Here is a 40834-nt window from a genome sequence, read left to right on the forward strand (position 1 = left end):
TTGCCCTTTGATGCAGGGCGGCGTTGCTCGTCGCTCGTGTACATTTCAGTACACCACGCTCCTCGCGCCTTGCCCTGCATCAAAGGGCAAACCGCGGCAGGGCTTGGGATTCATCAGAGGCTCCCTAGCGCGCCTGTGGTTCCTTGGCCCGGGTTTGCTCGTCCAGCTTGCGCACGAAATACTCCATGATGCGCCGGTAGATCTGGTCCTTCAGCACCAGGTCTTCGACACCGTAGTCTATGTTCGGGTTGTCGTTGACCTCGATCACCTTGACCACGCTGCCGAACTGCTTCAGGTCCACCCCGTAAAGGCCGCTGCCGATGGCCCGCGCCGCCTGCAGGGCCACGCTCAGCACCTGCCTGGGCACGTCCTTCACGTCCAGCGTCTCGTGGTTGCCCTCGCGCTTGGCGCCGTTCTTGTCGCGCTTGACCACCTGCCAGTGCGCCGGCGCCATGAAGTAGCGGCAGGCGTACAACGGCTGGCCGTCGAGCACGCCGATGCGCCAGTCGTACTCGGTGGGTTCGAAGCGCTGCGCCACGATCAGGTCGGAGCGTTCCAGGAACTCGCGCGTCTCGCGCTTGAGGTCGGCTTCGGACTCGACCTTGATCACGCCCTTGGAGAACTGCGAGTCGGGCTGCTTCAGCACCAGCGGGAAACCCATCTCGCGGCCGACGTCGGCGACGTTGGCGCGGTGCACCAGCATGGTCTTGGGCTGGGGGATGCGGTGGCGGTCCATCAGCTGCGCCAGGTAGACCTTGTTGGCACAGCGCAGGATCGACTCGGGATCGTCCACCACCACTAGGCCCTCGCGCGCGCCGCGGCGTGAGAAGCGGTAGGTGTGGTGATTGACCGCGGTGGTCTCGCGGATGAACAGGGCATCGTATTCGGCGACGTGGCCGTAGTCGGACTTGTCGAGGAAGTCCACCGAGAAGCCGAGGTCTTCCGCCGCCTTCTCGAACAGCTTGAGGGCGCGGGCGTTGGAGGGCGCTTCCTTCTCGTCCTCGTTGACCAGGATGGCCAGGTCGTAGCGGGTGGAGTCGCGCTTGCGGCGCGGCCCGCGGCGGCGGGTGAAGTACTCGCGCGCGGTCTGGTAGAGGAATTCGTGGTGCGCCGCCGGCACCTCGCCCATGGCCACGGCGTTGAGCGTGTCGACGCGCCACTGGTTGCCGCGCCAGACGAACTTGGCCTGCAGCAGCGGCGCCGGGAACAGGTTGAACAGCGCCCGCGCCAGCCGCTCGTGGCGGATGTAGGGGCTGTCGCCGAAGTAGACGTTGAGGATGTACTCGCTGGAACCGAGCCGGGCCAGGCTCTGCTGGATCAGCTCCTCGATTTCATCGTTCAGCACCGAGGGGCTTTCCGCCAGCTTCAGGTCCTGCACGGTGGTGATGTCCGGCAGGATCTTGTGGCCGCGCGCGCCGGCCAGCAGCGAGACGTAGTAACCGGTGGTCTGGTAGCTGAAGGTACGGCACAGGTTGTAGACACGCACGCCGCGCAGGCGGGTGAAGGAGTCCTGCGTCAGGTAATCCCAGGCGGTGACAACGTCGACCCCGGGGATATCCACCGGCCAGTCGCCCTGCTGATCGACAACCACAATACCGCTCACGCGGCCTCCTGCTGGGGGTCACGCGTTTGCGGCTGGTCTTGCAAGGGGTCTTCTTTTTCCGGGTCGTCCGTCATTGAATGTGGCGGCCTGGATTCGTGATCGCCGCGCCGGCAAATGCTAACACGCCGCAGCGCGCGCAATGCGGCGCACTTCACGCTTTGACGGACGCATTACCGGCACTCCGAAAAAGTGCCGCCGCGCCTCCTGACAGAATGGTGTCAGCAGCACCCGCGCACCATGGCTCCCGTGCACTTCGCACGCTTACCTGCGAGCCTCCAATGAGCCGTGAACAGCAGCGCCGTAATCTTCCCGTATGGTTCGAGATTCCCGTCAGCGACATGCCGCGGGCGATCCGCTTCTACGAAATCCTGTTCCAGTCTTCCCTGATCCGCCAGAACGCCGGGCCGATGGATCTGGCGGTATTCCCGCGCCGCGACGAGGGCGGCACCACCGGCTGCCTGGCGCGAGGCGAGATGCTCAAACCCGGCAGCGACGGCACCGTGGTCTACCTCAACGCCGACCCCTTGCTCGACCAGGCCCTGGAGCGGGTCAGGGCCGCCGGCGGCGAAGTGCTGGTACCGCGCACCGAGCTGCCCGACGACATCGGCTGCTTCGCCCTGTTCCGCGATTGCGAAGGCAACCGCATCGGCCTGCACGCACTGGCCTGATCCGCACCCGCCCCAGGAGAAAGCCATGATTCTCGGATTGCGCAGCGCCATCTATCCCGTGCCGGAGCTGGCCGAGGGGCGCGAGTGGTACAGCGAGGTGCTCGGCGTGCCACCCCACTTCGATCAGCCTTTCTATGTCGGCTTCGGCGTCGGCGGCTTCGAGCTGGGCCTGATTCCCGACGGCCGGCCCGGCTCGCTCGGTGTGCAGGCCTATTGGGGTGTGCCCGACATCGAGACCGAGCTGGCCCGCCTGCTGCGGCTCGGCGCCAAGCCCAACGAACCGGTCAAGGAGGTCGGCGGCGGCATCAAGGTCGGCTCGGTGCTGGATCCGTTCGGCAACGTCTTCTCGCTGATCGAGAACCCGCAGTTCGACCCCAGGGCGGTGAATTAACACAGTTGGTGTCGATCTGACGGCTCCTCGTTCGACTTGCTGATAGAGCCCGGAATGGAAACCCGGGCTCTATCTGGCCAACGAGGAAACGACATGACCATTCAAGGAGTGCATATGAACCCCAGCCTGTTGTTGCACCCGGCCCTGGCGCCGGCGTTGATGGCCGAAGGCAGCACGCGGCCGTTCATCCTGTCGTTCTGCGCCCGGCTGGCCTATGCGGCACTGGCGCTGCTGCAACCGGACTTCGTCATTGCCGTGGCCCTGGCGCTGGCGGCCCTGCGCAAGTGGCCGCCACTGGCCGGCGCGGCCGGGACGATGCCGCGACGCCTGGCCGTGTATCGCCACCTGTATGCTTGAGTTATGAGACGTGCCGACCGGCTGTTCCAGATCGTGCAGTACCTCCGCGGGCGGCGGCTCACCACCGCGGCCCAGCTGGCGGACTGGCTGGAGGTGTCGCAGCGGACGGTGTACCGCGACATCCAGGACCTGGAACGCACGGGGGTGCCGATCGAGGGCGAGGCCGGGGTGGGTTACCGGTTGCGTCCCGAATTCGACATGCCGCCGCTGATGTTCACCTACGAGGAGGTGGAAGCGCTGGTGGCGGGCGCGCGCATGATCGGCAGCTGGGGCAGCCCGCAGCTGCGGCAGGCGTCCGAACTGGCCCTGGCCAAGATCGCCGCGGCGCTGCCGGAAGCGCGCCGCATCGAGCTGGAGCGCACCCGGCTCTACGCCATGAGCTACGCCGACCCGGCTGTCGGCGACGTGCTCGACACCCTGCGCCACGTCATCGCCGGCCGCGTCGTCACCCTGCTCGACTACAAGGACGCGGCCAGCCAGGCCAGCACCCGCCATGTCTGGCCGCTCGGCCTGTATTTCTGGGGCAACGTCTGGTCGCTCGCCGCCTGGTGCGAGCTGCGCCGCGACTTCCGCAACTTCCGCCTCGACCGCATCGGCGGCGCCTTCTCTACCGAGCGCCAGTACCCCGACGAAGCCGGCTTCCGCCTTGAAGACTTCGTCCGCGCCATGCGCTCGAAAAAAGCGGAAAAGTGATTGGCGGGGAACACCGCGGCGATTCTGTCGTCCAACTCCACGGTCACGGAATTTCGATAAGGCCGGGCTGCCCGGGTATGCTCCGCGCAGGAAGCAGGCCTTGCGCATCCGCCTTTTGCCTGCATCACCAGGAGAGCCCGGTTCATGAGCGACATCCTGATTGCGACGCGCGGAGCGGGTTCGGTACTGGTCGAAGCCGGCTACGCCCTGGCCGGTCTGCCGCTGCAGATCGAATACATGGATTACACCGCGCCCGGGCCGGAACTGGCGCGCCTGGTCCGGCTCAATCCGCTGCGCCAGGTGCCGACCCTGCTGCGCGCCGACGGCACGGTGCTGACGGAAAGCGCGGCGATCCTGCTGCATCTGGCCGAGACGCAACCGCAGGCGCGCCTGATGCCGGCGATGGACGACCCGCGGCGGGCGGAGTTCCTGCGCTGGCTGTTCTTCATCAATACGGCGATCTACCCCACCTTCACTTACGGCGACAAGCCACAGCAATGGGTCGAAGGCGAAGCCGCCGGGAAGCAGCTGCGCGCCAGCACCGACCGCCGCCGCGAGGAATGCTGGCTGCAACTGGAAAGCAGCCTGACCCCGGCGCCCTGGATGATGGGGACGGACTTCTCCCTGCTGGACCTCTACGTGGGTGTGATGAGCCACTGGCGCCCGCGCCATATCTGGTTCGGCAACCACTGCCCCAAGCTGCACGCGGTGGCGCTGGAAGTGGACGCCAAGCCGGAACTGGCCGATGTGTGGAAGCGGAATTTCAGGAAAACGGAGATCGCCTGACCGCGGCGTCAGGACAGCCGGGCCGGGACACGCCATTAAAAAACCCCGCAAGGCCTGCGCCGTTGCGGGGTTTTTCGAGCGCAGCGGATCAGTCGGCGCGGTCGGCGCGCTTGCGATCCTGTTCCTTCAGGTGCTTCTTGCGGATGCGGATCGAGGTCGGGGTCAGTTCGACCAGTTCGTCGTCGTTGATGAACTCCAGCGCCTGCTCCAGCGAGAACTTCACCGCCGGCACCAGCAGCACGTTTTCATCCGAACCGGAGGCGCGCATGTTGGTCAGTTTCTTGCCCTTCAACGCGTTGACCACCAGGTCGTTTTCGCGGGCATGGATGCCGACGATCTGGCCTTCATAGATCTCGTCGCCCGGCTCGGAGATCATGCGGCCGCGTTCCTGCAGGTTGAACAGGGCATAGGCCGGGGTCGAGCCCTGGTCGTTGGAGATCATCACGCCGTTGTGGCGCTGGCCGATATCGCTGCTCTCCGCCTTCGGGCCGAAATGGTCGAAGTTGTGGAACAGCAGGCCGGTGCCCTTGGTCATGGACATGAATTCGGTATGGAAGCCGATCAGTCCGCGCGAGGGAATGGTGTATTCCAGGCGCACGCGGCCGCGGCCGTCCGGCACCATGTTCTGCATCTTGCCGCCGCGCTCGGCCAGGCCCTGGATGGCGCCGCCCTGGTCCTTGTCCTCGACGTCGGCGACCAGAGCTTCGTACGGCTCGCAGATCTGGCCGTCGATCTCCTTCAGGATCACCTGCGGACGCGCCACGGCGATTTCGTAGCCTTCGCGGCGCATGTTCTCCAGCAGGATGCCCAGGTGCAGCAGGCCGCGGCCGGAGACGCGGAACTGGTCGGGCGACTCGCCCGGCTCGACGCGCAGCGCGACGTTGGTCTTCAGCTCGCGCTGCAGGCGGTCGCTGATCTGGCGCGAGGTGAGGAACTTGCCTTCCTTGCCGGCGAAGGGCGACTTGTTGACCTCGAAGGTCATGGTCATGGTCGGCTCGTCGACCTGCAGGGTTGCCATCTGCTCAGGGTTCTTGGGGTCGCAGATGGTTTCGGAGATGCCCAGCTCGGCGATGCCGGTGACGGCGATGATGTCGCCCGCCTCGGCTTCCGGCACCTCGACCTTGTCCAGTCCCATGAAGCCCAGCACCTGCAGCACCTTGCCCTGGCGCACCGCGCCATCGCGGCCGACCACCGCCACCGTGGTGTTCGGCTTGATGCGGCCGCGGGTGATGCGGCCGGTGCCGATGACGCCGACGTAGCTGGAATAGGCCAGCGAGGTCACCTGCATCTGGAACGGGCCATCGGCGTTGACCTTCGGCGGCGGCACCTTGTCGACGATGGTCTGGAACAGCGGATCCATGTTGCCTTCGCGCACTTCGGCGTCGGTGCCGGCGTAGCCGTGCAGGGCCGAGGCGTAGACCACCGGGAAATCGAGCTGCGTGTCGGTGCCGCCGAGCTTGTCGAACAGGTCGAACACCTGGTCGATGACCCAGTGCGGGCGCGCGCCCGGACGGTCGACCTTGTTCACCACCACGATCGGGTTGAGGCCCATGTTGAAGGCCTTCTGCGTGACGAAGCGGGTCTGCGGCATGGGACCGTCGGCGGCGTCGACCAGCAGGCAGACGCAGTCGACCATCGACAGCACGCGCTCCACTTCGCCGCCGAAGTCGGCGTGTCCGGGGGTGTCGACGATGTTGATGCGGTACAGGGTATTGGTGCGCTTGTCGGTCCAGCGGATCGCCGTGTTCTTCGACAGGATGGTGATGCCGCGCTCGCGTTCGAGGTCGTTGGAGTCCATCACGCGTTCGCCCAGGTTCTCGCGGACATCGAGCGTGCCGGACTGGCGCAGGAGCTTGTCGACAAGAGTGGTCTTGCCATGGTCGACGTGGGCGATGATGGCGATGTTGCGGAGATTCTCAATCACGGGAGCACCAATACAAGGAATTCAAACAGGGGGTGCGGGGCAATTTGTTGCCGCGCTGGTCCGGGCCAAAGGCGGACCGGAACTCGACAGGATGACACAAACCAAAAAAGATCGCGGATTGTACGCGGCCAAATGTTAAAACGCATCAATTTTCAGGCCATTTCATGTGTTCTTAGTGTGTTTGCACTAGCCTAGGCCTTCCAATTCAGAGGTCAGCCATGGACCGCAAACCCGCCCCTTACGCCCTCGCCGCCGCTTTTTCCCTGAGCCTGTGCGCCGCCGCCATCGCCCGCGCCGACCAGCTTTCCGACTTCGCCAAGAGCATGATGCAGCAGCCGGCCGCCCAAAATGCCTTGTCGGATGCCGACATCGGCGCCGGCCTCAAGGAAGCCCTGGCCAGGGGCACCCGCGACGCCATCAACGAGCTGGGCAGGACCGACGGCTTCTGGAACAACCCGCGCTTCCGCATCCCCCTGCCCGGCCCGGTGCAGAAGCTGGAAGGCATGCTGCAGGGCTCGGGCATGGGTTCGCAGCTGGATGCGCTGCACCTGTCCTTCAACCGCGCCGCCGAACAGGCGGTGCCGGTCGCCGCCGACGTGTTCAGCAAGGCGGTGCAGAAGCTGACCCTGAACGACGTGCGCGGCATCCTCAACGGCCCCGACGACGCGGCCACCCAGTACTTCAAGCGCACCACCAGCGACACCCTGACCGCCCGCTTCAAGCCCATCGTCACCAAGATCACCACGAAAGTCGGCTTGGTGCAGCAGTACAACGGCGTCATCTCCTCGGCCGGGCCGATGGCCTCGATGCTCGGCGACAAGGCCGATCCCAACACCTACGTCACCCAGAAGGCCCTGGACGGCCTGTTCCTGCGCGTCGGCGACGAGGAAAAGGCCATCCGCACCGATCCGGCGGCGCGCAGTTCGGACCTGCTGAAGAAGGTATTCGGCTCGAAGTAGGGAATTGGGGCACGGAAGCGGGCCGGGTTCCAGTTATACTATTTAGGTCTAAATAAAGCTATTTTTATATCTTCCAGTTCTGTCTTCGTCGCCATAATCTTTCATGCATCCGGTGCCGCGGTAGCGCGCACCCCCACAGATGCGAGTCAGGCGATGAGCGTATTCGGCAGCTTCAAACTGGACGGCCTGGAGTGGAACGGCCCGGTCCTGGTGGTCCCCGGCCTGCGCGGCAGCGGCGAACAGCATTGGCAAAGCCTGTGGGAGAGGCGCTTCCCGCAGTTCGTGCGCGTGCGGCAGGACGACTGGAACGCACCGGACCTCGACCGCTGGGCCCGCCGCATCGTCGAAACCGCCCTGGAACTGGACGGGCCGGCCCTGGTGGTGGCGCACAGCTTCGGTTGCCTGGCCGCCGTGCGCGCCGAAACTTTCCAGTCCAACCTGATCGCCGGCGCCCTGCTGGTGGCCCCGGCCAACCCGGACCGCTTCGGCGTGGAGCGGGCGCTGCCGCAGGTGCCGCTGCTCTTCCCCAGCACCGTGGTGGCCAGCAGCAACGACCCCTGGATGCCGCTGGGCCACGCCCGGCAGTGGGCCGCCGACTGGGGCAGCGAGTTCGTCGACCTCGGCGACAAAGGCCACATCAACAGCGAGTCAGGCTTAGGCGAGTGGGCTGAGGGCCAGCGCCTGATGCACCATCTTTGCCGCCGCATGAACCGCCGCCCGCTGTTCACCCAGCCGGCGCCGGGACATTACGCGCCGCTGGGCTTCGCTTTCTGAGCCGGGCTGGCGGGAGGATGCGGTAAAGTCCGGAAACCTCTGGACCGGTGCCTTCCTACCGCATGAATACCCCTCGTTCGCGCCAGCATGGCGGCATGCTCAGCCTGCTGCTGGCGCTGGTGGTCGTCGGACTGCTGGCCTATTTCGCGCTGCGCCCGCACACCGCCCGCCAGGAAGCGACAAGTGCCGGCGGTGAACAGCAACTGGTCAGCTGCACCAAGCTCACCGGCGACCTGATCCAGCGTACCGGCGGCCTCGGCCCGGACTACAAGGCCGGCTACGAGGCCCTGCCGCCGAACTGTCGCGGCCTGCTGCCGCCGCCGACCCCGACTCCCAACGTGCCGGAATAGAGCCGCGGCCCCTACAGGTCCTCGAAACTGCCGCCGCGCCCTTTTCCGGAAGCAAAGCGCGTGGCCCCGCGCAGCGTCTCGCCGCTGGCCAGGGTTTCCAGCCCGCGCCGCGTCTCGTTGCGCAGCGCATCTTCCATCCCCAGGTCGAACTGCTCGTAGGCGCTGAGCCGGTCGTTGCGCATGCACAGCTGCGGGAAGCGCGCCAGTTCCGCCGCCAGCGCTTCCGCCGCGGCGCGGGCATCGCCGTTCGGCACCACGCGGTTGGCCAGCCCCATCTGCTGCGCTTCCATGGCTTGCACCGGCCGGCCGCTCAGGATCAGGTCCATGGCGCGCGACAGGCCGATCAGGCGCGGCAGGCGGATGGTGCCGCCGTCGATCAGCGGTACACCCCAGCGGCGGCAGAAAATACCGAACACCGCGTCGTCTTCCACCACCCGCAGGTCGCACCAGCAGGCCAGCTCGAAACCGCCCGCCACCGCGTAGCCGGACACCGCCGCGATCACCGGCTTGGACAGGCGCAGGCGCGTCGGCCCCAGCGGCCCGTCGCCCTCCTCTTCCACCCGATTCGGCTGCCGCCCTTCCGCCAGCGCCTTGAGATCGGCCCCGGCGCAGAAATGGCCGCCCGCGCCCCACAGCACCGCGACATCCGATTCCCCGTCCGCGTCGAAAGCCAGGAAGGCTTCGGTCAGCGCATCGGCCGTGGCGCGGTCGATGGCATTGCGCACCTCGGGGCGGTCGATGATCACGGTGGTGACACGGCCCTGCTTTTCGATGCTGACGCTCATGGGGTTCTCCGCTGATCCGCGGTAATCGTAAACTAGCCGCTTAGGGAACCGGGAGGCGCGATGATCATCGTCACCAGCGAAAACGTGGCCGGCTACCGGGTCCGCGAAACCAAGGGGCAGGTGTTCGGCGTGGTGGTCCGCAGCCGCGGCATCGGCGGCAACATCATGGCCGGCCTGCGCTCTCTGGGCGGCGGCGAGATTCCCGAGTACACCCAGTTGCTGGAAGAAGCGCGGCGCCACGCCATCGACCGCATGGTGGAGAACGCCACCGCCATGGGCGCCAACGCCATCATCATGATGCGCTTCGACTCGGCCGAGATCGGGCAGACCATGAGCGAGATCGTCGCTTACGGCACCGCCGTGGTGCTGGAATCGGTGATCTGAGCGTGTTACGTCAGGCTTTGCTGATGATCGGACTGTTGCTGCTGGTGGGGGCCGCGGTCTGCGCTGCGGTCGGCTTCTATCCGATCCTGCCGCATCTGCTGGTGCTCGGCCTGATGCTCACGGCCGGGATCATCTGGGAGCGCTGGCAGTACAAGCGCACGCAGACCGGCAAGCCCGATCCGCACTGGACCACCACCGGCGAGCGCTTCGTCGATCCGGGCAGCGGCGCATTGACCGAGGTCTATTACGATCCGCGCAACGGCGAGCGCCACTACGTGCAGGTGCGGCGTCCTTGATCGGGCGCTGGTCTGCCGAACCTGAGGAGAGCTGCCTTGGTCACTTGCTATCTGCGCTATGTGCTGGACCCATTCAAGCTCAAGGAATTCGAGACTTACGGCAGGATGTGGATTCCGCTGGTGGAGAAGTTCGGCGGCACCCACCACGGCTATTTCATGCCGGGTGAAGGCCACAGCAACATCGCGCTGGCCTTGTTCACGTTTCCGTCGCTGGCGGAATACGAGGTTTATCGCAGCAAGGCGGCGGTCGATCCGGAATGCCTGGCGGCGATGCGGTATTACGAGGAGACGCGGTGTTTCCTGAGCTATGAGCGGTCGTTCTTTCGGCCAGTTTTCAGATAGCGCCAGGTCGAAACGCCCATCGCCACATCCTGCTCTCTCCGCGCGCGGAGAGAGAACAGCAGCTTGGTTCAACGCGGATCGGTCTTGCCGTCGCCAGGCAGGCTTTCGTACGCCTGATCGGTGAGCGTCCGCAGAAACGCCACGATGGCATCGATTTCCGCATCGTCCAGCGCCGGCTTCATTCCCTCACGCCGGTTATACGGCGTGGAATTGATGTTGAGGTTGTGCTGATATTGCGCCGGCACATCGTCGAACAGCCGACCCCGCGGATACCACTTCCAGGGATCGGTGCCGCGCGTGGCGTAGTACGCAACCACGGTGCGCAGATCCTTGAATTCGCCGTTGTGCATATAGCGCTCGCGCACCGCGACGTTGCGCAGCGACGGCGTGCGGAAATAGCCGCACCACTGTTCCGGGTCCGGCCAAGCCTTCTGCTTCGCGGTTTCGCACAGGCCGAGATCGTAGTGCGCGGCATCACGGTTCGCGGGAATGGCGTTGTTGCGCGGCACTGCCACCGACTCGTAGGCGTAGTCGGTGAACAGCGAGCGCGCCGGGTTGCTGGAGGTTTCGTTGAAGCCGTGGCAGGAGGCGCAGTTGCCCTTGTTCGGATTGCGGAACAAGGCCAGGCCGCGCAACTCCTGTTCGCCGAGCTGACCCTGCCCGCGGATGAAGGCATCGTAGCGCGAGGAGAACGGCGACATCTCGTCGCTCTGCAGGAAGGCTTCGATGGCGCCGCCCAGCGCAGCCATGGCGCGCTTGCGGTCGGCAAATACATCCGGCCCGAACTGCTGTCTGAAGGACTCGGCGTACCCCGCGTGTGCCAGCTTGCGCACCACCATGGCGGCATCGCGGTTGTTCATCTCCAGGGGATTGGTCAGCGGCGCCAGCGGCAGCTCCGCCAGGGTATCGACGCGGCCATCCGCGAACAGCCCGCCGCGCGGCTCCGGCACCAGGCTGTCGTCGTCCATGTACAGGTATAGCGGCGGCGCATAACGCGCATACAGCACGGATGGCGTGTTGCGCAGGCCGAAGCGGTCCGGGCGGCTGCCCGGCGCAACGCCCAGCGCGGAGCCGCGGTCGCCGGAAAAGGCGCGCTGCGGATCGTGGCAGCCGGAACAGGCCAGGCCCGCCGGCTCGGACAGGCTGCGGTCGAAGAACACGCGCCGCCCCAACGCCGCCAGCTCCGGCCTGGCGCTGAATTCACGCTGCGGCGGAATGACGCTGTAGCGCAGCGTGCTGGCGCCGACGCGGCTTTCAGGCGGCAGGTCGGCGCTGGCCGGCCATACGGCCAGCGCCAGGACTGCGGCCACCATGCCGCAGCACCATCGCTGCAGGCTCAAACGGCGGCTGCCTTAGAGCCTGTAACAGAATGAATCGCACCTGCGTTGCAGTCCAAAATCGCGTCAGGCAAGGCGGAGGCCCCAGCCATGGTGATTCCATGGCTGGGGCTGACAACGCAGTCTGGCGCGGATTTTGGGCGCAACCCTTCGGGACGGGGCCATTTTTGCGCAGTGCTGCGCCGGCCAGAGCGCACCATGGAATGACCATGCCGCACTCTGTCCGACTTGCACTGCGCAAAAATGACCGCCGTCGCAGGTGCGATTCATTCTGTTACAGGCTCTTACGAGTTGGGATCGATGAATCCCGCCTTGTCGCAGGCCAGCTTGCTGCCGCTGACACCGCAGGTGGTGAGCAACTTGCTGTCCGCGGTGTAGGCCTTGAAGGTCCAGCCGGTGCCGGTGGCGGCGCGCTCCATGATCATGAAGCCGTAGGTGCTGGTGTGGCTGATGGCGTCGACAGTGGCGCCGGGCGCCGGCGCATCGCCGCTCGGGAACGGGTCCGGCAGGTTGACGTCGAGGTTGTCGCCGCCGTTGCCGGCGACGATGGTCGCGGGATGGCCGGTTGAGAAATCGATCGCCTGGAAATCATGCACATGGCCATGCAGGGCGATCTGGATGCCGGGCGGATAGTAGGCGGTGGAATTGAGGCTGGACATCACCGACTGCAACGCGGCATTGCCCGGCGCCGGATCGGCGCCGGTGAGCGGCGCGTAACCGAGGATCGGATGGTGATTGGCGAAGATGCTGGTGACGCCGCTCTTGGCGGCGAGCGCGGCCACCTTGATGAACTGCTGCTGGTAGGCGACGAACTGCGGATCGGTGGTCTTCAGCGCCGCGGAGCCGGTCTTGGCCGAATCGAAGATGATGAACTGCGCATCCGTACCCAGGGTCACTGCATAGGGATAGGAGTAGTTGGCGTAGCCGTCGTTGCTCGGATCGTCGCAGGAGCGTTCCACGTCGTAGGGCAGCGTATCGAGGAAGCGGAACCAGCCCTGGCCGGCGCGCGCGCATTCCTCATGGTTGCCGCGCACCACCACCCAGGGCGCCGCCGCCAGCAGCGGCGCGGCCGGCGTGAACAGGTCCGCGTCCCAGGTATCCCAGCCATAACCCCAGGGGCTGCCCTGGCAGCCGGCGATATCGCCGGGGCAGGCATTCTCGCGGTACTGGTAGTCGCCGATGTGCAGCACCAGGTCCGGCTTCATCGCCGCCACGCTCTGCGCCACCTTGGCCAGAGGCCACTGGGTGGCGTCGGAGCAGGACTGGAAGGCGTTGCTCGACTTCTTCAGGCGGCAACCGGTGTCGGCAATGATGGCGATGCGTTGCGGTGTGGCCTTGGGCAGCGGCAGCAGGCGCGAAGCAACGCCGACTTTCTGCGCACCCGCGGGCAGCTTCGCCTCGCATACCGTGACCGGGAAATCGGAAGGCTTGGAGTCGGCCGGACTGCTGGCGGTGGTGCGCAGTGCAATAGTGGCAGGACCGACGCGCTGGTCCATGCGGCTGCTGTTGCCGTCGACCACGATCAGGGGACAGCCGGCGAAGCTGGTGATGACGCGCGCGATGGCCTGGTTCTGGTCGCCGATCTCGACCCAGGCGGCCTTGATGTTGGCGTCCTGGCTGGCGGCGTCGCCGGAGTTGGAATCGTTGTTGGAGCAAGCGGGCGTCAGCAGCGCGAAAGCGGCGACGCCAAACAGGCCGGCGATGGAACAGGCGCGCGCGCCGAGGCGACGCCGGACATTGACGTGTTTCACTGGAACTCCCCCTGGATGATCGCTAAGGCGATACCGCCAGCTTAGGGAACCAGTGTTATTTTTTTGTGAAGGAATCGGGTCAAGGCGACTGGCACGGCGGCCCCGCCGCGCCCTACTCCACCAGGCGCACCGCCGCCGCTGCCCGCCGCGCCTTGGCGCGCGCCTCGTCGACCGAAGCGGCCAGCGCCAGCGCCACACCCATGCGCCGCTTGCCCATGATCTCCGGCTTGCCGAACAGCCGCACCTGCGTGTCCGTCTCGGCCAACGCCTCGGCGATGCCGCCGAACACCGGCGCCTTGCGATCCCCCTCCAGCAGGATGGCGCAGGACGCCGCCGGTCCGCGCTGCCGGATGTTGGGTATGGGCAGACCGAGGATGGCCCGCGCATGCAGCGCGAACTGCGGCAGGTCCTGCGAGATCATGGTGACCATGCCGGTGTCGTGCGGCCGCGGCGAGACCTCGCTGAAGATGACGTCGTTGCCGTGCACGAACAGCTCGACCCCGAAGATGCCGCGCCCGCCGAGACCGGCGGTGATCTTGGCGGCGATATCCTGGGCCCTGGCCAGCGCGGCCGGCGGCATCGCGTGCGGCTGCCAGGACTCGCGGTAATCGCCGTCGATCTGCAGATGCCCGATCGCCTCGCAGAAGCTGGTGCCGCCCGCATGCCGCACCGTGAGCAGGGTGATCTCGTAGTCGAAGGGAATGAAGCCCTCGACGATGACGCGCCCGGCGCCGGCACGGCCGCCGGCCTGCGCATAGGCCCAGGCCCTGGCCACGTCGGCCTCGCTCTTCACCGTGCTCTGGCCCTTGCCGGAGGAGGACATCACCGGCTTGACCACGCAGGGAATGCCGATGTCGCGGATGGCGGCGCGGTATTCCTCCTCGGTGCCGGCGAAGCGGTAGGGCGAGGTGGGCAGGCCCAGCTCTTCGGCGGCAAGGCGGCGGATGCCCTCGCGGTCCATGGTCAGGCGCGCCGCCAGGGCGGTGGGGATGACGGTGTAGCCCTCCCGCTCCAGTTCCTGCAGGGTGGGCGTATGGATCGCCTCGATCTCCGGCACGATCAGGTGCGGCTTCTCCAGTTCGACGATGCGGCGGATGGCGGCGCCGTCGAGCATGCTGATGACGTGGCTGCGGTGCGCCACCTGCATCGCCGGCGCATCGGCGTAGCGATCCACGGCGATGGTCTCGACGCCGAGCCTTTGCAGCTCGATCACCACTTCCTTGCCCAGCTCACCGGAACCGAGCAGCAGGACGCGGGTGGCGTTGGGCGATAGCGGAGTTCCAAGGGTGGTCATGGCGTTGGCGTAGTAGGACAATGGAGGCGCAATATTGTGCGGCCCGCACTGTCATGCGCGCAAAGCACACTGCCCCGCTCAAGCAACCGCCAATCGCCATCCGATGACCCGCCGCACCAAGATCGTAGCCACCCTCGGCCCCGCCACCGACGACCCCGCCGTGCTGCGGCGCATCCTCATCGCGGGCGTCGACGTGGTCCGCCTCAACTACTCCCACGGCAAGGCCGAGGACCACGCCCGCCGCGCGGCGGCGGTGCGCAAGACGGCGCTGGAAATGGGCCTGGATATCGCCGTCCTGGCCGACCTGCAGGGCCCCAAGATCCGCATCGAGAGCTTCGCCGCCGGCCCGGTGGAACTGGTCGAAGGCCAGCCCTTCGCGCTGGATACCGCGCTGGGCGCCAATGCCGGCGACCAGCACATCGTCGGCTGCGCCTATGCCGAACTGCCGCGCGACGTGAAGCCCGGCGACGTGCTGCTGCTCAACGACGGCGCCATCTCGCTGCGGGTGGAGCAGGCCGGGGGCACGCGCATCGATACCGTGGTACAGATCGGCGGCACCCTGTCCAACCGCAAGGGCATCAACAAGCAGGGCGGCGGCCTCTCCGCCGCGGCGCTGACCGACAAGGACCGCGAGGACCTGCGCCACGCCGTCTCGATCGAAGCCGACTTCCTCGCCATCTCCTTCCCGCGCAACGCCGCCGACATGGAGGAAGCACGCCAGCTGGTGCAGGCCGCCGGCGGCAGCGCCGCGCTGGTGTCGAAGATCGAGCGCGCCGAGGCGCTGCCGAAGCTGGACGAAATCGTCGCCGCCTCGGACGCGGTGATGGTGGCGCGCGGCGACCTGGGCGTGGAGATCGGCGACGCCGAACTGCCGGGCTGGCAGAAGCGCATCATCGCCACCTCGCGCGAGATGAACCGCATGGTGATCACCGCCACGCAGATGATGGAGTCGATGATCACCAACGCGTTGCCGACCCGCGCCGAGGTCTCCGACGTGGCCAACGCGGTGATGGACGGCACCGACGCGGTGATGCTCTCCGCCGAGACCGCCACCGGGCGTTGGCCGGTGAAGGTGGTGGAAGCGATGGCCCGCGTCTGCATCGCGGCGGAAAGCGCCATGCCGCCGCGCGAGCGCGCCGCCGAACGCATGGACCGCCATTTCGAGCGCACCGACGAGGCCATCGCCATGGCCACCACCTGGACCGCGCGGCACATGCACGCCACCGCCATCGTCTCGCTCACCGAATCCGGCAGCACCGCGCTGATGATGTCGCGCGCCGAAACGCAGATCCCGATCTACGCCCTGACCCAGCTCGAGCGCACACGCCGCCGCATGGCGCTGTGCCGCGGCGTCTACCCGGTGGCGTTCCAGCCGAGCGCGCTGGAAACGCTCAAGCCGGTGGCCGAGGCGATCGACTGCCTGGTCTACCGCAAGGTGCTGAGCCCCGGCGACCGCGTGCTGGTGACCAAGGGCGACTTTACCGGGCCCGGCGGGACGAATTCGATGAAGATTGTTACCGTGTAGCTTGTAGCGGCCAGGCACGGCGCAGCCCCATGGATGGGGCACACACACACCGGAGGAACGAAACATGGGCGCAGGCAACAGCGACTTCCTCGTCATCGGCCATCGCGGCGCGCGCGGACACGCGCCGGAGAACACCCTGCTGGCACTGGACACCGGCATCCTGCTCGGCGCGCACTGGGTCGAATTCGACGTGCAGCTGCATCCCGAAGGCGCGCTGCTGGTGTTCCACGACCTGACCCTGGACCGCACCACCAACGGCAAGGGCCCGCTGCAGCAGTGCGACTTCGCCACCCTGCGCGGGCTCGACGCCGGCCAGGGCCAGCAGATTCCCACGCTGGAGGAAGCGCTGGACTTAATCGAGCAGCGCGTCGGCGTGAACATCGAGCTGAAGACCGCCGAGGGCACCGGCGAAGCGGTGGCGGGCGTGCTGCGCCAGTACCTCGACGCCGGCTGGCCGGCGGAACGCTTCCTGGTCTCCTCCTTCCACCTGCCGGAACTGTGGGAATTCCACCAGGCCGCGCCGGAAATCCCCATCGGCGTGCTGCTCGGCGGCGTGCCGCTGGACTGGGCCGGCTGCGCCACCGAGCTGCAGGCGGCGGCGGTGAACCTCTCCTCCGAGTTCGTCGACCCGCGCCTGGTGGCGGACGCCAAGGCCCACGATTGCAAGGTCTACGTCTACACCGTCAACGATCCCGCCGAAATGCGCGCGCTGCGCGCGCTGGGGGTGGACGGGGTGTTCACCGATTACCCCGACCGGGCCCTGAAATTCAGCAGGACGTGATGCATATGCAGGTCGGATCAAGCGCAGCGGATCCGACATGGCCAACGCCGCGCCGTCGGGTCCGCTGCGCTTGACCCGACCTACCCTCACTTGATTTGCCGTATCCGGCCCCAAACGCTGCATTCATCCACATCCCTTCCCCGGAGCCTGCCTTGATCGACCTCTACACCGCCGCCACCCCCAACGGCCACAAGGCTTCGATCATGCTGGAGGAACTGGGCGTGCCGTACACGGTGCACCACCTCGACCTGTCGCGCGGCCACCAGAAGACCCCGGAATACCTGAAGATCAATCCCAACGGCCGCATCCCGGCCATCGTCGACCGCGACAACGACGACTTCGCCGTGTTCGAGTCCGGCGCCATCCTGATCTATCTTGCGGAGAAGTACGGCCGCTTCCTGCCCGCCGACGTGAAAGGCCGCTCCACCGCGATCCAGTGGCTGATGTTCCAGATGGGCGGCATCGGCCCTATGCAGGGCCAGGCCAACGTCTTCCATCGCTACTGGCACGAGAAATACCAGCCGGCCATCGACCGCTACCAGAATGAGACCAAGCGCCTCTACGGCGTGCTGGAAAAGCGCCTGGAAGGCCGCGACTACCTGTGCGACGAGTACGGCATCGCCGACATCGCCAACTTCACCTGGGTCAACATCCATTCCTGGTCGGGTGTGTCGATCGACGACCTGCCCAATGTGCAGGCCTGGCGCAACCGCATTCGCCAGCGCCCGGCGGTACAGCGCGGACTGGCGGTGCCGGGCGACTCGGCCCCGGCCGCGGTGGTGGATGCCGCCAGGACCATGCTGCAGCGCTGAACTGCCTGTAGGTCGGTTCAAGGGCGCGCAGCGCCCGGAACCGACAGGCCCGGCTGATATCCCGTTCACGGATTAAAACCCCTGCGGATGCTAGGCTATCCGGCCAGCATGTCATGCAACGGTCATCACGGATGAATCTACTAGCGTCTGAATCCCCCAACGCGCTCGACGCCACCACAGCCATGACCTCGTCCCCGCCGCAAGTGATCCAGCCCTTCGTCAACCGCGAGCTGTCGCTGCTCGAATTCAACCGCCGCGTACTGGAGCAGGCCAAGGACGAGAGCGTGCCGCTGCTCGAGCGCCTCAAGTTCCTCTGCATCTCCTGCTCCAACCTCGACGAATTCTTCGAGATCCGCGTCGCCGGCCTGAAGCAGATGATCAAGCTCGGCACGCCGCTGGTGGGCCAGGACGGCATCACCCCGACCGAGCTGTTCTCCGAAGTCAGCAACCGCACCCACACCCTGGTGGACGAGCAGTACCGGGTGCTGAACGAGGTGATGATCCCGGCGCTGGAGAAGGAAAAGATCCGCTTCGTGCGCCGCAGCGAGTGGACGCCGGAGCAGGATGCCTGGCTGCGCAGCTACTTCCAGAACGAGCTGCTGCCGGTGCTGTCGCCGATCGGGCTGGACCCGGCGCACCCGTTCCCGCGCATCCTCAACAAGTCGCTCAACTTCATCGTCTCGCTGACCGGCAAGGACGCCTTCGGCCGCAACATCGGCTACGCCATCGTGCAGGCGCCGCGGGCGCTGCCGCGCCTGATCCGCATGCCCAAGGATGTGGCCGGCACCGGTCCCTGCGACTTCGTCTTCCTGTCCTCGGTGATCCACGCCTACGTCGACGAGCTGTTCCTCGGCATGCAGGCCAACGGCTGCTACCAGTTCCGCGTCACCCGCAACTCCGACCTGCTGGTCGACGAGAATGAGGCGGAAGACCTGCTGGAAGCGCTGGAAGGCGAGCTGTCGCAGCGCCAGTGGGGCGACACGGTGCGCCTTGAAGTGGCGCACAACTGCCCCGAGCACATGTCGCTGTACCTGATGGAAGAACTGAGCCTGGGCCCGGCCGACCTGTACCAGTGCCAGGGTCCGGTGAACCTGATGCGCCTGATGGCCCTGCCCGACCTGATCGACCGGCCGGAACTCAAGTACACCCCTTTCGTGCCGCGCGTGCCCAAGGCCCTGACCGGCGACATGTTCGCGGCGATGCGCAAGCACGACCACCTGCTGCAGCATCCCTACGACTCCTTCGGCCCGGTGCTGGACCTGCTGCGCAGCGCCGCCAAGGACCCCAACGTGCTGGCGATCAAGCAGACGCTGTACCGCACCGGCGCCAAGTCCCCCGTGGCGGAGGCGCTGATCCAGGCCGCCCGCGCCGGCAAGGAAGTGACGGTGGTGGTGGAGCTGCGCGCCCGCTTCGACGAGGCCGACAACATCTCCCTGGCGGAAGCGCTGCAGGAAGTCGGCGCCCACGTCGTCTACGGCGTGGTCGGCTACAAGACCCACGCCAAGATGATGCTGATCGTGCGCCGCGAGGAAGGCGTGCTGCGCCAGTACGCGCACCTGGGCACCGGCAACTACCATCCCAAGACCGCGCGCCTCTACACCGATTACGGCCTGCTCACCGCCGACCCGGCGATCTGCAAGGACGTGCACGGCGTGTTCCTGCAGCTGACCAGCCTGGGCAAGGTGAGCAAGCTCAACCGCCTGCTGCAGTCGCCCTTCACCCTGGCCAAGGGCATGCGCGACCGCATCGAGCGCGAGATCGGCCACGCCGCCAAGGGCAAGAAAGCGCACATCATCGCCAAGATGAACGCCCTGGTGGAGCCGGAGATGATCCAGGCCCTGTACCAGGCCTCGCAGGCCGGCGTGCAGATCGACCTGATCGTGCGCAGCATGTGTTCGCTGCGGCCGGGCGTGCCTGGATTGTCCGAGAACATCCGCGTGCGCTCCATCATCGGCCGCTTCCTCGAACACCCGCGCGTGTTCTACTTCGCCAACGGCGGCGACCACGAGCTGTGGCTGTCCAGCGCCGACTGGATGGAGCGCAACCTGTTCCGCCGCGTCGAAGTCGCCTTCCCGGTGCTGGACAAGAAGATCCGCGAGCGCGTCATCGACCAGCTGCAGGCCTACCTCGACGACACCGCCTCGAGCTGGCTGCTGCAGCCGGACGGCACCTACCAGCGCGCGCCCAGCGAGCCGGGCGCCAAGAGCGTGCAGGTGAAGCTGCTGGAAGAGATTCTCGGCAGCGCGTAGCCGATGCGATAGTAGGTTGGGGTGAGCGCAGCGAACCCCAACGTCTTCGACTCGGGCCGTGCAATGTTGGGGTTCGCTACGCTCACCCCAACCTACAAGTAGTCGCGGGCCGGGCCGCGCCCGCCGTGCTCACTCGAAGCGCAGCCGGTAGTCCGCCGCCACCAGGTACTTCGCCTCCAGCTCCAGGTCCTCCCGCGTCAGCGGGTGCCGGTCCAGCCAGCCCGGCCGGAACTGCAGCCGCACGGTCCTGGCCGAGGCCTCGATCTGCAAGGGGATGCGCAGGCCCGGGGTGCGCGAGCGGTGCAGCAGCACCGCCAGCCGGAACAGGATCGCCAGCTTCTGCACCATGGGCTTCCACACCTCCGGCAGGTCCTCCAGCGCCCCCTGGGCGAACTTGCCGCGTTGCAGCCGCACCAGCGCCGCCAGCAGCTTCTGGTCGGTCAGGGAGAAGCCGAACATCTCGGCGTGGCGCAGGATGTATTCGCCGTGGCGGTGCGAGCCGTCATGGGCGATGACCAGGCCGATCTCGTGCAGCAGGGCGGCCCATGCCAGCAGGCGCGCGGCCTCGCCGCCCTGCAGGTTCCACGTCGGCGCCACCTGTTCCAGCAGCTTCAGCGCCGAGCGCTCGATCTCGCGCGCATGGGCACGGTCGACCCCGTAGCGCTCCGCCGTGGCTTCCACCGAGCGGCTGCGCACGTCGCGGTCGGAGAGGCGGCCGAGCAGATCGTAGATCACGCCCTCGCGCAGGGCGCGCTCCGAGGTCTCCATCTTCTTCAGGCCGAGGCTGTCGAACACCCCGGCCAGCACCGCGATGCCGCCGGCGAACACCGGCCGGCGGTCCTCGCGCAGCCCGGGGAAGTCGAAGCGGTCGACGCGGCCGGCGCGTACCGCCAGGTCCAGGGTCTTGTCCAGGGCCTCGCGGGTGATCAACTCGTCGGTCCAGCCCTGCCCCATCATCACGCGCCAGGCACCGCGCACCGTGCCGCTGGCGCCGATGGCCACATCCCAGCCGGCGGCGCGGTAGCGCCGCTCGACGAATTCCAGCTCCACCCGCGCCGCCAGCCGCGCCTCGCGCATGCGCGCCCGCGTCACCTCGCCGTCGCCGAAGAAACGCTGGGTATGGGTGACGCAGCCCAGCGCCATGCTCTCCATCAGCCGGGGCTCACCCAGGCGGCCGACGATCAGCTCGGTGCTGCCGCCGCCGATGTCCACCACCAGGCGGCGCGGCCGCGGCTCGCCCATGCCGTGGGTGACGCCGCTGTAGACCAGGCGCGCTTCCTCGACGCCGGAAATGATCTCGATCTCGTGGCCCAGCGCCCGCTCCGCCGCGGCGGTGAAAGCCCCGCCATCCTGCAAGCGGCGCAGGGTATTGGTGCCGACCACGCGCACCCGCTGCGGCGCGATGCCCTGCAGGCGCTGGCCGAAGCGCGACAGGCAATCCAGGGCGCGCGCCTGCGCCTCCGGGGTGAGCCGGTTCTTCGCGTCCAGGCCGGCGCCCAGGCGCACGGCGTCGCGCAGGCGGTCGATCACCTGCAACTGGCCGCCGCTTTCGCGCGCCACCATCATGTGGAAGCTGTTGGAGCCCAGGTCGACCGCCGCCACCTCGCCGCCGGGCTCGCTTCTGGAGCGCGTCGCGGAAGCACGCCGCAGGCGCGGCACGATGCCGTTTTTCAAGCGGCCTCCGGTGGGCTGATGGAGTTCCGGACACAGGGGCCGGGGAGCGACAGTCGAAGCATGGCAAAGGCTGTGGGCGGGCTCGCGCGCACTATACCCGAAGCCCGCTGTAGCGCCGGTGACACACTGCCGCGGCCGCACCCGGCGTGCAAAGCGCCCCGTTGCGGGCTTTTACCCGGCTGCCGATTGACTGGAGCCCCCGTTTCCACGAGCATATTGCGACTTCGCGGCCGGGCCGCGCAGCTTTGCCATTGGAGACTCCACGATGAAAGCAGTGCGATGGGGCATGCTTGCCCTCACCGCCACCTTGATGTGCGCTACGGTCGCGCAGGCGGATGGTGACCCGGCGGCTGGCCGGCAGAAGTTCTATACCTGCGTCGGCTGCCACGGCATCCCGAACTACAACAACGCCTACCCGGCCTACCGCGTGCCCAAGCTCGGCGGCCAGAATGCCGAGTACATCGCCAACGCGCTGAAGGAATACAAGAGCGGCGAGCGCAGTCACCAGACCATGCACGCCCAGGCCATGTCGCTGTCCGACCAGGACATCGCCGATATCGCCTCCTACCTGTCGACGGCGCCGGAAAAGAAGGACTGAGGATGAGCATGAACAAGATTGTCCTGGCCGCCCTGAGCCTTGCCGTCGTCGCCTCGGCCCACGCCGAAGCCCCGGCCAAGCCCGACAAGGTGATCGTCTGCGCCGCCTGCCACGGCGAGAACGGCGTCGCCACCCAGCCGATGTATCCCAACCTGGCAGGCCAGCAGGCCAACTACATCGAGCACGCCCTGCACGCCTACAAGAGCGGCGAACGCAAGAACCCGATCATGGGCGGCCAGGTCACCGGCCTCAGCGATGCGGATATCAAGCAGCTCGCAGCCTGGTTCTCGTCGCAGCCGGCGAAGGACTACGTGCCGGATATCGACGGGCCCGTCGGCGGCAAGAAGTAAGCTTTTGCGGTAACCGAAAAGCCCCGCAACGCGGGGCTTTTTTGTGGGCGCCGACCTACTCGTCCAGAAACGACCGCAAATAATTCGCCCGGCTCGGATGCCGCAGCTTGCGCAGCGCCTTGGCTTCGATCTGGCGGATGCGCTCGCGGGTGACGTCGAACTGCTTGCCGACCTCCTCCAGCGTGTGATCGGTGTTCATGTCGATGCCGAAGCGCATGCGCAGCACCTTGGCCTCGCGCGGCGTCAGGCTGGCCAGGATCTGGTGCGTGGCCTCCGCCAGCGACTGCGAAGTCGCCGACTCCAGCGGCGACACGGCCAGCCCATCCTCGATGAAATCGCCGAGGTGGGAATCCTCGTCGTCGCCGATCGGCGTCTCCATCGAGATCGGTTCCTTGGCGATCTTGAGGACCTTGCGCACCTTGTCCTCGGGCATCTCCATCTTCACCGCCAGCTCTTCCGGCGTCGCCTCGCGCCCCATCTCCTGCAGCATCTGCCGGCTGATGCGGTTGAGCTTGTTGATGGTCTCGATCATGTGCACCGGGATGCGGATGGTGCGCGCCTGGTCGGCGATCGAACGGGTGATGGCCTGGCGGATCCACCACGTGGCATAGGTCGAAAATTTGTAGCCGCGGCGATACTCGAACTTGTCCACCGCCTTCATCAGGCCGATGTTGCCTTCCTGGATCAGGTCGAGGAACTGCAGGCCGCGGTTGGTGTACTTCTTGGCGATGGAGATGACCAGGCGCAGGTTGGCCTCGACCATTTCCTTCTTGGCGCGGCGGGCCTTGGCCTCGCCCAGCGTCATGCGGCGGTAGATGTCCTTGATCTCGTCGATGGAGAGCAGGTTGTCGCCCTCGATCTGCTTGAGCTGCGCCACCAGCTGCTCGATGTCGCCCTTGCGCGCGGCCAGCGTGGCCGAGTACTTGCGCTTGGCGCGCACCGCCTTGTCCACCCAGGCGGCGCTGGTCGGGCCCTCCTCGCGGAACTTGGCCAGGAATTCCTCGCGGCTCATGCCGGCGTCGGTCACCGCCACGCGCATCACGGCGCGCTCCAGCGAGCGGATCTGCTCCAGCTTGCTGCGCAGGTTGAGGGTCACTTCCTCCACGATCCTCGGCGACAGGCGGAAGGTCATGATCAGGTCGGCCACCGCTTCGCGGCGCTGCTGGGTCTTCTTGCTGGAACTGCCCAGGCGCAGCAGCGAATCCCAGGCCTGGTCGTAGAGGCTTTGCAGCTCCTCGAAATTCTTGGCGGCTTCGACCGGGTCCGGACCGGTCTCGACGGCTTCTTCCTCGTCGCCGTCCTCCTTTTCCTTCTCGTCTTCCTCTTCCTCCTCCTCGACCTCCACCTCCGGCAGGATTTCCTCGGCGGGAGGAGGCGCTGCGTTCGGGTCGAAGAAGCCGACCACGACTTCAGCCAGGCGCTTCTTGCCTTCCTTGGCCGCGTCGTAGGCTTCCAGCAGGATGGCGACCGTTTCCGGGTAGATCGCCATGGCGTAGAGCGCCTCGTTGAGGCCCTCCTCGATGCGCTTGGCGATGCGGATTTCGCCCTCGCGGTCGAGCAGCTCCACGCTGCCCATCTCGCGCATGTACATGCGCACCGGGTCGGTGGTGCGGCCAAACTCGGAATCTGCGGAGGCCAGCGCGGCGGCGGCCTCCTCGGCGGCCTCCTCGTCGTCCTCGGCGGCGGCTACCGTGGGCTCGCTGAACAGCTGGGTTTCGTCGTCCGGGGCCTCGTCATGGACCGGGATGCCCATGCCCTGGATCATGGTGATGACGTCGTCGATCTGCTCCGAGTCCACCAGCTCGGTCAGATGATCGGAGACCTCGGCAAAAGTGAGGAATCCCTTCTCCTTGCCCAGTGCAATGAGATTCTTGATCTGTGACTGCTGGTCGGATGCGCTCATCAACTGTTTCTCAATGGCGGAGCCTGGTGCATAAAAACTCGGCTCAATACACGAATTTTATACTTTGCTTCTAGCAGTTTAGACCAATCTTGCGTCCGAAAGTTGACGGGTAATCTGCTCCAGTTCCGCCGTCTCGGCGGAGGCCAATTCCCGCTCCCGGGCCAGTTCCAGCAGGACCTGGGCGCGGCCGCGCAGGGCCTTCATCCGCAGGTGGCCGATGGTATCGGCGAACTCCTGGCCGATCGCCGCCTCGTCCAGCTGCTCCTCCACGCCGATGATGCGGTTGAGGGCCGCCCCCTTGGGGGTATCGCGCCACAGTTCCAGCAGCTGTCCCGCATGGCTGTCGGGGTGCTCGTGGAAGAATTCAATCGCCTCCACCAGCATGTCGATGCCCGGCTGGGGCATCGCCGCCAGCTGGCCGACATGGGCCACGCCCTGCGCCATGTCCGGGCGCTCCAGCAGCAGCTGCAGGGCGCGCTTGATCGGCCGGGCGCCGGGGGATTCGGTGCGCCCGGAAGGGGCCGGCCGGCCGGACGCCGCCGCCCGCTCGTGCCCGGTCAGCAGGGCGTCCAGGTCGGCCCGCCCGAGCCGGGTCAGGTGCTCCAGCTCGCTGACGATGACGCTGCGCAACGGTCCCTCGCGCATCCGCTCCAGGTGGGGCCGCGCCAGGCCCACCAGGCGGGCGCGGCCGTCACGGGTGCCGAGGTTGACCTCCTTCTTCAGCTCGCCCAGCAGGAAGTCGCTGAGGCTCATGGCCTGCCCCACCAGCCCGCGGAAGGCCTCGGCGCCGATCTCCTGCACCAGCGTGTCCGGATCGTGTCCGTCCGGCAGGAACATGAAGCGGCACTCGCGCCCCTCGTGCACCTCCGGCAGGGCCTGCTCCAGCGCCCGCCAGGCGGCGGAGCGGCCGGCGCGGTCGCCGTCGAAGCAGAACACCACGCGCGGCGTGGACTTGAACAGCAGCGACAGGTGGTCGCGGGTGGTGGCGGTGCCCAGGGTGGCGACGGCGTTGCGGATGCCGTGGTGGGCCAGCATCACCACGTCCATATAGCCTTCCACCACCATCAGGAAGGGCAGGTCTGCCTTGCTCGACTGCTTGGCCTCGTACAGGCCGAACAGGTTGCGCCCCTTGTGGAACAGCGGCGTTTCCGGCGAATTCAGGTACTTGGCGGGATCGTTGGCCAGGGTGCGGCCGCCAAAGGCGATGACCCGGCCGCGCGTGTCGCGGATCGGGAACATGACGCGGTTGCGGAAACGGTCATAGGCGCCGCCGCTGTCGCGCTGGATCAGCAATCCGGCGGTGAGGGCGTATTCGGGATCGGGGAACAGCCGCGCCAGCGCATCCCAGGACTCCGGCGCATAGCCGATGCCGAACAGCTTGGCGGTGTCGCCGCCGAGGCCGCGTTTCTTCAGGTACTCGATCGCCGGCTGGTGGGTTTTCAGCTGCGTGCGGTAGAAGCGCTCCGCCGCCGCCAGCGCGTCCAGCGGCCCTTCCAGCACCAGCTGCTCGCTGTGGCCGCCCTCGCGCGGCACCTGTACCCCGGCGCGCTTGGCCAGCTCCTCCACCGCCTCGACGAAGCTGAGGCGGTCGTTCTCCATCAGGAAATTGATCGCCGTGCCGTTCTTGCCGGAGGAGAAGCAGAAAAACATCTGCTTCGCCGGCGAGACGAAGAAGGAGGGCGATTTCTCGTTGGTGAAGGGCGACAGCCCCTTGAATTCCTTGCCCGCGCGCTTCAGCTCCACGCGCGTGCCGATCACCTCGACGATGTCGGTGCGCGAGAGCAGATCCTGGATGAAGCCTTGGGGAATTCGGGACATGGATAGCGCTACTGTAGATCAGTCGGCACTGACTGAGCAGGAGGCTAGTGGACCGCTTGTTTGAACAGGCGGCGCCGGGGATGGCGCCGCGCTTGCCAGGACGACAGCTATCCCAGCTTTCCCTTGATCAGCCCGGACAGCTTGCCCATGTCCGCCTTGCCCGCCACCTTCGGCTTGAGCCAGGCCATCACCTTGCCCATGTCCTTGCCGCCGGCGGCGCCGGTCTCGGCAATCGCCTGGGCGATGAGGGCATCGACTTCGGCGGCGGTGAGCTGCTGCGGCAGGTAGGCCAGCAGCAGGGCGATTTCCTGCGCTTCCTTGTCTGCCAGCTCGGGGCGGTTGCCGCTGCGGTACTGCGCTTCGGAATCGCGGCGCTGCTTGACCATCTTCTCGATGGCGGAGATCACCACCGCGTCGGTCAACTCGACCGCGTCGACCACTTCACGCTGCTTCATCTCGGCGGTGAGCATGCGCAAGGTGCTGACGCGCGCCTTGTCGCCGGCCTTCATCGCGGTCTTCACGTCTTCCGTGATGCGCGTCTTGAGATCGGTCATAGGCTTTCTCCAATAGAAAAATCCGCCCCGAAGCCGGTGCGGATTTTCGATAAGCTTTGGTGAGTGTTCACGCCGGGGTTGCCAGCGTGGCGCCCGTCACAAGGACAGGCTACAACTCATTAATACATCCGGACCTGGCGGGAGGTCTCGCGCGATACGCGCTTGGCCTGACGCTTCACGGCAGCAGCGCGCTTGCGCTTGCGCTCCTGGCTCGGCTTCTCGAAGAACTCGTGCGAGCGCAGGTCGGTGAGGACACCGGCCTTCTCACAGGTGCGCTTGAAACGGCGCAGTGCGACTTCAAACGGCTCATTTTCGCGGACGCGGACGCTCGGCATATGCCATCACTCTCGAAACAGAAAAGGGTTGCCCCCATTGAAGGGCCCGAGATTCTAAGTGTTTCCGACCTGTAAAGCAAAGCCCACCCCTTTCCCTCACAATACCCGCCCCATGGGCACCCTTGGCACCATCCTCGGCATCGAAACCTCCTGCGACGAGACCGCCGCGGCCGTTTATGACGGCGGGCGCGGGCTGCTGGCGCACGTGCTGCACAGCCAGGCGGCGATGCACGCCGAATACGGCGGGGTGGTGCCGGAACTGGCGGCGCGCGACCATGCCGGCCGCATCCACGGCCTGGTGGCCGAAACCCTCAAGGCCGCCGGCCTCAAGCTGCAGGATCTCGACGGCATCGCCTACACCGCCGGCCCCGGCCTGATCGGCGCCCTGCTGGTCGGCGGCTCCTTCGCCGCCGGGCTGGCAGCGGCCACCGGCGCCCGTTTGATCCCGGTGCACCACCTGGAGGGGCACCTGCTGGCGCCGATGCTGGAGACGCGCCGGCCGGAATTCCCGTTCCTGGCCCTGCTGGTCTCCGGCGGCCACACCATGATCGCCCGGGTCGACGGGGTGGGCGCCTACGCCATCCTGGGCGAAACCCTGGACGACGCCGCCGGCGAGGCCTTCGACAAGACCGCCAAGCTGCTCGGCCTGCCCTACCCCGGCGGCCCGCAGCTGGCCAGGCTGGCGGAAAGCGGCAAACCCGGCCGTTTCCGCTTCACCCGCCCGATGACCGATCGTCCGGGGCTGGAATTCAGCTTCAGCGGCCTGAAAACGGCGGTGCTGACCGCCCTGCCCAAGGACGCCGACATCCAGACCCGCGCCGACCTGGCCCTGGCCTTCGAGGAGGCGGTGACCGATACCCTGGCCATCAAATGCCACCGCGCCCTGCAGGAGACCGGCCTGAAGCGCCTGGTGGTGGCCGGTGGCGTCGGCGCCAACCGCCGCCTGCGCGGCAAGTTCGCGCAGATGGAGCGGCGCGGCGAAGCCGAGATGTACTTCGCCCGTCCGGAATTCTGCACCGACAATGCCGCCATGATCGCCTACGCCGGCTGGGCCCGGTATACCGAGGCGGAAGGCGCCGGCAGCGGCATCCTGGCGCGGGCCCGCTGGCCGCTGCATGAACTAAAACCACCACAGGCGAGCGCCGCATGAACCCCCTGGATCACATCCTCATCACCGGCCTGCAGGCGCGCGCCGTCATCGGCGTGCACGCCTGGGAGCTGCACCAGCCTCGCCCCCTGCTGATCGACGTGGAACTGGGGGTGGATGCCAAGGCCGCGGCCGCCACCGACCGCCTGCGCGACGCCGTGGACTACAAGGCGGTCTCGGACGAAATCGTGGCCTACGCCGCCTCGAAGGAATTCCGCCTGATCGAAACCCTGGCCGAATCCCTGGCCCGCCTGCTGTTCGAGCGGCACCCGATCCTGTCCCTGAGGCTGACCATCGGCAAGCCCGGCGCGGTGCCGGAAGCCCGGGGCGTGGCGATCCGCATCGACCGCCGGCGCGAAGACTACGCCGTCTGCGGCCGCTGATCTTGCGCGATTATGGTGCGCGCAAACTCCGCCAGATCCTTGTAGACGGTCACATCGTCGCCAGTTAGCTTACTTTTGGTGCGCCTCCCCTTGCCGGTTAGCACCAAAACAGGGCGAGCACCAGCGGCGCGCGCCGCCTCGATGTCGGATCCCGAGTCACCGACGAAGGGCACGCCCTCCAGGTTGATCCCCAACCGCCGCGCCAGATCCTTCAGCATCCCCGGCGCCGGCTTGCGCATCTCGGTCGCCTCATCCGGATGATCCGGCGCGAAGTGGATGCCGCTGATGCGCCCGCCCACCTCCGCCACCGCCCGCTGCAGGCGTTCATGGATGGCGAACAACGCGTCGAAATCGAGCAGGCCACGGCCGATGCCGGACTGGTTGCTGGCGATATAGACCTGGTATCCCGCCTGGCACAGCAGCGCGATGGCCTCGATGCTGCCGGGGATCGGCACCCACTCGGCCACCGACTTGATGAACTCGTCCGAGTCCTCGTTGATGACGCCGTCACGATCCAGGATTACGAGCTTCATGCCGGCACTGTGCCGGGGGCCCGGTGCACGGTCAAGGAGGCGAGAGGCGAGAGGCGAGAGGCGAGAGGCGAGAGGCGAGAGGCGAGAGGCGAGAAAGCATTGAGACCTCACGCAGCGGCGTCAAACTTTTGGTTTTGCGCCTCTCCCCTCCCTCCTCTCACCTCCCGGCTTCATTCGGTCACGGTGATGCTGCCGCTCATGTTCTCGTGCCCGCTGCCACAGAAGATGTCGCAGAGGAAGACGAAGGTGCCGACCTTGTCCGGCGTCAGCTTCAGGTGCATCACCTGTCCGGGTGGAATGTCGGAACGCGCATTCAGGTCCGGCACGCTGAAGCCCATCAGCACGTCCGCCGTGCTCAGCTCGATGTCCACCGTCTCGCCTTTCTTGATGGTGAGATGATCGGGGCTGAAAACGAAACGGCGCGCGGAAACCTTGATCAGCCGCGCATGCCGGGTCGCGGCGGCGCCATCAGCCCAGGCGGCAACCCCGAAGCCAGCCGCGGCGCACACCCCCAACAGGCAGGCGGGCGCGATTTTTCTGAGGAATGGGTTCATGGGCAAGCTCAGGCCTTGACCGGGAATTCGCTGATCTCGATCTGGCCGGCATCCCAGTCGATCTCGCGGAAGCCCAGCCCCTTGTAGGGCGCAGCCGCATCCCAGGGAATCGGCGCCTTCTTCGGCACCGACAGCGGCGCCGGCAGCGGGAACATCAACGACTTGGCCGAATGGTGCGCGATGTGCCCGGTCATATGGTGATTTTCCTGGTGGATGTGTCCGTAGAACACCACCACGTCGCGGAACGGCAGCAGCAGGTCGATGGCCTTGGCGCCGTCCGGCGTGGCCCAGTCCCAGGTCGGAGCGAGGTCGAACAGCGGCCGGTGGGCGAACACCACCAGGCGCCGCTTGTGGTCGAGGCCGGCCAGGTCCTGCGCCAGCCATTGCAGCTGCGCCTCGCCCAGGTTGGCCTTGGGATCGGAGACGTTGTCGAGCGCGATGAAGTGCACGCCCTGGAAATCGAAGGTGTAGTGCGTCGGCCCGAAGAACTCCTGGTAGGCGGCGCCGTTGTCGAGCGAGGCGTCGTGCTCGCCGGGCATGAAGTGCACGTTCTTCACGCGCAAGTCCTTCACGATGTCGCGGAACTCGGTCATGCGCTTGCGGCGCTCCGCCGGATCGTCGGTGGTGTGGGTCAGGTCGCCGGTGAAGATGATGAAGTCGGGCTGGTCGTGCAGGGCGTTCACCGCCGCCACCGCCTTGCGCAGGGTGCCCTGCGCGTCGGGATTGACCGCCGGGCCCTGGAAGCCCCAGTGCGAGTCGGACAGCTGGACGAAGTAGAAATCCTCGCCCGCCCCGGTGCTGTCGCCGCTCTTGTAATCCGTCTTGGCCTGGGCGAATCCGCCGAGGCCGGAGGCGAATACCACGCCCCCCAGCCCGGCCAGCCGCAGGAACTGCCGCCGATCGATGGTACGTTTCATCAGGTTCTCCGCTGGGAATATCCGTTGGTGGACCTCCTTGCATACCGCCGCCGCGCGGCGGATATTCCGCCTGCGGGTGCCTTTTCGGGAGATGGAATAAAACGGCGGCACCGCCGGTATGCACCGTATGGAATAGGCCCGTTACCCTTACTTGCCCCTAGCTGCAGGGAATCCGCGTGACCGATCAAGAGCAGGCCCGGCGTTTCGAGGCGATCGCCGGGCCGCACCTGGATGCCGCCTACAACCTCGCGCGCTGGCTGACGCGGGAACCGCATGACGCCGAAGACGTGGTGCAGGAAGCCTATCTGCGCGCCTTCCGCTTTTTCGGCGGCTTCCGCGGCGGCGACGGCCGCGCCTGGCTGCTGACCATCGTGCGCAACACCTTCTATACCTGGCTGGAGCAGCGGCGCCACCACCAGTCCGAGGTGGAATACAACGACGAGAACATCGGTCTACATACACAGGAGAACTGCGGAGACCCGGCCTTGCACGGCACCGACCCGGAAAAACTGCTGCTGCGCGCGGCCGACCAGCAGCTGGTCGAAAGCGCCCTGCTCAGGCTGGGGCCGGAGTCCCGTGAAATCCTGGTGCTGCGCGAACTGGAGGAACTGTCCTACAAGGAGATCGCCGAGATCGTGGGAGTGCCGCTGGGAACGGTGATGTCGCGCCTGTCGCGCGCGCGCCTGCAACTGCGCCACCAGATCGAGGCGATGGATCGGGGTCTGTAGAACGTCATTTGATCGCTGCGACGGCATCTGTTTTCGCGCAGCGCAAGGAGAGAGGAGCGTGGTGTACTCGAAGTACATGAGCGACGATCGACGCAGCGATGCGCGAAAACAGACGCCGTCCCGAAGGGTTGCGCCCAAAATCGCGCCAGGCGTCGTTGCTCGTCGCTCATTTAGTGGTACTAAATTTCGCTCCTCGCGCCTAGCCTGGCGCGATTTTGGGCGGCAACGCAGCGATCAAATGACGTTCTACAGACCCAAATGAGTACGATGAATTGCGAAGAAGCACAGGGCCTGCTGCCCGCCTATGGTGACGGCGAGCTGGACCTGCCGCATGCCCTGGCCCTGGAGCGGCACCTCGACGGCTGCCCCGCCTGCGCCGCGGCCCTGCGCGAGCAACGCGCGCTGAGCCAGGCCGTGCGCAGCACACCCTACCATCGCGCGCCGGACACGCTGCGCGCACGCCTGCGCGCCCAGCTGCCACCCGAAACGGCTGCACCGGCAGTCGTAGCCGCGCCGGCCCCGGCAGCGAAAACGTACCGGCGCCGCGACTGGTCACGCTGGGCCATGCCCATCGCCGCCGGCATCGCCCTGGCCGTGGGCCTCAACGTCATGCTGAGCACGCAACGCGCCGGGGAAACCCTGCGCAACGAACTGGTCGCCGGCCACGTGCGCTCGTTGCAGGCCGAACACCTGTCCGACGTCGCCTCCAGCGACCAGCACACGGTCAAGCCCTGGTTCAGCGGCAAGCTGGACTACTCGCCGCCGGTGCGCGACCTGACGGCACAGGAGTTTCCGCTGCTGGGCGGCCGCCTGGACTACATCGCGCAGCGCCAGGTGGCGGTGCTGATCTACCGTCACCGCAAGCACACCATCAACCTCTATATCTGGCCCGGCAAGAACGGCGACACCGCGCCCGAGAGCCACGGCAGCGAGGGCTACAGCCTGGTGCACTGGCGCCGCGACGGCATGGAGTTCTGGGCCGTGTCCGACCTCAACGGCGAGGAACTGCGGCAGTTCGCCCAGCTACAGATCGCCGCCGTGACGGACAAGGCGGCGAATGTGCCGAACACGTAGGGGACCTGTCGTCTCGTTCCGCAACATCATTTCCGTCATACCGGCGAACGCCGGTATCCAGCGTAGCGCGCGGCGGCTGAGCTTCCTGGATGCCGGCTTTCGCCGGCATGACGATGGCCCTGGTTAGCGCAGCCCCGTAGGTCGGCTCAAGCGCAGCGGAGCCGACAGGCTTCAGCGCAACTGCCGGTTCCGGGCGCAAGCGCCCTTGAACCGACCTACGAAACTACCCCGGCAAGCACGACAGATCCGCCACCTCGCGGCACAACGCATCCAGCCGCGCCAGCAAGGCCAGGCGGTTGCCGCGCACTTCGAGGTTCTCCGCCATCACCATCACGCCATCGAAGAACGCATCCACCGGCTCCTTCAACGCGGACAGCGCCAGCAGCATATCGCCGTATGCCGCCTTGGCGCGCAGCGGCGCCAGCGCCGAATCCACCCGCTCCAGCTCGGCCAGCAGCGCATGCTCGGACGGCACCTCGAACAGGCGCGTCTGTATCGAGGAAGCGGCCTGGCCGCCGGACTGGCGCAGGATATTGCGCGCACGCTTGTCGGCGGCCGCGAGGGTCGCGGCGGCCGGCGTGCTCTGGAACGCCTGCAAGGCTTCCAGGCGCCGCACGAAATCCAGCGGACGCGAAGCGCCCATGACCCGCACCGCTTCGAACTGTTCGCCGGTGGCGCCGCGCTCGATGCAATAGCCGCGCAGGCGCTCCACCACGAAGTCCCACAGCTCGTTGAGCACGCCCTCGTCGCGCTTGCCGGCCGGCTGTGCGTCCAGCGCGGCCTTGAGCACTTCGCGCAAATCCAGGTCCAGCGGACCTTCGACGCAGATGCGCAGCGCGCCCAGGGCGGCGCGGCGCAGGGCATAGGGATCCTTGCTCGCCGTCGGCTTCTGGCCGATGGCGAAGATGCCGGCGAGGCTGTCGAGCTTGTCGGCCAGGGCCACGATCTGGCCGGCGGGCGTCGAGGGAATCGGGCCGCCGGCCTGGGTCGGCCGGTAATGCTCGGCCACCGCCCGCGCCACCGCGTCCGGCTCACCGGCGGCACGGGCGTAGTAGCCGCCCATCAGGCCCTGCAGCTCGGGGAATTCGTAGACCATCTTGGTGACGAGGTCGTTCTTGGCCAGCTGCGCCGCGCGCTCCACCGTGGCAGCATCCGCGCCGACGCGCGCCGCGATATCACCGGCCAGCCGGCGCACGCGCGCAACCTTCTCACCGGTACTGCCCAGATCCTTCTGGAACGTCACCGTGTTCAGCTTCTCGCCATACGCTTCCAGCGGCTGCTTGCGGTCCTGCTCCCAGAAGAACAGCGCATCGGTCAGGCGCGGACGCACCACGCGCTCGTTGCCGGCGATGACCTGGGATACATCCTTCGACTCGATGTTGGCGACGGTGATGAAATACGGCAGCAGCTTGCCGGCCGTATCGAACAAGGTGAAATAACGCTGGTTGGTCTCGACCGTGGCCACCACCACTTCCGGCGGCAATTGCAGGAAGCGCTCCTCGATGCGGCCGGAGATGGCCACCGGCCATTCCACCAGGGCGGTGACTTCGTCGAGCAGGGTCTCGTCGATGCGCGGATCGCCGCCCAGCTTCGCGGCCTCGGCTTCGATCTGCCGCTTGATCTCGGCGCGGCGGCCGGCGAAGTCGGCCCACACCCGGGCATCCCACAGGGCAGGTCCGTAGTCGGCAAACGATTTCAAGGAAATCGCCTTGGGCGCATGGAAGCGATGGCCATAGGTCTTGCGCCCGGCCTTGAGGCCGAAGCGTTCGAGCGGCACGATGCGGCTGCCGTACAGGGCCAGGATCCACTGCACCGGCCGCACGAAGGTTTCCTCGCCCGCGCCCCAGCGCATGCGCTTGGGCACCAGCTGGTCCATCTGCTTGAGGGTTTCCTCGAAGATCTCGGCGATCAGCTCCAGCGTCTTGCGGCCCTTCTGCTTCTTGCGGAACACCAGGTTGCCGTTTTCCTGCTTCAGCGCCTTGAACTCCACGCCGCAGGACTTGGCGAAGCCCAGCGCCGCCGGCGTCGGCTGGCCGTCCTTGAACGCCGCCGCAATCTGCGGCCCCTTGCGCTCCAGGTTCTGGTCGGCCTGGCGCTCGCCCACGTCCGCGATCAGCACGGCGATGCGCCGCGGCGTGGCGAAGGTGCGCGTCTCGCCGACGGCGACGCCGCGCTTGGCCAGGCCGCCGCCGATGCCCTGTGCCAGGGCCTGGGTCAGCGGCTGCACATAGCGCGCGGGCAGGTCTTCGGTGCCCAGTTCGATCAGCAAGGATTGGTTCATGACGGGAATCAGCTCGGGAATTACGGACGTTCCGCGTGCTGCGGCAGACCGTCGAGGATGTCGTACCACTCGGCCTTGGAGGCCACGAAGTTGTGCGCCTGCGGCTTGAAATCGATCGGCGTGTCGAGCGTGCCCATGCGCAGGCGCAGCAGGCCCGGCTTGTCGGCGGCGCGGCTGTACAGCGGCGAACCGCAGTTGGCGCAGAACACGCGCTGCTTGCCCGGCGAGGACTCGTAGGCCTTGAGTAGCGCCTCGCCTTGCAGCAACTTGAACCCCGCCACGTCGACCGGCGCATTGGTGCCGAAGGCCGTGCCCTGCGCCTTGCGGCACTTGACGCAATGGCAGTAGATGAACTGGCCGAAGTCGCCGCGGTACTCGTAGCGCACGCCGCCGCAGAGGCAGCTGCCGCTATAGGTGCCGGTCATGGCGCAGTCCCCGGGGCGCGGCCGCTTACGCGACCTTGAGCAGCGGGAAACCGAGCTTCTCGCGCGCGGCGTAATAGGCCTCGGCGCAGAGCCGGGCCAGGGTGCGCACGCGCAGGATGTAGGCTTGGCGCTCGGTGACGCTGATGGCGCCGCGCGCATCGAGCAGGTTGAAGCCGTGCGAGGCCTGCAGCACACGCTCGTAGGCCGGCAGCGGCAAGCCTTGTTCGATCAGGTGCTGGCACTCGCGCTCGGCCACGTTGAAGCGCTCGAACAGCGCGGCGGTATCGGCGTGCTCGAAGTTGTAGGCGGACTGCTCCACCTCGTTCTGCTTGTAGACGTCGCCGTAGGTGACGATGCGGCCGCCGGCGTCCGACCACACCAGGTCGTAGATGCTTTCCTTCTTCTGGATGTACATGGCCAGGCGTTCGAGACCGTAGGTGATCTCGCCCGACACCGGCTTGCACTCGATGCCGCCGACCTGCTGGAAGTAGGTGAACTGGGTCACTTCCATGCCGTTGAGCCAGACTTCCCAGCCCAGGCCCCAGGCGCCGAGGGTGGGGCTTTCCCAGTTGTCCTCGACGAAGCGGATGTCGTGCACCAGCGGGTCGAAACCGAGCAGCTTGAGCGAATCCAGGTACAGCTGCTGGATATTCGGCGGGCTCGGCTTCATCAGCACCTGGAACTGGTAGTAGTGCTGCAGGCGGTTCGGGTTCTCGCCGTAGCGGCCGTCGGTGGGACGGCGGCTGGGCTGCACATAGGCGGCATTCCAGGGCTCGGGGCCGATGGAGCGCAGGAAAGTGGCCCAGTGGAAGGTGCCGGCGCCCACTTCCATGTCCAGCGGCTGCACGATGACGCAGCCCTGACGGGCCCAGTAGGTCTGCAGCGTCAGGATCAGGTCCTGAAAGGTCATGGCTGGCGGCGGGGTTGAAAAATGGCCCGGCAGTATAAAACAGTGGCCAGTGGTTAGTGGTCAGTGATTAGTAAAAGCGCAAGCGCACCTGCTCTTCTTACTAACCACTAGTCACTGGCCACTAACCACTTCTGTCCCCGCGAGGGCACCCCGCCTCCGCTGCGCCAAACTCAGCAACGGGCCGGTAATGCAGGTGGTCAGCAGCGCCATGATCACCAGCATGGTGAAGACCCGCGCCGACAGGATGCCGAGGTCGTAGCCGACGTTGAGCACGATCAGCTCGACCAGCCCGCGCGTATTCATCAGGGCGCCCAGGGTGAAGGCCTCGCGCCAGGCGGAGCCGGTCAGGCGCGCCGCCAGCAGGGTGCCGCCCAGCTTGCCGGCCACCGCCACCACGACGATCAGCCCGCACAGCAGCCAGTCCTGCGCGCCCTGCAGCAGTCCGATCTGGGTGCGCAGTCCGGTAAGCGCGAAGAACAGCGGCAGCAGGCCGACCGCGCTGAAGCCGTTCAGGCGCTCGCGCAGCGGCGCACGGAAAGCCGCGCCCGCCGGCATGGCGGTGCCGGCGAGGAAGGCGCCGAACAGGGCGTGGATGCCGATCGCCTCGGTGAAGGCGCTGCAGGCCAGCAGCAGCACCAGGGCCAGTGCCAGCCCGGACGTGCCGCCGCGGTCGGCGGCCAGCGTGGCGCCGAAGAGCCGTTGCAGCAGCGGCTTGACCAGCAGGTGCAGGCCCAGCACGAACAGCAGCGCCAGCGCCGTGCTCAGCCCGGCCGCGCCCAGGCCGCTGGCATGCGCCAGCGCCACCACCACCGCCAGCAGGCACCAGGCGCTGGCATCGCCGATGGCGGCGCAGGCCAGGGCCAGGCGCCCCACCGGCGTATGCACCATGCGGCGCTCCTCCAGGATGCGCGCCAGCACCGGGAAGGCGGTGATGCTCATGGCGATGCCGAGGAACAGGGCGAAGGCATGGAACGGCACGCCGGGCGTCGCCAGCAGGGGATAGGCCGCCAGCGCCAGGCCCATGCCGAGCAGGAACGGCAGCACCATGCTGGCATGGCTGATCAGCAGGGCGCTGCGCGCCTGCCGCCGCAGCTCCCCCAGGTCCACCTCCAGCCCCACCGCGAACATGAACAGCAGCACGCCGATCTGGCTCAGCAGCTGCAGCGGCGCCAGCGCCGTCGGCGGAAACAGGAATGCCAGGGCCTGGGGCCACAGCAGGCCCAGCAGGGACGGTCCGAGCAGGATGCCGGCGAAGATCTCGCCGATCACCGCCGGCTGGCCGATACGCCGGAACAGCCGTCCGAGCAGGCGTGCCGCGACGATGACCACGATCATCTGCAGCAGCAACAACGTCAGCGGCTGGTGCAGCCGCCCGGCAAGATCGGCGGCCGGCGCGGCTGCGGCCGGCGGCAGGACGCCGGGACCGGCGGATGCCGGGTACAACGCCTGCCCCCACCCCGCCAGCCCCGCGACGGCCAGCACCGAAGCCAGCAGGGCAAGGGCATAGAGGGGAACGAATTTGCGCATGGCGGGTGAAAAGGCGGGCGGCGGACAGGCCGCAAACGGTGTCATGCGGCGCCGGCGGGGTCAACGCGGGCATCACCGGCCTGTCATCCGGCGGGCCCGCCGCCATGCTAGGCTGAAAAGGTCTTTCGGTATGCCGAAAGCGGGGATTTACCCAACTTAAACAAGTCTTCAGGAGAACCGCGATGAAAGGGATATTACTCGCCGTCGTTGTCGCCGCCTGCGCCGCCGCCCCGGTCCATGCCGCCGACGCGCCCGCCGCCAAGCCGCTGACCACGCAGCAGCAGAAGATGAAGGACTGCAACGCCGACGCCAAGACCAAGGCGCTCAAGGGCGACGACCGCAAGGCCTTCATGAAGACCTGCCTGAGCAAGGACGGCGGCGCTTCGATGGCCGCGGCCGCACCGGCCGCCGCCCCGCTTTCGCCCAAGGCGGCGCAGCAGCAGAAGATGAAGGACTGCAATGCCGAGGCGACCGCCAAGACCCTCAAGGGCGCCGACCGCAAGACCTTCATGAGCACCTGCCTCAAGGGCTGAACCGGGGCCGCCCAGGGGCCGCGTAGGCTCCCGGGAGCGCCCGTATAATCCCTGGCCTGCGGCGCTTTTGCGCTGCAGGCTTTTCACTGTCGGGGCGTGTCTGAACCGCCGCCTTTGGCATAGTTTCTGCTTCAATTCGGTGCACTTCCGGTCAACCGGTAGGCACTAATTCATAAACATCCCCTCGCAGGAGACATCACCCATGTCGGGTAAAGAAGTTCTCAAAACCATTTCGGAAAAGAGCGTGAAGTTCGTCGACTTCCGCTTTTGCGATACCCGCGGCAAGGAACAGCACGTCACGGTGCCTTCGCACACCGTCGATGAAAGCCTGTTCACCGAAGGCAAGATGTTCGACGGCTCCTCGATCGCCGGCTGGAAGGGCATCAACGAATCCGACATGATCCTGATGCCCGACGCCGGCACCGCCTTCATCGATCCGTTCTTCGAAGAACCGACCCTGGTGCTGACCTGCGACGTCATCGAGCCCTCCAGCATGCAGGGCTACGGCCGCGATCCGCGCTCGCTGGCGCACCGCGCCGAGGAATACCTGAAGAGCACCGGCATCGCCGACACCGCCTTCTTCGGCCCGGAAAACGAATTCTTCATCTTCGACTCGGTCCGCTACGGCGCCGACATGTCGGGCTGCTTCGTCAGCATCGACTCCGAGGAAGCGGCCTGGAACAGCGGCAAGGAATACTCCGAAGGCAACACCGGCCACCGTCCGGGCGTGAAGGGCGGCTACTTCCCGGTGCCGCCGGTCGACGCGCTGCAGGACATCCGCTCCGCCATGTGCGAGACGCTGGAAGCGGTCGGCATGGTCACCGAAGTGCACCATCACGAAGTCGCCACCGCCGGCCAGTGCGAAATCGGCGTGAAGTTCGGCACCCTGGTCAAGAAGGCCGACGAAGTCCTCAAGCTCAAGTACGTGGTGCAGAACGTCGCCCACAGCTTCGGCAAGACCGCCACCTTCATGCCCAAGCCGATCGTCGGCGACAACGGCAGCGGCATGCACGTCCACCAGTCCCTGTCCAAGGGCGGCAAGAACCTGTTCACCGGTGACGGCTACGGCGGCCTGTCCGAGACCGCGCTGTACTACATCGGCGGCATCCTCAAGCACGCCAAGACCATCAACGCCTTCACCAACCCGGGCACCAACAGCTACAAGCGCCTGGTGCCGGGCTTCGAAGCGCCGGTGATGCTGGCCTACTCGGCCCGCAACCGCTCCGCCTCGATCCGCATCCCCTTCGTCAGCAACCCGAAGGGCCGCCGCATCGAAGTGCGCTTCCCCGACTCCACCGCCAACCCGTACTTCGCCTTCGCGGCGATGCTGATGGCCGGCATCGACGGCATCCAGAACAAGATCCATCCGGGCGAGCCATCCGACAAGGATCTCTACCACCTGCCGCCGGAAGAGGACAAGAAGATTCCGCGCGTCTGCCACAGCCTGGACATGGCGCTGGAGCACCTCGACCAGAACCGCGGCTTCCTCACCGCCGGCGGCGTCTTCACCGACGACCTGATCGACGCCTACATCGAGCTGAAGATGCAGGAAGTCACGCGCTTCCGCATGACGACTCATCCCATCGAGTTCGACATGTACTACTCCCTGTAACAGGGGTTTAGCGCTTCACGGAAAGGCCCCCGTCAGGGGGCCTTTTTCGTTTCGCCCGCCGGGGCCCCGGCGGGCGAAGACGGCGCCCCGGACCTCAGGTTTACAGCATGGCCGGCCGCGCGGTATTTTCGGCCCATGCGCAACCTCCTGATCCTGCCCCTGGCCTGCCTCAGCCTCGCCGCCGCGGCCGGCGACGTCTACCGCTGGGTCGACAGCAGCGGCGTGGTGCACTACGCCGACAAGCCGCAGACGCCGACCGACAAACCGGCCGCCCTGCCGCACCTGCAGACCTATGCCCCGAGCGCCCCGCCCGCCGGCTTCGCCCCCGCGCGGGGCGGCGCGCCGGCACAGGCGCCGGCGACACTCGTCAGCATCGCCTCGCCGGCTCCGGATGAAACCATCCGCGACGCCGAAGGCAACCTCAGCGTCACCGTCAACGCCGAGCTGCAGCCCGGCCAGGGCCTGATCTTCTATCTCGACGGCAGCGCCGCCAACCCGCAGCCGACGCCTTCCACCGCCTTCCTGTATACCGGGGTGGAGCGTGGCGAACACACCATCTCCGCCGCCCTGGTCGGCGGCAACGGCGAGGAACTGGCGCGCAGCGAGACGGTGACGATCCACATGAAGCCTCCCGCAGTCAGGCGCTAGGGAGCCTCTGATGAATCCCAAGCCCTGCCGCGGTTTGCCCTTTGATGCAGGGCAAGGCGCGAGGAGCGTGGTGTACTGAAATGTACACGAGCGACGAGCAACGCCGCCCTGCATCAAAGGGCAAACCGCCCGAAGGGTTGCCCCCCATTTTGCACCAGGCTGCGTTGCTCGCTCCTCATGTGCTTCAGCACACTTCGTCGCTCGCGCCTTGCCTGGCGCAAAATGGGGGGCAACGGTAGGGCTTGGGATTCATCAGAGGCTCCCTAGGG

The 40834-nt window shown here is 66.9% G+C and carries 42 protein-coding genes; 24 read left to right on the plus strand and 18 right to left on the minus strand.

What is annotated here, in order from left to right:
- Positions 1-124: 124 nt before the first annotated feature.
- A complete protein-coding gene (locus BP26_RS0114495) occupies positions 125-1603 on the minus strand; it encodes a RimK family ATP-grasp domain-containing protein (protein ID WP_029921293.1) in 1479 nt (492 codons plus the stop codon).
- Between the two features lie 278 nt (positions 1604-1881).
- Between BP26_RS0114495 and BP26_RS0114500 the strand changes: the two genes are divergently transcribed.
- The 5 genes from BP26_RS0114500 to BP26_RS0114520 all read left to right on the plus strand — a co-directional run bounded on the left by BP26_RS0114500 (position 1882) and on the right by BP26_RS0114520 (position 4498).
- Positions 1882-2271, plus strand: a complete 390-nt coding sequence (locus BP26_RS0114500; protein WP_029921294.1) for a VOC family protein — start codon at positions 1882-1884, stop codon at positions 2269-2271.
- 25 nt (positions 2272-2296) lie between these two features.
- Complete coding sequence (locus BP26_RS0114505; protein ID WP_029921295.1) at positions 2297-2662, plus strand: VOC family protein; 366 nt, start codon at positions 2297-2299, stop codon at positions 2660-2662.
- A 93-nt stretch (positions 2663-2755) separates the two neighbouring features.
- Complete coding sequence (locus BP26_RS0114510) at positions 2756-3019, plus strand: hypothetical protein (RefSeq protein ID WP_157572537.1); 264 nt, start codon at positions 2756-2758, stop codon at positions 3017-3019.
- Between the two features lie 3 nt (positions 3020-3022).
- Positions 3023-3712, plus strand: coding sequence for a helix-turn-helix transcriptional regulator (locus tag BP26_RS0114515; RefSeq protein WP_029921297.1), 690 nt, complete (start codon positions 3023-3025; stop codon positions 3710-3712).
- A 144-nt stretch (positions 3713-3856) separates the two neighbouring features.
- Complete coding sequence (locus BP26_RS0114520; RefSeq protein WP_029921298.1) at positions 3857-4498, plus strand: glutathione S-transferase family protein; 642 nt, start codon at positions 3857-3859, stop codon at positions 4496-4498.
- Between the two features lie 88 nt (positions 4499-4586).
- Here BP26_RS0114520 and typA read toward each other — a convergent pair whose 3' ends face one another.
- Positions 4587-6422, minus strand: coding sequence for a translational GTPase TypA (gene typA / locus BP26_RS0114525; RefSeq protein WP_029921299.1), 1836 nt, complete (start codon positions 6420-6422; stop codon positions 4587-4589).
- A gap of 218 nt (positions 6423-6640) precedes the next feature.
- Between typA and BP26_RS0114530 the strand changes: the two genes are divergently transcribed.
- From BP26_RS0114530 to BP26_RS0114540, 3 genes are all read left to right on the plus strand, one after another.
- Positions 6641-7381, plus strand: a complete 741-nt coding sequence (locus BP26_RS0114530) for a DUF4197 domain-containing protein (protein ID WP_029921300.1) — start codon at positions 6641-6643, stop codon at positions 7379-7381.
- A 153-nt stretch (positions 7382-7534) separates the two neighbouring features.
- Complete coding sequence (locus tag BP26_RS0114535) at positions 7535-8155, plus strand: RBBP9/YdeN family alpha/beta hydrolase (protein ID WP_084183105.1); 621 nt, start codon at positions 7535-7537, stop codon at positions 8153-8155.
- Positions 8156-8217: 62 nt separating this feature from the next.
- Positions 8218-8505, plus strand: a complete 288-nt coding sequence (locus BP26_RS0114540) for a hypothetical protein (RefSeq protein WP_029921302.1) — start codon at positions 8218-8220, stop codon at positions 8503-8505.
- Positions 8506-8516: 11 nt separating this feature from the next.
- Here the strand turns inward: BP26_RS0114540 and BP26_RS0114545 are convergent, their stop codons facing one another.
- Complete coding sequence (locus tag BP26_RS0114545; RefSeq protein ID WP_029921303.1) at positions 8517-9290, minus strand: crotonase/enoyl-CoA hydratase family protein; 774 nt, start codon at positions 9288-9290, stop codon at positions 8517-8519.
- A 60-nt stretch (positions 9291-9350) separates the two neighbouring features.
- Between BP26_RS0114545 and BP26_RS0114550 the strand changes: the two genes are divergently transcribed.
- From BP26_RS0114550 to BP26_RS0114560, 3 genes are read left to right on the plus strand one after another with little or no spacing between them, the layout of a single operon-like run.
- Complete coding sequence (locus BP26_RS0114550) at positions 9351-9674, plus strand: YbjQ family protein (RefSeq protein WP_029921304.1); 324 nt, start codon at positions 9351-9353, stop codon at positions 9672-9674.
- 23 nt (positions 9675-9697) lie between these two features.
- Positions 9698-9970 (plus strand): hypothetical protein, encoded by a 273-nt coding sequence (locus BP26_RS0114555; RefSeq protein ID WP_157572538.1) that lies wholly within the window; start codon positions 9698-9700, stop codon positions 9968-9970.
- A gap of 36 nt (positions 9971-10006) precedes the next feature.
- Positions 10007-10312, plus strand: coding sequence for an NIPSNAP family protein (locus BP26_RS0114560; protein WP_029921306.1), 306 nt, complete (start codon positions 10007-10009; stop codon positions 10310-10312).
- Between the two features lie 68 nt (positions 10313-10380).
- Here the strand turns inward: BP26_RS0114560 and BP26_RS0114565 are convergent, their stop codons facing one another.
- The 3 genes from BP26_RS0114565 to purT all read right to left on the minus strand — a co-directional run bounded on the left by BP26_RS0114565 (position 10381) and on the right by purT (position 14694).
- Positions 10381-11625: a cytochrome-c peroxidase gene (locus BP26_RS0114565; protein WP_051748987.1), complete on the minus strand. Its 1245-nt coding sequence runs from the start codon at positions 11623-11625 to the stop codon at positions 10381-10383.
- Positions 11626-11933: 308 nt separating this feature from the next.
- Positions 11934-13352 (minus strand): metallophosphoesterase family protein, encoded by a 1419-nt coding sequence (locus BP26_RS0114570; protein ID WP_029921308.1) that lies wholly within the window; start codon positions 13350-13352, stop codon positions 11934-11936.
- A 160-nt stretch (positions 13353-13512) separates the two neighbouring features.
- Positions 13513-14694, minus strand: a complete 1182-nt coding sequence (gene purT / locus BP26_RS0114575) for a formate-dependent phosphoribosylglycinamide formyltransferase (RefSeq protein WP_029921309.1) — start codon at positions 14692-14694, stop codon at positions 13513-13515.
- Positions 14695-14797: 103 nt separating this feature from the next.
- Here purT and pyk point away from each other — a divergent pair, with 103 nt between their 5' ends.
- The 4 genes from pyk to ppk1 all read left to right on the plus strand — a co-directional run bounded on the left by pyk (position 14798) and on the right by ppk1 (position 20061).
- Positions 14798-16219, plus strand: a complete 1422-nt coding sequence (gene pyk / locus BP26_RS0114580) for a pyruvate kinase (RefSeq protein ID WP_029921310.1) — start codon at positions 14798-14800, stop codon at positions 16217-16219.
- A 64-nt stretch (positions 16220-16283) separates the two neighbouring features.
- Complete coding sequence (locus BP26_RS0114585) at positions 16284-17000, plus strand: glycerophosphodiester phosphodiesterase (protein WP_029921311.1); 717 nt, start codon at positions 16284-16286, stop codon at positions 16998-17000.
- Positions 17001-17152: 152 nt separating this feature from the next.
- A complete protein-coding gene (locus BP26_RS0114590) occupies positions 17153-17812 on the plus strand; it encodes a glutathione S-transferase family protein (protein WP_029921312.1) in 660 nt (219 codons plus the stop codon).
- Between the two features lie 182 nt (positions 17813-17994).
- The gene (ppk1, locus tag BP26_RS0114595; protein WP_029921313.1) at positions 17995-20061 is read left to right on the plus strand and encodes a polyphosphate kinase 1; all 2067 of its coding nucleotides are present in this window, start codon (positions 17995-17997) and stop codon (positions 20059-20061) included.
- Positions 20062-20190: 129 nt separating this feature from the next.
- Here ppk1 and BP26_RS0114600 read toward each other — a convergent pair whose 3' ends face one another.
- Positions 20191-21735: a Ppx/GppA phosphatase family protein gene (locus BP26_RS0114600; protein ID WP_245611810.1), complete on the minus strand. Its 1545-nt coding sequence runs from the start codon at positions 21733-21735 to the stop codon at positions 20191-20193.
- Between the two features lie 265 nt (positions 21736-22000).
- Between BP26_RS0114600 and BP26_RS0114605 the strand changes: the two genes are divergently transcribed.
- On the plus strand, positions 22001-22333 hold the full coding sequence (locus BP26_RS0114605) for a c-type cytochrome (RefSeq protein WP_029921315.1): 333 nt from the start codon (positions 22001-22003) through the stop codon (positions 22331-22333).
- An 8-nt stretch (positions 22334-22341) separates the two neighbouring features.
- Positions 22342-22683 carry a c-type cytochrome gene (locus tag BP26_RS0114610; RefSeq protein WP_036516983.1) on the plus strand — a complete coding sequence of 114 codons (342 nt, stop codon included), beginning with the start codon at positions 22342-22344 and terminating at the stop codon, positions 22681-22683.
- Positions 22684-22738: 55 nt separating this feature from the next.
- Here BP26_RS0114610 and rpoD read toward each other — a convergent pair whose 3' ends face one another.
- From rpoD to rpsU, 4 genes are all read right to left on the minus strand, one after another.
- Positions 22739-24586 (minus strand): RNA polymerase sigma factor RpoD, encoded by a 1848-nt coding sequence (rpoD, locus tag BP26_RS0114615; RefSeq protein ID WP_029921317.1) that lies wholly within the window; start codon positions 24584-24586, stop codon positions 22739-22741.
- A 78-nt stretch (positions 24587-24664) separates the two neighbouring features.
- The gene (gene dnaG / locus BP26_RS0114620; RefSeq protein WP_029921318.1) at positions 24665-26404 is read right to left on the minus strand and encodes a DNA primase; all 1740 of its coding nucleotides are present in this window, start codon (positions 26402-26404) and stop codon (positions 24665-24667) included.
- Positions 26405-26511: 107 nt separating this feature from the next.
- Positions 26512-26958, minus strand: coding sequence for a GatB/YqeY domain-containing protein (locus BP26_RS0114625; RefSeq protein WP_029921319.1), 447 nt, complete (start codon positions 26956-26958; stop codon positions 26512-26514).
- A 119-nt stretch (positions 26959-27077) separates the two neighbouring features.
- Positions 27078-27293, minus strand: coding sequence for a 30S ribosomal protein S21 (rpsU, locus tag BP26_RS0114630; RefSeq protein ID WP_029921320.1), 216 nt, complete (start codon positions 27291-27293; stop codon positions 27078-27080).
- A gap of 112 nt (positions 27294-27405) precedes the next feature.
- Here rpsU and tsaD point away from each other — a divergent pair, with 112 nt between their 5' ends.
- Together tsaD and folB are read left to right on the plus strand one after the other, a co-directional pair.
- Positions 27406-28443: a tRNA (adenosine(37)-N6)-threonylcarbamoyltransferase complex transferase subunit TsaD gene (gene tsaD / locus BP26_RS0114635; protein ID WP_029921321.1), complete on the plus strand. Its 1038-nt coding sequence runs from the start codon at positions 27406-27408 to the stop codon at positions 28441-28443.
- The gene (gene folB, locus BP26_RS0114640; protein WP_029921322.1) at positions 28440-28823 is read left to right on the plus strand and encodes a dihydroneopterin aldolase; all 384 of its coding nucleotides are present in this window, start codon (positions 28440-28442) and stop codon (positions 28821-28823) included. Before tsaD ends, folB begins: the two co-directional genes overlap by 4 nt.
- On the opposite strand, the gene gmhB is transcribed toward folB, so the two are convergent.
- From gmhB to BP26_RS0114655, 3 genes are all read right to left on the minus strand, one after another.
- Entirely contained in the window at positions 28802-29356 is a 555-nt protein-coding gene (gene gmhB / locus BP26_RS0114645) for a D-glycero-beta-D-manno-heptose 1,7-bisphosphate 7-phosphatase (RefSeq protein WP_029921323.1), read from the minus strand. The two genes, folB and gmhB, sit on opposite strands and share 22 nt — an antisense overlap.
- A gap of 170 nt (positions 29357-29526) precedes the next feature.
- Complete coding sequence (locus tag BP26_RS0114650) at positions 29527-29910, minus strand: cupredoxin domain-containing protein (protein WP_036516965.1); 384 nt, start codon at positions 29908-29910, stop codon at positions 29527-29529.
- An 8-nt stretch (positions 29911-29918) separates the two neighbouring features.
- A complete protein-coding gene (locus BP26_RS0114655) occupies positions 29919-30827 on the minus strand; it encodes a metallophosphoesterase family protein (RefSeq protein WP_029921325.1) in 909 nt (302 codons plus the stop codon).
- A gap of 176 nt (positions 30828-31003) precedes the next feature.
- Here BP26_RS0114655 and BP26_RS0114660 point away from each other — a divergent pair, with 176 nt between their 5' ends.
- Complete coding sequence (locus tag BP26_RS0114660) at positions 31004-31555, plus strand: sigma-70 family RNA polymerase sigma factor (protein WP_029921326.1); 552 nt, start codon at positions 31004-31006, stop codon at positions 31553-31555.
- A gap of 258 nt (positions 31556-31813) precedes the next feature.
- Entirely contained in the window at positions 31814-32629 is an 816-nt protein-coding gene (locus tag BP26_RS0114665) for an anti-sigma factor family protein (protein ID WP_036516966.1), read from the plus strand.
- A 223-nt stretch (positions 32630-32852) separates the two neighbouring features.
- Here BP26_RS0114665 and glyS read toward each other — a convergent pair whose 3' ends face one another.
- The 4 genes from glyS to BP26_RS0114685 all read right to left on the minus strand — a co-directional run bounded on the left by glyS (position 32853) and on the right by BP26_RS0114685 (position 37817).
- The gene (glyS, locus tag BP26_RS0114670) at positions 32853-34910 is read right to left on the minus strand and encodes a glycine--tRNA ligase subunit beta (RefSeq protein ID WP_029921328.1); all 2058 of its coding nucleotides are present in this window, start codon (positions 34908-34910) and stop codon (positions 32853-32855) included.
- Positions 34911-34930: 20 nt separating this feature from the next.
- Positions 34931-35335: a GFA family protein gene (locus BP26_RS0114675; protein WP_029921329.1), complete on the minus strand. Its 405-nt coding sequence runs from the start codon at positions 35333-35335 to the stop codon at positions 34931-34933.
- Positions 35336-35360: 25 nt separating this feature from the next.
- On the minus strand, positions 35361-36245 hold the full coding sequence (glyQ, locus tag BP26_RS0114680; protein WP_029921330.1) for a glycine--tRNA ligase subunit alpha: 885 nt from the start codon (positions 36243-36245) through the stop codon (positions 35361-35363).
- 111 nt (positions 36246-36356) lie between these two features.
- Entirely contained in the window at positions 36357-37817 is a 1461-nt protein-coding gene (locus tag BP26_RS0114685; RefSeq protein WP_157572539.1) for a cation:proton antiporter domain-containing protein, read from the minus strand.
- A gap of 137 nt (positions 37818-37954) precedes the next feature.
- Here BP26_RS0114685 and BP26_RS0114690 point away from each other — a divergent pair, with 137 nt between their 5' ends.
- The 3 genes from BP26_RS0114690 (at position 37955) to BP26_RS0114700 (ending at position 40565) form a co-directional block, all read left to right on the plus strand.
- Positions 37955-38305 carry a PsiF family protein gene (locus tag BP26_RS0114690; protein WP_029921332.1) on the plus strand — a complete coding sequence of 117 codons (351 nt, stop codon included), beginning with the start codon at positions 37955-37957 and terminating at the stop codon, positions 38303-38305.
- Positions 38306-38507: 202 nt separating this feature from the next.
- Entirely contained in the window at positions 38508-39917 is a 1410-nt protein-coding gene (gene glnA / locus BP26_RS0114695; protein WP_029921333.1) for a glutamate--ammonia ligase, read from the plus strand.
- A 135-nt stretch (positions 39918-40052) separates the two neighbouring features.
- The gene (locus tag BP26_RS0114700) at positions 40053-40565 is read left to right on the plus strand and encodes a DUF4124 domain-containing protein (RefSeq protein WP_029921334.1); all 513 of its coding nucleotides are present in this window, start codon (positions 40053-40055) and stop codon (positions 40563-40565) included.
- Positions 40566-40834: the final 269 nt, after the last annotated feature.

The sequence above is a fragment of the Nevskia soli DSM 19509 genome, assembly GCF_000711955.1.
GTDB lineage: Bacteria > Pseudomonadota > Gammaproteobacteria > Nevskiales > Nevskiaceae > Nevskia > Nevskia soli.

Excerpts from the sequence above, each read along its gene's own strand:
- BP26_RS0114500 (WP_029921294.1), top strand. The coding sequence starts at position 1,882 with ATGAGCCGTGAACAGCAGCGCCGTAATCTTCCCGTATGGTTCGAGATT.
- BP26_RS0114505 (WP_029921295.1), top strand. The coding sequence starts at position 2,297 with ATGATTCTCGGATTGCGCAGCGCCATCTATCCCGTGCCGGAGCTGGCC.
- BP26_RS0114510 (WP_157572537.1), top strand. The coding sequence starts at position 2,756 with ATGACCATTCAAGGAGTGCATATGAACCCCAGCCTGTTGTTGCACCCG.
- BP26_RS0114515 (WP_029921297.1), top strand. The coding sequence starts at position 3,023 with ATGAGACGTGCCGACCGGCTGTTCCAGATCGTGCAGTACCTCCGCGGG.
- BP26_RS0114520 (WP_029921298.1), top strand. The coding sequence starts at position 3,857 with ATGAGCGACATCCTGATTGCGACGCGCGGAGCGGGTTCGGTACTGGTC.
- BP26_RS0114530 (WP_029921300.1), top strand. The coding sequence starts at position 6,641 with ATGGACCGCAAACCCGCCCCTTACGCCCTCGCCGCCGCTTTTTCCCTG.
- BP26_RS0114535 (WP_084183105.1), top strand. The coding sequence starts at position 7,535 with ATGAGCGTATTCGGCAGCTTCAAACTGGACGGCCTGGAGTGGAACGGC.
- BP26_RS0114540 (WP_029921302.1), top strand. The coding sequence starts at position 8,218 with ATGAATACCCCTCGTTCGCGCCAGCATGGCGGCATGCTCAGCCTGCTG.
- BP26_RS0114545 (WP_029921303.1), bottom strand. The coding sequence starts at position 9,290 with ATGAGCGTCAGCATCGAAAAGCAGGGCCGTGTCACCACCGTGATCATC.
- BP26_RS0114550 (WP_029921304.1), top strand. The coding sequence starts at position 9,351 with ATGATCATCGTCACCAGCGAAAACGTGGCCGGCTACCGGGTCCGCGAA.
- BP26_RS0114555 (WP_157572538.1), top strand. The coding sequence starts at position 9,698 with ATGATCGGACTGTTGCTGCTGGTGGGGGCCGCGGTCTGCGCTGCGGTC.
- BP26_RS0114565 (WP_051748987.1), bottom strand. The coding sequence starts at position 11,625 with ATGGTGGCCGCAGTCCTGGCGCTGGCCGTATGGCCGGCCAGCGCCGAC.
- purT (WP_029921309.1), bottom strand. The coding sequence starts at position 14,694 with ATGACCACCCTTGGAACTCCGCTATCGCCCAACGCCACCCGCGTCCTG.
- pyk (WP_029921310.1), top strand. The coding sequence starts at position 14,798 with ATGACCCGCCGCACCAAGATCGTAGCCACCCTCGGCCCCGCCACCGAC.
- BP26_RS0114585 (WP_029921311.1), top strand. The coding sequence starts at position 16,284 with ATGGGCGCAGGCAACAGCGACTTCCTCGTCATCGGCCATCGCGGCGCG.
- ppk1 (WP_029921313.1), top strand. The coding sequence starts at position 17,995 with ATGACCTCGTCCCCGCCGCAAGTGATCCAGCCCTTCGTCAACCGCGAG.
- BP26_RS0114605 (WP_029921315.1), top strand. The coding sequence starts at position 22,001 with ATGAAAGCAGTGCGATGGGGCATGCTTGCCCTCACCGCCACCTTGATG.
- BP26_RS0114610 (WP_036516983.1), top strand. The coding sequence starts at position 22,342 with ATGAACAAGATTGTCCTGGCCGCCCTGAGCCTTGCCGTCGTCGCCTCG.
- rpoD (WP_029921317.1), bottom strand. The coding sequence starts at position 24,586 with ATGAGCGCATCCGACCAGCAGTCACAGATCAAGAATCTCATTGCACTG.
- dnaG (WP_029921318.1), bottom strand. The coding sequence starts at position 26,404 with ATGTCCCGAATTCCCCAAGGCTTCATCCAGGATCTGCTCTCGCGCACC.
- BP26_RS0114625 (WP_029921319.1), bottom strand. The coding sequence starts at position 26,958 with ATGACCGATCTCAAGACGCGCATCACGGAAGACGTGAAGACCGCGATG.
- rpsU (WP_029921320.1), bottom strand. The coding sequence starts at position 27,293 with ATGCCGAGCGTCCGCGTCCGCGAAAATGAGCCGTTTGAAGTCGCACTG.
- tsaD (WP_029921321.1), top strand. The coding sequence starts at position 27,406 with ATGGGCACCCTTGGCACCATCCTCGGCATCGAAACCTCCTGCGACGAG.
- folB (WP_029921322.1), top strand. The coding sequence starts at position 28,440 with ATGAACCCCCTGGATCACATCCTCATCACCGGCCTGCAGGCGCGCGCC.
- gmhB (WP_029921323.1), bottom strand. The coding sequence starts at position 29,356 with ATGAAGCTCGTAATCCTGGATCGTGACGGCGTCATCAACGAGGACTCG.
- BP26_RS0114650 (WP_036516965.1), bottom strand. The coding sequence starts at position 29,910 with ATGAACCCATTCCTCAGAAAAATCGCGCCCGCCTGCCTGTTGGGGGTG.
- BP26_RS0114655 (WP_029921325.1), bottom strand. The coding sequence starts at position 30,827 with ATGAAACGTACCATCGATCGGCGGCAGTTCCTGCGGCTGGCCGGGCTG.
- BP26_RS0114665 (WP_036516966.1), top strand. The coding sequence starts at position 31,814 with ATGAGTACGATGAATTGCGAAGAAGCACAGGGCCTGCTGCCCGCCTAT.
- glyS (WP_029921328.1), bottom strand. The coding sequence starts at position 34,910 with ATGAACCAATCCTTGCTGATCGAACTGGGCACCGAAGACCTGCCCGCG.
- BP26_RS0114675 (WP_029921329.1), bottom strand. The coding sequence starts at position 35,335 with ATGACCGGCACCTATAGCGGCAGCTGCCTCTGCGGCGGCGTGCGCTAC.
- glyQ (WP_029921330.1), bottom strand. The coding sequence starts at position 36,245 with ATGACCTTTCAGGACCTGATCCTGACGCTGCAGACCTACTGGGCCCGT.
- BP26_RS0114685 (WP_157572539.1), bottom strand. The coding sequence starts at position 37,817 with ATGACACCGTTTGCGGCCTGTCCGCCGCCCGCCTTTTCACCCGCCATG.
- BP26_RS0114690 (WP_029921332.1), top strand. The coding sequence starts at position 37,955 with ATGAAAGGGATATTACTCGCCGTCGTTGTCGCCGCCTGCGCCGCCGCC.
- glnA (WP_029921333.1), top strand. The coding sequence starts at position 38,508 with ATGTCGGGTAAAGAAGTTCTCAAAACCATTTCGGAAAAGAGCGTGAAG.
- BP26_RS0114700 (WP_029921334.1), top strand. The coding sequence starts at position 40,053 with ATGCGCAACCTCCTGATCCTGCCCCTGGCCTGCCTCAGCCTCGCCGCC.